Source organism: Azospirillum sp. HJ39 (genome assembly GCF_041507355.1).
Classification (GTDB): Bacteria; Pseudomonadota; Alphaproteobacteria; order Azospirillales; family Azospirillaceae; genus Azospirillum; species Azospirillum thiophilum.
Map to the genome: position 1 here is coordinate 1 of NZ_CP167907.1, position 54163 is coordinate 54163.

A 54163-nucleotide genomic window follows, 5' to 3' on the forward strand; every position below is an offset into this window, starting at 1 on the left:
ATGAAAGACGTTAGCATGCCCTGTGAGGGCGGGACAGGAGAACTGAATCCCACAGACCGACTGGCCGCCGCCGTGCAGCGGCACGTCGAGACGGACGGGGCCGAACCGGTGCCGGCCGATCGCGAGGTCGCCGTCCTGATGGCGGGCGTCACCGACCCGCGCGCGGTAGCGGCTATCCTGTACCTGGCCCACGACGCGATCGTGGCGGGCGAGGTTGAGCAGGCCGGCCGCCACATCCTGCGGGTGGCCAATGCGCTTGCGGGAGATGATCCCCAGCTGGCCATCATCGGGCGGTTCTACGCCGCGGCCAGCTGATCGGCAGGGCAGGGCGGCGCATCTCGGCGCTGGTTGGCACGAACGCCCTGGCGGAGTCGCCAGGGCGTTTCCGTTTTAGCGGCTAAAATCACCACGCTGTCCGTTCGGTCGCGCTGGTCTTGAGCAGATCACCGTGCGAGCATGTGAGTGATGGTCCGGGCTGCTCTGCGGTCCAACCCCGACAACACAGCCCCCACGGTCCAACCGCGACAGCAATCTTCTGGTACCTCGTCGCGTCGATGGCGACCCCAACGAGAGCCATTCCCTTTAGCGGCTAAAATTCTACCAAGAACCAGATGAGGGGGTTTCCACGGATAAGTTGCTTGTGGCGACCCCAGATCGCGAGCAGCAACAGGGCATCCCAACACAATTCATTTCGACCAATTGGGTTAATTCCACTCACTTTCTTAGGCTTCGTTATGAAGTGCCAACTTAATATCAGCCTTATTGGCAAGTTGATTTGGTGATCTGAGTAGTTGAGTAAATGTGCAGAACGGGTTTAGTGGCTGGCGTTTCCGTCGTCGCGGTAAGACAGCGGAAATCCAGTTAAGACGGAAAGCGCAAAGCGGGCACCGAGAACCGCAACGGTCGCTGTCATATCCGGATAAGGCGGACGATTGACCAATTATGATGGACGCAGCTACGCAAATCGTCTTGTGCGCGATTTGAAAAAGTGAGATCGTCCCGATCCCCACAAAATCTTGTGGGTGAGGCGTCCCGGCTGACGATTGGAACCCGGTGGCCGGGACGCCTCTGACCAGCTACCTGCGTAAGGAGCGATCATGCCTGACCGTACCATGCCCCCGATCACGGGGGAACCCCGTGCGAACGACGTTCGCGAACGAGTCATGAACAACTTCCATGTTTTTGCGAACGCCGTTCGCGTCGATGAGCCAGCGAACGCCGTTCGCGCCCTTGCGAACGCCGTTCGGCGACACCGCCTCACCGATGGCGCTGAGCCCGTCCAGCCGCATCATGAGGCCGCTGTGCTGGCGCTCCAGCCGGTCGGCGTGGCCGCGGCGGCGCACCTGCTGCTGGCCCGCGACCGGGCGGCGTGCGACCCGACCGGCGCCGACCGGCTGGTGCTGGGCGTGATCGACGCCGCGGCGGTCGGCGATCCAGACGTCAGCGAGATCAGGCGCTTCTACGCAGGTTGAACCGAAGGGGAGGGCGGCTACGGCCGCCTTCTTCCTGAGCGCTGATCGCCATTTTTGTTGACTTAAATAGTCCTATATGTCATATTGTCTCCAGCAAATCACTGAAATTGCTGGAGAAGACAGATGCCCACCTACAAGGTGTACATCACCACGGATCCGTACACGGAATCCGAAACCATCGCCCTCGCGCTGACGACGACCGACCACAAGGTCGCCGCCGATCTCCGCGACGCGATGAAGCCCACCTCGGCGCTGGTCGAAATCCGCACCAGCTATACCCCCGAGGACCTGAACGACCCCGACCTGCACAACAGGCTGGTGGTCAACCTGATGGGCGCGGCGGCTGGCGACTGGGTCATCCGCGATGTCCGCACCGCGGAGCGCCGCGAAACGCGGATGCACCTGAAGCCGGAACCTGGGGCAGATCTCGAACTGTTCGACCGCAGCGCCGAACCCCTCGCGATCCTGGCCCATGACGGCAATGGCCTCTACGGCTGGCGGCTGACCCAATTCGGGTTCCGCTGGTACGAGGGCACCGGATGCCTCGCCGACACCTTCGGCGACGACCTGCGCGACGCGCTTCACGAGCACTTCAACAGCAAGCGCTGAGCCTCCAGCTCCAGAGACCGTAAAGCCGGTACTGGGGCTTTGGCGGCAGAACCCCCAACAATTGGAGAGTTTCATGACTGCTATCAATCAGCAGACGCCGGGGCCTGCCAAGGTCGTCAACTTCGACAACGCCTACGGCTTGTCTGTGGTGGCCCACGGTCCCGGTAACGAGCGCAGCGGCTCGCTGGTCGCCCAACTGCCGCAGGCGCCGCAGGAGTACCGGGCCAACGCCCGCCTGCTCGCCGCCGCATACACCGCCTTCGACGGTGCTGGGCGCAAGCTCGGGATCGACGCCGCCGAGATGGCGGAGCGGCTCGGGCCGGAGGGGTTGGCGGAGATCGCTGCCGTCCTGAAGTCGATCCTCGGATGCCCGCAGGCGGCGCCGTGGTTGGCTCGGTTGAATATCGACCCGGAGGCGGTTGTTCTCGGCCCGAATGGACCGATCAACACCAGCCCGACGGTCTTCGACGCGGCTCGCGTCGCCATCACCCTGCTTATCGGCAAATAGCCCCCAGCCCCGCCACCAGACCGGTGTGCGGGGCTTTGGCGGTAGAGGCGCCCGCCTCCCGCCGCCCCACTGGTCAAATTGCCGGCGGCGCACTATCCTCAAACCCATGAGAAAGCGCATGTCCATTATGGTCGCCGAACTGTACGACGCCCTCCGCGATGGCGGGACGTCGGACGAGAAGGCGCGCAAGGCCGCCGAGGCTGTCGCCTCCTACGAGGGGCGCTTCGCCGATCTCAACACCAAGATGACCCTGCTGCAGTGGATGGTCGGGTTCAACCTGGCCGCCACTGTGGGCATCATGATGATGCTGCTCAAACATTGAACCTTGGTGACGCGCATCCAGGCCGCCTTCGGGCGGCCTTTTTGCTGTCTGATTGGCGCGTAATTTCCATAAGGAATGTTATGTGTCTAAACTATCCTGCGCTGCGCGGGGTGTCCGGATCACCCCATCGCGGCAGCGATACCCGCCCCTTCCGCTGGTGGCCCCTTTCCCACGTTACGCGGGCGGTATCAGAGGGCGAAAGTCACCCAGCCGGCGCGGTGCTGACTCCCCGCGGGTTCCGACTGGCCCGGGCGCAAGGGCATGGGGCGAGCGGTTGCATTGGTATGACAGAAATACACGCGAGTCAATGCGCGCGGTGTGCGTCTTGACTCGCTTCCGCTCCTGCGTTTCCAATGGGAACAGAAGGAGAACGCACGATGACCACCGACACCCTGGGCAACCTTGGCCGTGGCGCTCGCCTATATGCGCAATGCCCCGGCTGCGGGCGGACCAAGACGCTCGACCCCGCAATGCTGGTGGCGCATGCCGGCCCGGATTGCACGGTGGCAGGCGCCCTGAAGCGGGTCGTGTGCGGCGAGTGCCGCGTGCCGGCCAAGACTTGGCGTGGATATGACCCGATCGCTGAGAATCTTGGTAAGCTCGATAAGCAATCTCCGCTACGTTGACCGGCCGGCCATCGCGTGCCAGCCTGCATTTTCCGCTTTCCTGAAATAGTCCCCTAAGTCATATTAATCGGACTATCCGCACACGATGTTGCGCCCGCCGGCTGCGCGCCGGCCCCACCACCCAATGGAGAGCAGCATGGGAGCCCCGCAAGGCTGGATCGGCGTCGACCTGGACGGGACGCTGGCGCGCTACGATGGCTGGCGCGGCGAGCTGCACATCGGCGGCCCGGTCCCGGCCATGGTCGATCGCGTGAAGGCGTGGCTGGACGAAGGTGCCGATGTTCGGATCTTCACCGCCCGCCTGACCGAGGGGCCGCAGAACCGCGACGGCACGCTCCACGACATCTCCGCCGTCCGCGAGGCCATCGAGCAGTGGTGCGTGGCCCACATCGGCCGGGCGCTGCCCGTCACCAACGTCAAGGACTATGGCATGGTGGCCCTGTACGACGACCGGGCGGTGCAGATCATCCAGAACACCGGCCTGCGCGCGGATGGCCAGCCGTGACGGAGCGCGCCTACCTGCACTACGGTCATGCGCCCGGCACCGCGGCGCGCTACTGCCGAACCTGCGGCGCCGAGTTCCGCGGGCACCCGCAGGCCGACCGCTGCGAATCCTGCGCCGCGGTGCTGGCCGACCGCGTCCCGCCGGACAGGCTGATCGAGGTGCTGCGCTGCATCGGCCTGCGCTACGGCCCGACCCGCACCGTCGACGACTGCGCCGTCCTGGCCCAAGAGGCGCTCGCCGAGATGGGGCTGCTGGACAAGGTCGCCGGTCGCGCGCCGGTGGGTCTCGACGCGGCGATGCGCGGCGGCTGAACAACGACGCGCGTCATCGGTCAGCCTCGGTGTGGAACGGCGGCGATGTCTGGGTGGTGAGGACGCGGCTCTGGCAAGCCGTAGCAATCGCCTCCACCGAGATGGCCATCAGGGCGGTGAGGCCCAACTCCCCCCTCCGCTTTGAGCAGCCGAGTGGCCCCTCACGAACCGAACTGCACCGGGGCTGACCCATGACGCGCACAGATCAAACCACTCAGAGGGAAACAACACCCATGCTCAAGCACATTGCCCTGGCATCCGTCCTGCTGGTCGCCGCATGCTCCGACCCCGAGAATGCCCGCCGCACCGTCGAGAACTCCGGAATCGCGGAGGTGCGAGCCGGTGGATACTCATGGTTCGGCTGTGGCAAGGGCGATTTTTACGCCACGAGCTTCACCGGCATTGGGCCCAACGGGCGGCCGGTTTCTGGGGTTGTGTGTCGTGGAATCCTAAAGGGGGCGACTATCCGCTTCGATTAATTCCACCATCGCGCCTCCACCAGAACCTTGAGCGATCACGAAAACGCCCGCCGATCTTGGTGCGGATCAGAGAGATGATCGGCGTCACCCTCCCCTGACAAGATTTCTGGAGTCATCAAATGACCTACCGCTTGACCAGCCGCCAACTCGCTTGGCTGCAGGATGCCTCCACCACTGCCGAACAGCGGGGCGCCTTCTTCGCGAAGGGGCCGGCCGAGGCCGCTCCGCTCAGCAACATGAAGGACGACACCTTCTGCTACCGCCCCATGGTCCGCGGCACCATTGTCGGCGACGACCGCTTCGAAGATTCCGCGCAGGCGCTCGAAGCTGCAAACACCTTCATGGCTAAGTGGGCCAAGGAGGCGGCGGACGCCGGTGTGGCGCTGGACGAGATCGCACTCGGCATTGATGATCGCAATCGCTCCGTCATGGAGACGTGCGAGGACGGCAATCTGGCCGTCGAGCGCATTCTGCACCTGGGCGTCATCATGCCTTATCCCGAGGCGTATCGCGATGACCTGGACAACCTGCTGGACGATCTGCGCGACCTGCAGGACGACCCGTCCGCCCCGATCTGGCGCAGCATCCCGATCAGCGTCATGCCAAACGATGGCGATGAGGACGAATTCGAGGCCATGTCGGGCGAGGAGGCGAGGGAGATCCTGGTCGACCGACTGCGCGACAAGGGCCTGTTCGGCTTCCTGGTGCTGATCCGGACGCCGGTCCCCACCAATTTCCACGAGCACGGTTACAGCTTCTCGTGGGGGCGCACCGCTGGTCGGAACTTCTACGATGAGACCATCGAAGGCGCCGTGAAGCAGGGCGCTGCCTGGGCCGAAGAGTTCCGCGCCGCCGAGCGTGCGAAGCATGACGTCAAGAAGGGGGCCGGCAAGCAATGAACCCATTCGGTCTCCGCATCATGGTGTCGCCCAACTGGCCGCAGGTGTCCGACGGCGAGGACGTCCACCGCAGCCCGGCCCACCCCTTCGTCCACTGGCTGGCCCGCTGGCTCAATTTCGACCCGTACGTCGAGTTCCGCACGCCGCGGTTTCGCGACGCCGACCCGCTGGTCGATCAGGCCGCCGGCATCATCTACTGCTCGGCCGCCCAGGAGCGCACCATCCGTCGGCAGATGGGCGTTCTGGCCACCGGCCTGTCGGTGGCGCGGCAGTTCCCAGTCGTCACGCCGCGCGGAACGACGCTCGGCATCATCTCGACCGGCTGCACGGCATGATCCCTCGTTTCGAGGTGATCGACATCGGGCCGGCGCCGAACCCGCACCCCGCCACCGCGCGCAGCATCACGACGCGGGAGATCGCGACCGTGCATGATCGCGACCACTGGAATGGTCAGCAGGTGCAGGTCGGCGGCATAGGCCGAATGGAGGTGTTGGCGACCGACAGGCTGGATCATCGGCCGCCCTGGAATGCCGGAGAGACAATCATTATTACCTGTCGTAAAGCCTAGGACCGAAAGTATAGGCCACGGGTTCTAGGCCCGTATTACGGAGACTTGGCAACAATAACTCTTTGCCATAGGTCATCTGCATCGGTTGCAGTTCGGCGAAGGCATGAGTATTTCTTGGTAAGGCGGATGACGCGACGCGCGGCCATTAATGTTTCACGGTAATTGGCAGAATCTCCATCATAAGGCATTGAATCAGTTTGGTTTATCCGTGAAATGCAAATGTTCCCGAATACGGGTATTTCCAGTGTGGTCAATTAGCATAATCTTGCCCAATATCCAGTCACGACGACGGCGCGCGGCGCCGGGACAAGTCAAGAGGAGAGCGCAGTGTCAGAAACACCCTGCCCCGCAGCCGCGGCGGCCGAGCGCGCCCGCGCGCTGATCCAGACCATCCGCGACTTCGATCGCGGAACGATGGTTCATCCCGAAACCACCGCGGCCGAGGAGCAGTTGGCCATCGTCGAGGCCTCGGCGCCCGATCTGCAGGCCTCCAGCCCCGCCGGCGCGCTCTTCCTGCTGGCTCTGGCCGGCGCGGCGCTCGCGGGCGACCCCTTGCAGGCGGACATCGAACGCGCTCGCAAGCTGATCCAGTCGGCCGCCCGGTTCCTGGAGCCGCAAGTGCCGGGCGGCAAAGGCAATCTTGACTACTTCATCTGAGATATATTTTTTGCTTGCGTCTAGTCCTTGATGGACTATTTTGAACCCACGGACGCCGCACGATGAAGATCGGACGGCGATCCTAGCCAGATCGACGGCACCGGCACTTAAGTTGCCCGGTCTCAATTGAACTAGGCGCGGATGAGACGCCCCAGCCGCGAGTGGGGCGGGAAGCGGGTGAGAGCCCCGCTGACATCGGGGTGTAGCGCAGCTTGGTAGCGCGGCGGTTTTGGGTACCGCAGGTCGCAGGTTCGAACCCTGCCACCCCGACCAGATTTGCCCGAATGGGCATCCGGTAAAGGAGCCGCCTCCCGGGGCGGGCAGCCCAGCAAACCAAGCCAGATTCCTAGGCTCCGCCGAATCGGTCAAACAGGAATCCGGCACGCCTGACGGCGGGGAAAGACCCGAAGCGATTGGGGCTCTATGTCGCAGCTAACGCCAAGTGGCGGCCGGGACCAGCCGGTGACTGCGCCGACGGAACTCCCTGTTGCGAGCGTTCGATGCGGAACACCGGGACCGCCGCCTCGTCCGAATTGGCCCGTACGCCCGGCCGTCGTCAACGGCCCGAGACCAAGCACAGGCCCAGCCTGGTGGAAGGCCCGGCACCCCCTTCCCCACCCTCCCCCGACGGAGACAGCATGAGCACCACCGAGTTCAAGATCGGCGACATGGTCACCTTCCGCCCGAGCGGTCGCGCCATCACCAAGGTCACCGCCACCATCACCAAGCTGGGCGCCGGCGCCAACGGCGCGTTCCTGGAGACCAAGGACGTCACCGACAAGGTGCGGCTGGTCCGTCCGGGTGCCTGCACCAAGACGCGCTGATCGGCGCCTGCAATATAATCAAGCCGCCCGGCCTTCTGGTGCGGGCGGCTTCTTCTTGGAGAATCCGCGCATGCAGAACGACAGCCAGTTCATTTATCACGCCCCTCTCGACAGCGGCAGCAAGCCGCTGAAGACCTGGACCGCCGGGGTGCCGGTCGAAGAGGCTGCGATGCAGCAGCTCCGCAATGTTGCCGCCCTACCCTTCGTCTTCCATCACGTCGCCGCCATGCCCGACGTCCACTGGGGCAAGGGAGCGACAATCGGCAGCGTCATCCCGACGCGCGGCGCCATCGTGCCGGCCGCCGTCGGCGTGGACATCGGGTGTGGCATGTGTGCCGCCATGACCGGCCTGACGGCGAGCGACCTGCCGGACAACCTGCGCGCCATCCGCAGCGCCATCGAGGCCGCCGTGCCGCACGGTCGCACCGATAACGGCGGGGCGAACGATCGCGGCGCCTGGGGCGATCCGCCGGCGGCCATCGCCGATGCCTTCACGACGATCCTCGCCGAGGAGGACTCGCTCAAGGATCGCCTCGATGTCATCCTGGCCAAGCATCCGAAGCTGGAGCGCGCCGGTCTGCGGGCGCCGCGCCACCTCGGAACACTCGGCACCGGAAACCACTTCATCGAGATGTGCCTGGATGAGGCCGACCGCGTGTGGGTGATGCTGCACAGCGGATCGCGCGGCGTCGGCAACGCCATCGGAACGTACTTCATCGAGCGCGCCCAGGAAGAGTGCGCGAAGTGGTTTGTGCCGCTGCCCGACAAGGATTCCGCCTACCTGCCTGAGGGCACGCCGCTGTTCGACGACTACGTCGAGGCCGTGGCGTGGGCGCAGGACTTTGCGCAGGCGAATTGCCGCTTGATGATGGACGCAACGATGCAGGCGATCATGTCGTCGCTCGGCCGAAAGTTCGATTACGGGCTGATGGCCGTGAACTGCCATCACAACTACGTGGTCAAGGAGCACCATTTTGGCGCCAACGTCTGGGTGACTCGCAAAGGGGCCGTGCGCGCCCGCGCCGGCGAACTGGGCATCATCCCGGGCAGCATGGGCGCCAAGTCGTTCATCGTGCGCGGCAAAGGCAACCACGAGAGCTTCTGCTCCTGTTCGCATGGCGCCGGCCGGGCAATGTCCCGCGCCGAGGCCAAGAAGAGGTTCACCATTTCCGATCACGAGACCGCAACTGCGGGCGTCGAGTGCCGGAAGGACTTGGACGTGATCCACGAAACGCCGGCGGCGTATAAGTCGATCGACGCCGTGATGGACGCGCAGAGCGACCTCGTGGAGATCGTCCACACACTCCGCCAGGTCGTTTGCGTGAAGGGCTGACGCTCACCCCGCCAGCCATGCCTCGATCCCGCCGATGCCGTCGGCGCAGGCCGACAGACGGTGCAGCAGATCGTGATCCGTGATGCTGAGGCTGTTCAGCGCCTCCTCGTAGGCCCGTGACAGCTCGTTCCGCAGCGCGCCTACCACCGCAGCAGCATCCTGCTGACTGTGCGGCGCGCTGCGGAGCGTGACCTGATCCAGTGCCGAGCGGACGGCGTCCGACTGCCCGATGGCTGCGGCGGACAGGGTGGCGATAGCGGCTGCGCTTTCGGCGCGGGAGATGTCTGCGTCCATGCGGTTCCTCCTTGCGTTGCGTGTGCGTGCATTCTCTAACTAGGAACTTACTCCTGTCAAGGATACCCGAAAAATGTCTAATACCATTTCGGCACGAGCGAAGTAGTCCTAATAGGACTACAATAGACCACCACCTACCGCACGATGTTGAGGACCGCCATTGGCCACCAAAGCTGGAACACGCGGCGCCAACAGGCTGAAGAAGCTCGGGCAGCGCACTTACCCGGCGATGGTCAGCTGCCCGTCGTGCGGTCGGTCGCTGCATGGCGAGGATTGGGAGCGTGTGGTGGTGACCGGCGCCGGCTCGGCCGTGCATATCGGAGACTGCCATCAGGCGCTGATCCGGGCCGCTGAGAAGCAGATAGCTGAGCGAGCGGCCGATCTGCGCGCCCAAGTGCAGTCCGGCGTCTTCCACGTTCATCCTGGCGCACTCGCCGCCATGAAGGGCTCCGCATGACCAAGCTGGCCACCCATACCGAGAGCGGCTACGAGCGGTCTGACTTCGATTTCTATCCGACCGAGCCGTGGATCACGGCCGGTGCGCTCGGCAAGTTGACGCTCCGCGGCGAGGTGTTGGAGCCCGCCTGCGGCGACGGCGCCATGGCGCGCATTCTGCGCGAGGCCGGTTACCGCACCTGGGCGACCGACATCCATGACCACGGTTACGACGGCCTGGACGGGCTACACAACTTCCTCGACACGCCGCCACTCGACCCCGCATGTGGCATCCGGACCATCTTCACCAATCCGCCGTTCGGCGAGCGCGGCAAGCTGGCCGAGGCCTTCGTGCGGCATGCGCTGAAGATCATGATGCCGGTCGGTGGATTGGTGGTCATGTTCCTGCGCGTCGACTGGGACAGCGCCGGAACCCGCGCCGACCTGTTCGAGCGCCGCCCCCACTGGTCGCGCAAGCTGGTGCTGACCAGCCGCGCGCAGTTCTTCGAAGGCGAGCACGGCGGCAAAAAGAACCACGCCTTCTTCGTGTGGGACGCGCTGCATAGCGGTCCGCCGACCATCGATTACATCAACAAGCCCAAGGTGGCGCGATGACAGATTTCGACAATCCGCTGGCCGAGCGTGTCCACGCGGGTCGCGAGCCATCGATGACTGAGATCTTGGCATCGATCCGCCGGATCCAGGACGATGATGGCGGCGATGCCATTCTCGACGAGCAGCGCGTCGCCACACCTGATGACGATGCGCCATCTCTGCTCGGATTCGATCAGATTTCGGTGCCGACCGCCCACCCCGCCCCTGCGAACCGTGGCCGCTTCATCACGCTGGAAGGCGGCGAAGGGGCCGGCAAATCGACGCAGCTGCGCCGGCTGGCCGACTCCCTGCGCGCCAGCGGAATCGATGTCGTCACGACGCGCGAGCCCGGCGGGTCGCCCGGTGCCGAGGAGATCCGCGGCCTGCTGGTGACCGGCGAAACCGGCCGCTGGAGCCCGATGACGGAGGCGCTGCTGCACACCGCTGCCCGCCGCGACCATCTGGAGCGCACCGTCTGGCCGGCGCTGGAGGCCGGACGCTGGGTTCTGTGCGACCGCTTCTTCGACAGCACAATGGCCTATCAGGGTTATGGGCTCGGGCTGGGGCGCGAACTGGTGGAGACTTTGCAGCGGGCGGCGCTGGGCGGTTTCCGCCCCGACCTGACGCTGATCCTCGACATCGAGGTCGAGACGGGACTGCGCCGCGCCGCGTCGCGCCATGGCGGCGAGGACCGCTACGAGCGGATGGGCATCGGCTTCCACCAGCGCCTGCGCGACGGCTTCCTCGACATCGCGCGCCGCGAGCCGGAGCGCTGCTCGGTGATCAAAGCGGACGGTGGGGAAATTTGGTGGGCGCGCGGGTCTGGTCCGTCGTCCAGGCGAGACTCCTCCAGGCCAGGAGGGTGCCCACATGACCACCCAACGCGCCGCCGTCGCAGCGGCCCTGATCATCATCGCGGTGTGGCTCCTCCTGCCGGCCGCCGCGGCGCTCTCCGCCGAGGACAACGGCCCGCGCGACGCCATCCATGTGCCGCCGGCCACCGTCGTCACCCCCACCACCCGCACCAGCTGCCGGGAAATCCCGGAGCAGCGCTGCCCGCAGGAGACTGGCCATGGCCGCTGACGCGATCAACCCCAACGCACCCGATCCGATCCGGGCGGCCGAGTTCGCGATGTCGTCCGAGCTGATGCTGGCCGGCAGTGTGCAAATGTTCCAGGCGGCGCTGTGGGGTGGCAATGACCACACCATCGCACACGCTCGCGCCAATCTGGAGAAGGCGTACTCGCAGCACATCGATTGCATCGAGGCGCGCGTGATCGCGGCTCGCATGTCGTTGCGGAGCGGCAGAAAGTGATCGGCGCGCTCGACAACTGGGATCGACGCTTCCTGGCTCTTGCCGGGATGGTGGCCGGCTGGTCCAAGGATCCGTCCACCAAGGTCGGTGCCGCCATCGTCGGCGAACGCCGCCGGGTGCTGTCGCTCGGCTACAACGGATTCCCGCGCGGCATCGACGACCGCGAGGAGCGCCTGCTGGATCGCGACGTCAAACTGTCGTTGATCGCCCATGCCGAGCGCAACGCTCTGGACAACGCCGAGTGCTCGGTGCGCGGGGCCACCCTCTACGCCACGCTCTGCCCGTGCGCCGAGTGCTGCAAATCCATCATCCAGCGCGGCATCTCGCGCGTCGTGTGGCTGCCGCCGACGCCGGCCCAGGCCGAGCGCTGGGCGTCGAGTTTTCAGGCGTCGATGATGATGCTGATCGAGGCCAACATCGAATTGGCGGAGGCCGACCATGCATTCTGATCCGACCGGCACCCAGCGGAGCAAGGCCGCCGCCCACGCCTTCGCTCTGACCCTCATCCTGCTGGGCGGCGGTGGCCCGCTCGCGTTCGCCGCAGCGCACTTGGTGCTGGCGATGCTGGGTGTCCTCTGATGGCCAAGCGCAAGCCACCACGCCGTCCGCCGGCAAGCCGCGCTGCTCGCCTCCTGTCTGAGGGTCTGGTGCTGGACAAGAAGTCCGGCCTGCTGCTGTCGGCGCACAATGACGACACCGGCCCGGCCGAGCGCGCTCGGCACGGGATGGGCGTGACGGTGCAGCGCCACTTCATCACGGAGGAACGCCGTGTCAGCGAGCGCGTCGGCGCGCTGGTGGTGGCGGAATCGCTGTTCGAGACGATGGTCGAGCGCGGGCTGATCGGCGACGAGTTGCCGGCAGGCGCCACCGAACGTCACCGCGCTGATGCCGAGGTGGCCCTGGACCGGCGCGTCTCGGCCGCCAACTGGCTGCGGAAGCTGTGGGAGAGCACTGGGCTGGAGCATCGCGTCAGTGCGAGCTACAGCGTCGCCAGCACCTGCACCGACGGCGAGATGAGCGACGCCGACGCCGAGAACCAGGCGCGCTTCCGCGCGGTGTGGCGGGTGCTGGGCGCCCGGCGCGCTGACCTGCTGGCGGCCGTGGTGTGTCTGCAGGAGGTGCCGGCCGGCGCGACCGCGGCGGCGTTGCGCGAGGCCCTGGACGCGCTTGCGAAGTGGCGGGGATTGTGATGGCGCACCCGCCGATCACCAGTTTTCACGGTCAATACCGTTTCCTGTCGAATTTCGAGCCGGCTCGGATATCGGTTGGCGGAATCGCCTACCCGACGGTCGAGCACGCCTATCAGGCCATGAAAACGCTCGATGTTGCAGAGCGAAGGAAGATCGCCCTTCTCTCCTCCCCAGGGTCAGCCAAGAAGGCGGGGAAATGGCTGCCCATGCGGCCGGACTGGGATGGCGTGAAGATCCCCGTCATGACCTTCCTGGTGATGGAGAAGTTCTGGAGTCACCAGCACTTCGCCGAGGCCCTGCTCGCCACCGGTGACGCGGAGTTGGTCGAGGGGAACACCTGGGGTGACACCTTCTGGGGCAGGTGCCGTGGTGTGGGAGAAAATCACCTGGGGAAGATTCTCATGCATGTGCGCGATCAGTTGATCGGCATGCGATGCGCTCAATAACCAAAACCCCGCTCACCGGTCTGGTGGCGGGGTTTTGGTTATGCCGGTGGAAACGATGACATCACGCGACGTTCGCGAGCGTCTTCTCGGCCGGCGTTGTAGGCTTTCTTACATTCCTCGTCGCATCTCCATTCGCTTGGGAAATCGCCCTCTTTGAGACCAAGCTCATAGGCATGGTCGAGTTCTTTCTCGGTAGCTGGCATGCGGCGATTGAGTGCGCTTCTGGTCTTGAGATCCAGAGCCATTATGTCCTCCGATTTTTGGGGTTCTCCTACCCCAAAAGCCCCAGCCGATTTCTCGGTCTGGGGCTGGGTTGGGCTATCTGCCCGTCGCTTTCGCGATCGCCGCCTTCGCCTGTTCCATCATCGCCTTGTCCGGATCCCGTCCGGCCATCGCGGCGTTGTGGTAGGTGGTGAGAGCTTTGATGAGGTCGGGAGCGGAGGCGATCAGATTGGCGTGAGCCTCGATCTCCTCCTCGGTCAGCCCCGCAGTGCAAAGTTGGCAGATGTGAGTGTTTCGGCCGGCGAAGATGATGGCGTACTTGCTGGCGGGCGGGATGTTGCGGCTCCAGCCGGCAGCGATGTGCTTGTTCATGGTGCTCTCCAATGTTTGGGTTTCTACCCCAAAAGCCCCGCCACTTTTCAGTGCGCGGGGCTGGGTGTTCAGCGGTAGAACTTGGCGTCGGCGACTTTCGACCGGACGTGATCCTTGGCGGCATCCCGGTCCTTGGCGCGGAAGAACATGTCCACCTTGCCGTCGTCGCTTCCCGCCCAGTAGAGCGGCTGACCGATGCCCCAGTACGCTCCACCGCTGTCGTAGCCGCCTCCGTTAATGCGGATTTTGCGAAGGGTGATCTTGGCGCTGGGGGTTTCGACTGGCTTGCTCGGGCGCCCCATGGGAGCGCCATATTGCGAGCCGACATTCGTGAGTTGCGTTTGCATCTCAATTTCCTTGATTTGGGGTTTCTACCCCAAAAGCCCGACCGCCTGGCGGCGCGTCGGGCTGGGGCGCTCAGATCGGCAAATCGAGTTGCTCGGTCGTGTCGCTGGGTTGATTGCGGAGCTTGTCCAGGAAATCCTGAACGTCGTCTTCCTTGGCCTTCTCGATGGACCGGCGGATTATTGGCCCACCGTCTTCCTGGTAGTCGCCTCTGGGGTTTAGTTCCTCGAAGAACTTCTGAAGCGCCTCGTTATCCTCGTTGTCGTCGAGGAGTTCTTCCTCGTCGTCGGACAGATCGAACTTCCTCACCAGTTCGGCAATGAAGTCCCTGGCGCCCCATTCCTCCCAGGCTTCGTTGTAGGCGTTGCTTTCGCGCACCGAGATATCGTCTTCGTTGAGAAGCGGATAGTTCGCGAGACGCTTTTCGATCTCCTCGGCCTTCTTGGCTTCTTCGGTGTCCGGCTGGACGATGATGACCTCCAACCAACCGCAGGACCAGTGACCGAAGCGATGGACCTCGACGTGATCACCTTCGCCACCGAGCATCTTCAGCGCTTGCTGGAAATTTGACCGCGTCGTGTGATCGCTATCGCGGTTCTGCCCGGTGGGAAGGACCAGCCAATCATGCTGGTCATCGAGGTCAATTCCAGCCCGATCAACTGGTGTCGGGCGCCAATCGGAATAGGTCTGCAATGCAGCCTCCTCTTAGTTTGTATTGTGTCTTGATGTCACCATTATAGTCCATCTTGTCATATCTACAAGCAAAAAGAATACCGCGAACAGTATTCGCGGCATTCGTTTGATGATCCAGGTGCCTTTTACTACGTGGTCTTCTTGCCCAGGCCGATGCGCTTTGCCATCTCGGACCGCGTGGCGGCGTAGTTCGGCGCGACCATCGGGTAATCGGCCGGCAGCCCCCACTTCGCCCGGTAGTCGGCCGGCGACATGTCGTAGGCGCTGCGCAGGTGCCGCTTCAGCATCTTCACCTTCTTGCCGTCCTCCAGGCACACCAGATAGTCCGGCGTGATGGACTTGCGCACCGGCACGGCCGGTTCGCGGGGCGCGGCCTCGACCGGGACGCTGCCGGCCTGCGACAGGGCGCCGTACACGCTGTTGATCAGGCCCGGCAGCGCGTCGGCGGCGACGGTGTTGTTGCCGACGTAGGCGCTGACGATGCGGCTGGTCAGGGTGTGGAGATTCGCGTCCATCAGGCGAACACCCCCACCTGGGCCTTGAACTTTACGACGCGCTTGGCCGGCGCCGTGAACGTCTCGCCGGTGGCCGGATTGCGCGCCTCGTGTTCGGGCTTGATCTCGGTCTTGAGCGTGCCCAGGCCATGCAGGCGCACGTCGTTGCCGTCCAGCAGGTTGCTGACCAGCAGATCGGTCAGAACGTCGATGTGACGCGCGGCGTCCGCCTTGGTGATGCCGGTCTTGGCGCTCAACTGCGCGGCCAGATCCGGCTTGTTCACGGTGCTCATGGTGGCTCCTCTTGCCGTGGATTTGGGGGATTGCGGCGCTGGATCGTGCGCCTGATCAGGAGAAGCTATGGGTGATAGTCCGGACCGTCAATGCAAAAAAGACCGCCTTGGACTATTTCCAGGCGGTCTTCTTGGGCTACTTCCTGATCCAGTTCGGCAGCAGGGTGCGCAGCCAGTTCATCAGCGCGCTACCGGCGGCTTTCTGGGCCTTCTCCTCCAGGACGACCCGGTCCAGGTCGATCCTGATGGTGTAGCGCTCGTCCGTTTCTTCCAGGACAACGGCTCCGATTTGACGCTCTCCCATGGTCACGCTCCCGACCGCTCGCAGCGGAAGTAGGTGCGCACCGACGGAAAGAACCGCTCCATGCGGACCGCCATTTCCTGGGCTGCTGGCAGCAAAAACAGGCCGGGCAGCTGGGCGTGGTTGACGTAGAGTTTGTAACGCACTGTGTTCATGAAGTCCTCCTCTGGTTGGTCTTCTACGCCCTAAGCCCCAGTCCCGGTTCGACGGGCTCTGGGGCTGGGGATTTACCAACGCGCGTGTTCCGGCAGTCGCTGGTAAATGCGGTCGCAGATGCTCTCGTAGTCGACCGCCGCTTGGATCTTGCCTTCGAGGCGAAGCCCCATCGCGGTCGCCTTATTGCAGGCGTAGTTCGCGAGGTTGTCAGCGGCTTTGATGTACCCGACTGGCCTCTCCCCCTTGCTACACCCGAGCATGGCAGCGGCCTCCTTGCGACTTCCGTCACGCTGCCACTTTCTCCAGAACTCCATGAGTTCTTCTCTGGTCATTGCGTCGAGGTTCGGGATGTTATTCTCGCTCATCGTCTTCTCCGTTTTGCGAGTTGGTTCTCCTACCCCAAAAGCCCCAGTCGCTTTCGCGATCTGGGGCTGGGGGTTTATCCGAAGTGATCGAGAGTCGCTCCGGGTTCGACGCTGTCGTCCTCCTCTTCATCGTCGCTTTCTTCGTCTTCGTGTTCCTGTTCGCGTTCGGCCGCGCGTTCCGCTTCGTCGTGTGCCGCGCGGGCGGCATCCTCGGCGTCGGCCCAGATGTGCGGGTCAAGGCTGCTCGCCATGCCCTCGCCCATCGTCCATCCGGCCAGGAACCCGCGGCCACGAGGCAGGCGGGCGATGATCGGCTTGATGGTCTCGTGGCCATACCGATCGGAGTAGTAGCCGGTGGTATGGGAGAGGCGGCTGCCGCGGAGGTGCTTGTTGGCGTCTTCCACCCGCAGGCGGATCGCTGAACCGTGCTGGTCCATGTCGTTGTGGCGGCCCATGTAGAAGAACAGGCCGACACCGTTGCAGCCGCCATTGGGCTGCGGGACCGTGAAGTAGTAGGGGCCAACGACCTTGCGGGACTTGGCCCTTTCCGTCAGCGGCCGGCCGTAGTTGATCAGAGTGATCTTAGCGCCGGCCAGTGAACCGTGCTGCATATTCATCTCCAATGTTTGGGGATTGTTTGCTCTTGATGAAGTAAATATACGGCTATTCTTGCGGCATGTAAAGTCCTAATTGGACTATTTGCGCTGATTAGTGGCCCAGATTGTCATCAGCACCACAAACGCCAAAAGCCCCACTCCGGTTTGGAGGTGGGGCTTTTGGTTTACATGAAATCGATCTCGCAGGTTCGGTAGTCGAACTCCGGCCTGTGCCTGCAATTCGGGTTTAGGTTGTGCACCACCTTAACGCCGTCGTCATCGGTTGTGATGATGCCGAGCGTGTATCTACCATTGCTCAAGACTTTCGTCTCTTCGCCCTGGAGTCCGAAGAACTCATCGTAGGACCAGTGCATTGCGGTACGGTACGTCCCGGTGATCTTGAAATACCCCCAGGTTCCAGGCTCGGGGATGTCTCCATCCACCGTCAATCCGCGCTCGTCGAGCCAGCGAATGAGTGCGGCCTTCCGCCTGAAGGCGGTGTGTGGGGTGAAGCCGTGGGTCGTAACCGTATACCAGTAATCGCACGTCCTACCGTGCTGTTCTTCGTTCAGGGCGCACAAATGGAGGCCGTGGTGATTTTCGGTGTGTGGCATCTTTTCTCTCCATTGTCAGAGCGCCGCGTTTGCGGCCCTTCTAACGCCCTAAGCCCGACCATCTTTCGATGTGCCGGGCTGTGGTGGCTACGCAGTCAGCTTGAATTCGCCGACGGTGTTGCCGTTGATATCGATGGCTTTGCCTTCGAGCCAGCCGCCTTCGACCTTGTCGGCGATTGCGCGAAGAATGCGAGCAACCTCGTATTCCGGGGCATCTCCGAAAGCTGCGTTACCCGTATCAATCGTCATCTCGAACATTGGGCGTCCTTTCATTAGAGGGTTTCTCTAACGCCCTAAGCCCCGCAATCCTTCGATCAACGGGGCTGGGGTGCTCACGCTCGGTTCATCTTGTCCGTCAGCGTGGCGAAGTAGCGGTGCTCCAGGTCGTCTTCGCGGAAGGCCACGATGGCTTCGGCGCCCTCGGCGAACCCGAAGTCGCAGCGCCGGTTCTGGAACCAGAACGGCATCGCGACCGGCGGCAAAACCTCCATGAAGTACCAGTAGAGGTATTTGGAGACCTCCACCTCGTTGCCGACACCAGCCTCCGTGAGCTTTTCGCGAAGGTCGCTGGCAGTGACGATCGACCCGCTCTTGGTCATGTATTTCAGGACATGGGCGGTTTCGTCGGTGAAGTCGCCATAGTGGCCGCCCTTCACATCATCCTCGAACTCCTTCGCCATGCGGGCGGCGAGTTCCCGGATCGTGCTGTTGCCCGGCCGGTCGGCGTCCGGTTCGCTCTTGATGAAGCTGTCCGCTGCCTTCCGAACCCATGGGAGAAACGCCTTGATGGCATCGTCCCTGGTGTATTTCCCGGTGACGTGACTTTTTGCCAATTCGAGTTCGATTTGGCGGCGCTGCGGGTGAATTTCGCCAGTGTTGACGGCCCACAGATGCAGCGCTTCGATGAGGTGCGTCATCTTTCAGTTCCTCGTTTTGTCTTGATGGCATCATTCTAGTACAGATCGTCATTCACAGCAAGAGAAATAGTCCAAACAGGACTGTTAGTCCTCAGAGATGCGCCTTTCTGAGGGGTCGGCCATGGCGGAGAAACGGAAGAACACCCTGCGGTTCACGACGGACGACGACCTCAGCGTCCAGCACTCGCTGTTCGTGCAGGAATACCTGAAGGACTTCCGCGGCGGCGACGCCGCGATCCGCGCCGGCTACAGCGAGCGTTCCGCTGCGCCGACGGCGTCCCGGCTGCTGCAGGAGCCGCGCATCCAGGCGGCTATTGCCAAGGCCGTCGGGTCGATGCTGGACAAGTTCCAGATCACGAACGAGCGCGTGCTGGCGGAATACGCCCGCATGGCGTTCAGCGACCTGGGTGACGTGATCGAGATCGACGACGACGGGACGGCGACAGTCAATCTGGCGCTGATCAAGAACAACAAGGACGCCCGTGCGGCAATCGCCGAGATCAATCAGAGCGACATCAAGCTAGGCAAGGACGGCGAGGGCGGTGTGGAGCGCCGCACGCGCATCAAGATGCACGACAAGAAGGGGGCGCTGGACGCACTGGCGAAGTACCTGCGGCTGATGCCGTCGGAGCGCGTCGAGGTGACCGGCAAGGACGGCGCCCCGTTCGAGGCCAAACTGACCGTCGATCTGTCCGGCCTGTCCGTCGAGGAGTTGGAGGCGCTCAACGCCGCTGCGGCGAAGGTCAAGAAGGCCGAGGGCTGACCGTGCGGCCGGAGGAACTGCTCGCCCATAGGGATGCCATCGAGAAGGCGCTGTGCGAGAGGTCGTTCTACGCCTTCCTGAAGCACGCATGGTCGAGCATCGACCCGGCCGACTTTGTTGACGGGTGGCACCTGCGGGTCATCTGCGACAAGCTAGAGAAGGCGGCGCGCGGTGAGATCCGCAACCTCGTGGTCTGCATCCCGCCGCGGCACAGCAAGACGCTTATCATTTCCGTCGCCTTCCCCTGCTGGGTCTGGTCGTGGTGGCCTTCGGCGCAGTTCATCTGCACGTCCTATGCCGCATCGCTGTCCGTCGACAGCAGCGTGAAGGCGCGTGGCCTCATTGAATCCCCCTGGTACCAGAGGCATTGGGGTGGTGTCGTCGAGCTGGTCGCCGATCAAAACCAGAAGCAGTATTACAAGACTACCGCCGGCGGGCACCGCTTCTCTACCTCGGTTGGGGGTATCATCACGGGCAAAGGCGGCGATTTTGTATTATGTGATGATCCGCATAATGTCGCCGACGCGGAATCCGAAACGACCCGCACGGAGGCGGTGCGGTGGTGGCGTGAATCGGTCCCAACCCGCCTGAATGACCCAAAGACCGGGCGCAAGCTGGTCATTCAGCAGCGCGTCCATGAGAAGGATGTTGCTGGGTACTGCATCTCCACCGGCTACGACCACCTCGTGCTGCCGGCCGAGTTCGAGCACAATCACCCGCACCGCTCGCCGCTTGACCCCCGCACCGAGGACGGCGAGTTGCTGTGTCCTGCTCGCTTTGGCCGGGCCGAAGTCGACGGGTTGAAGAGAGATCTGGGGTCATATGCTGCCGCCGGTCAGTTGCAGCAGCGGCCGGCCCCGCGCGACGGCGGCATGTTCAAGCGGACGTGGTTTACCATCGTGCCGGCGGCACCGGCCGTGGCTCGCCGCGTGCGGTGCTGGGATCTCGCGGCAACCAGTTCGGCGCAGTCGGAGGATCCGGATTGGACCGCCGGTGTCAAAATGGCCCGAGATGCCGCCGGCATCTTCTATGTCGAGGACGTCCGCCGCATGCGCGAAACGTCATGGCAGGTCGAGCGGGCCATCCTGAACACCGCATCCACCGACGGGAAGAGTGTCCCCATCGGTATGCCGCAAGACCCTGGCGCAGCCGGCAAAGCCCAGGCGGCCTACATGGTGCGCCAGCTCGCCGGGTACATCGTGAAGATCGAATCCGAGACCGGCAGCAAGGAGACGCGCGCCGCGCCGTTCGCCGCACAGGCCGAGGCGGGCAATGTCATGCTGGTGAAGGGTGATTGGAACGACGCCTTCATCGACGAGCTGTGCAGCTTTCCCAACGCCGCCCACGACGACCAGGTGGACGCCGCCGCCGGGGCCTTCCGCCGACTGCTGGATGGCGGCACGACGGGACTGCTGGACTTCTATGCTGCCATGGCCACCCAGCAGTACCTGGAAGAACGCATCAAGCGCCTCACGCCGATCGAGCGCACCGCCCTGCACTACATCGACAACGCTGGCGGCCGGCCGACCATCGCCCAGTTCGATGACGACCACGACCCAATCGGCAGCCGCCTGCGGGCCGACCTGCTGCGCGATGGCTGGATCCACGAAACCGACGGACACCTCTCGCTCGCCGACGGCGTTGCCGCCGCCCTGACCCGGAAGGATTGACGACATGGCCCGCCCCGAAGGCACGCCCATCGAGCCTGATTCCTGTCGCGCGTGGCGCAGGGCTTCAAATACGCGCTGCGCGGTGGAGCCGCCATGGACTGGTTTGGCCCGAGCCAGCCGCTCCAGCCGGCAGCGCCGGCGGAGGTGAAGGGGCGGGCCTGGGACTTCCCGACCGGCACCAACCTCCAGACCCGGCCGCGCGGCACCGAGGGCGTATCCTTCGAGCAGCTGCGGGCGCTTGCCGACGGCTATGACCTGCTACGGCTTGCCATCGAGACGCGCAAGGATCAGCTGTGCCGCGTGCCGTGGTCCATCCAACCGCAGCAGCGGCCGGACCAGCAGATGCGCGACAAGCCGGACCAGCGATGCGCCGACCTTGAGGCGTTCCTCAAGTTCCCGGATCGCCGGAGGCCCTGGGCGCGGTGGCTGCGCACCCTCGCCGAAGACCTGTTCGTGCTGGATGCCCCGAGCCTTTATGTCCGCAGGTCGGTGGGGGGCGATGTCTATTCGCTCGATGTGATCGACGGCGCCACCATCCGCCCGCTGGTGGGCGCCGATGGCCGCTCGCCCCTGCCGCCGGATCCGTGCTTTCAGCAGGTTCTGAAGGGCGTACCGGCGGTCGATTACACCGCCGACGAGTTGATCTACCTGCCGTTCAATCCCCGTTCAAACCGGGTCTATGGCTACGGCCAAGTCGAGCAGGTGATCCGCACCGTCGAGATCGGCATTCGCCGGCAGATTCACCAGATGCAGCACTACACGGAAGGCAACGTGCCGGAGGCCCTGTGCGGTGTGCCGGAGGAATGGAGTCCGGACCAGATCGACCAGTTCCAGCGTTACTGGGACAGCCTGATGGAGGGCAACACGGCGGCCCGCCGACACATGAAGTTCGTGCCGGGAAAGCTGGCCATCCAGTTCACCAAGGACGTCGCGCTGAAGGACATGTTCGACGAGTGGCTGGCGCGGGTGATCTGCTACGCCTTCTCGCTGCCGCCTACCGCATTCGTTCAGCAGATGAACCGCGCCACCGCCCAGACCGCCCAGGAGGCGGCGCTGGAGGAAGGCCTCGCGCCGCTCATGCAGTGGGTGAAGGAGCTGCTGGATTTCATCATCCAGAAGCACTTCGGTTACACCGACCTGGAGTTCGTTTGGAAGAACGAGAAGGAGCTGGACCCGGCCGTCAAGAACCAGCTTGAGATCGAGAAGCTGAAGTCCGGACTCCTGTCGTTCGACGAAATTCGTCAGGCCGACGGCAAGGCGCCATACGGCATTGGCCCGATCATCTTCGGCGTCGGCCCGGCCGGGTTCGTGTTCATCGAGGATTTGAAAGACCCCGCCAAGCGCGCGGCGCTGATGAATCCGCCGCCGCCTGCCCTCCCCGGCCCCGGCGGCGAGCCACCACCTGGCCACCCGGGCGCCCCGCCCTCCCCTGCCCCGGCACCAGGACCAGCGATCAGCGAGGCGCACCACGCCGCGGCGGCAGCACTGCACGCCACGGTGTCATCGGTTCCCGCGCCGCGCCCCGTGGCTGTCGAGACGGCCCCGCTGAACGAGACGCACCAAGCGGCGGCCGGTCGCCTCCACGAGACGCTGGGCGTCACGCCCCAGCAGCAGGCACAAGACGATGGCGCCCATACGCCGCAGATCGCCGAGGCGATGGCCGCGCTGCGCGAGACGCTGGGTAATCGTGTGTCCCCTTTCGCCCTGGAGAAGGGATGGGATGAGCGCAAGCATCCTCGCGACGCGGCGGGGCGATTCGTAAAGGCATCTGAATTTGCCATCGTGGCGCGAGACAATCCTCAACACGCATCGTCCCACACCTACGGCACGGTTTCGGCAAAGAATGCAGACATGGTGCAGGCCAAAATTGGAATCGATATTTCCGGCTATTCGCGAATCCTGGATTCCAACGCTGTTCGCCATGTTTTCAACCGGCATGGCGACGAGGCTACTGAACGGAAACGTGGGCAAATTGCGATCGAGCCGAAGGACTTTGATGCCATCGAGCGCATCGTTAATGCCCCCGACAGAATCAAAGCCAGCCGGACCAATCGTGGCCTGACATCAATCGTTTATGAGAAGCTGCTGGGCGACTACTACACCTATGTCGAGGAGGTTCGTCGCGGGCAAAAAAAAGTCGCCGTGACCTCCATGTGGAAGCGACTGGCGACTCTGAAAAAACTTGACCTGGGGGAGCAGGTGTCCTTTGAGGGCTCCTCTCATACGTCCGAATCCGTTACCCAGGCGAAAACTAATATAGCATATCCCCGTCTTATCGACAATAGCCTGACCAAGGCCGACGGTCGCGCCGGCCGTGACGGTGATGGCGACGGCATCTACAACGAGAAGGGCAAGATCTCCGAGCGCGCCGCCGCCGGTCGCCAAGCGATGGAGCGTCTTGCCCAACGCGCTGCCGCCATGCCGGCGGATCGGCGGAAGGACGCCGTCGAGGTGGCGGCGATGCACAAGGAGGGCATCGGCCCGATCGACTTCCGCTTCGGGCACGCCGGCACGCCCGAGCGCCGGTTTGAGGATGGTGGAGGCATTGCCCACGCTTGGAATCGGCGCATGCACGTCGACAAGATCGACGCAAACGCTTTCATCAAAACCATTCCGGACATCATCGCCCGCGGCCAGGTCGCGACCGATTGGTATGAGCCCAAGGGCAAGAGCGGTCAGCGGCGGGAAATTAACTGGCGCGACAGCGTTGTTGTAATTGCGCGCAACAAAAATGGCGGTGGCAACCCGTGGGTGCTTACCGCCTTCAAGAAGCTGCTGAAAAAGGATGATGAAAACGCCCGTCTGACAGACGATCCGATAGCCGATCCCCATCTGTCATACGCACCGGATGGCATTGGGTTGTACCATCCTCACCCTCTCCTGAAGAGTTTCCTCCTCGGGAGTTTCCCGTCGCCTGGGGCGCAAACGCCTCCCCATCAGGGTGGAGTGGGCTCTATCCGCTGGTCCTTAGTGGGAGCGGGCGTAGAGGACAATATAGCCCACAACCGCCAGCTTCACAAGTCTTCGCCGCGCATCCTGAGCATCGCCGAAGCTGCGGAAGCGGGCATCGTTCAGGCGTTCGGCAACGCGCTGCTGTGGTGGAGCCGCCAGGGTGATCAGATCGGCGAAGACGCCACGACGGCATCATCGCCCGACGATGTTGCGCTGCCGCTCGACGAGTTGGAGCGTCACCTCGACACCGCCTTCGATCAACTGAGGTCGGTCTTCCGCGATGCCGGCGAGGCCACGGTGAACGACAACCTGGCGGCACCGCCCGGCGGCGAACGGATCGACTTCAACTTCGATCTGCGCAACAAGCGCGTCACCGACTTCCTCGACGGCTACAAGATGGACCTGATCCGGCACATCACCGCCGATCAGGCAGAGCAGGTCCGGGCCATTGTGACCGACGCCGCCACGCGCGGCGAGCCACCTGCAACCATCGCCCGTCGGGTGCGGGATGTGGTCGGCCTGACGCCTTATCAGGCTGGCGTGGTGGAGACCTACCGCGCCGAGCTGGAGCGGCTCGACCCGGCCGCGCTGTCGCGTGTGCTGCGTGACGCTCGGTTTGACCCGACGCTCAACCGTGCGCTGGAGAGCGGGCAGGCGCTGGGCGACGAGCAGATCGACAAGATGGTGGCGGCGTACAAGCGTCGGTTCCTCGACATGCGGGCGATGACGATCGGCCGCACGGAGAGCATCCGTGCTGCCAATAGCGGCGCCCGCATGTCGGTGGCCACCATGCTTGACGACCCCGAGATGGACGGGATCACGGTCGAGAAGACGTGGGTGGCGACCGACGACCACCGGACGCGCGACAGCCACCGGGGCATGAACGGCCAGACGGTGGTCGGGCTGGACACACCATTCATCACGCCCAGCGGCGTGCAGATGAGCGGTCCGCACGATCCGGAGGCACCGGCGGAAGAGGTGATCAACTGCAGGTGCGTGGCGCGATTTAGGTTGGTTAGATCATCAAGCAGCTAATAGAGCTTGGTGAAGCCTCATGAGTTCGCATTTCTGATCATTGCCACAATTTCATCAATCCTAGCCTTGAGATCGAGCTTGTTCAGATCAGCCGGAAAATTGCAAACTTCCCTAGCGATTGCTAATTTGTCAACTTCCCTATGGATATTGTCAGCAGGAGGGTTAGCGCTCTTCGCGCTTCCTCTCCTTTTTATCGGTGTCCTTTCAAAGTGCAGAACGTGGTCGTAATCGCCTACATTGCAAGCCTTTAGATAAATATTACTGTATTGCTGTTGGATGATCTGATGAATGATGGAAGGAACGACGTAATTCTCAATCTCCCGCCCTTTAGTAATCCAAGCAACTCCTCCCGATTGTGACATTTCATCAGCGATGCGCTTTTTCGTATCGTTGATTTTATCCGACTTATGCTTTTTATCACTATCTATTACAATAGCGATATTTTGGTTAAGCGAACGCAGCGCAATGAATTCTTTCACCTCTTCCGAATCAGCGCTTAGATGGCTCAGTAGCCTTCCACCATAAAACATTATCGAATAGTGTATTCCCTCAATTAAATCACTTGCCACAGCATTGATCCAGTGCCGTAAATAAATTCTATCTGATGGCCCCTCAACCCAGATTACTGCATTTGACTGCATTATATCGGAGGCTTTATAACCAAGATCTGTACAAAGAGAAACACGATCTCTTTTCAAAATTGCTTCTGTAATGGTGGTTGATGATCCATCATTCCTCACATGAAAAATTGCTGCTCCAGGAGTATCAATAAATGCAGCAGAGTGAGTAGCAATAAAATATTGATTGTTCGTAAATTCATCTAGATATTTTACTAGCTTTCGCTGGAGCAGAGGGTGCAGGTGCACTTCTGGCTCTTCGATGCAAAAAATGCTTTCATCCTGCAATGTACAGAATGATGCAATCATTATGACTTCATGAATACCAGTCCCAAGTGAATGAAGAGGTAAAACTTTATTATCCATATGCACTAATATATGTTCTCTATTGTGAGGTATTTCAATTACCGCATCTGGTCTTGAAGTGACTGTTTGTAAGAAAATGTTGATTTTATCAAATATCTTTCTCTCATGTCGCTTGTTGTGATCTGGGCTTTGGATTTCTGCTAACCGATCAATAAGACCAATTCCACTGAAATCTCCGAAGTCCCCACCTTTTGGGCCAATTTGTCGCAATGCGGGGATGTTGTATACAGGTGGAAATCTGTAGTCTTGGTGCTGCAAAAAAACCCTGATTACTGTATGAACCCATTCTTTTGTACTCCCACCTGAGTGAAGATTTGCAAAAGCTTTTGCAAGATCAAACCACATGGATGAATTCTCAGATACTAGTTTATCAAAAATTTCTTCGCTAAGACCAATATTCCCCCCTTGCTCGATGTTGCATGACACCCAAATTATCCCATTATCAGAGATAGCATCAAAAGCTCTATAAGACAACCGCGACGCATAACTATTCTGAGAATAAATATTAGGATGCTTTTTTTTGACTGAATTAATGAACGTTTCAATAGGAATGGCAATTTCCATTCCCACATTCCCAGATATGGCTCCTCTGTGCACATCAAGTTCCGAAAATAATTTGCCTTTTTTTTGTCCATAAGAAGCGCCTTCGTTTTTCACGACACCAATAAACTTAGATATGAAGCTCAGCGCTGTTGATTTACCAGAGTTGTTAGGCCCGATAAAGTAGTTGAATTTCCTGAATGGCGACATCTTCTGTTTGGTTTCGCCAATTCCACGAAAAAACTGAATTGATAATCCGTTAAGAAATACAGACATGACTTACATCCTTTCAGTACAGTAGAATTATTTATCGCAGAAATATCGAAGAAATATGATTAACACTATAGTTTGCAGGAATTTTATTTGGCATTTATCATCATCCAGTTCTCTTATGCGGACTGCAGGAAATCGCTCACGACAGATGTTAAACTTCAAGCCCATTCAGTACGCCCCACCACGCCCAGCCGGCGCAGGAGACACCCTATGGATTGCTTTGTTCAGCTCGTCAAGGTGGACGAAGAACGCCGGCTGATCCACGGCCGCGCCGTCCAGGAAGTCCCCGACCGATCGCGCGAGATTCTGGATTATGAGAGCGCCAAGCCCGCCTTCCTGGAATGGTCAAAGGCGTGCGAGGACGCCACCGCCGGCCTGTCCAAGGGTAATGTGCGGGTCATGCATGGCAAGTCGGTCGCCGGCAAGGTGGTCGACATTGCTTTCAATGACGACGAGAAGGCCATCGACATCGTCGTGAAGGTGGTGGACGACAACGAGTGGCGGAAGTGCCTGGAGGGCTGCTACACCGGATTCAGCGTCGGCGGCAGCTATGCCAAGAAATGGCAGGATGGCGAGTTCACCCGCTACACGCCGCGCGTGACCGAGGTCTCGCTGGTTGATCGCCCCTGCATTCCGACGGCGAAGTTCTTCAGCATCCACAAGGCCGACGGTTCGGTGGAAGAGCGCGAGTTCGTGCTGGACGACGCGAGCCGGATGACCGACGCCGAGCGGCTGGCGGCCATTGCGGCCCTGGCCGGCGGCATGATGCCCAATTCGCTGGATGCCGCCATGCCCGTGCCGGAGCAGATGACCGACACGCGCGAGACCGCCCAGCCGAAGTCTGTCGCGACCGGTGCGGTGGAGAAGGTCGCCCCGTCGCTGTTCGGTGATCTCTACAAGGCCGACGAGCGCAAGGGGCGCGACGGCGATGGCGACGGCAAGCTGAACGAGGGGCGGGCTGGCGCGGCCGGTGCCGGCATCGGCTATGCTATGAGCAAGACCGCGCCGGTCCTGTTCGCCGATCTCTACAAAGCCGACGGCCGAGCCGGTCGCGATGCGGACGGCGACGGGAAATACAACGAGAAGGAAGGCGGCAGCGGCACGCGGACGGTTGGGGCGGCGGTCGGTGGCGCTCTCGCCGGTGCGGCCCTGACCGCCGCCGCGCTCCGCACCGGCAAGGGGCAAGCTGCCGTCGCGGCGGCGCGGTCGGCGTCAGGGCCGCTCACTGCCGCCGCCCAGCGAGCGGTGAAGGACATCGGCGGGGCCGCGAAGGTCATCGGCAACAGCGCGGCCGGCAAATACGCGGGAGAGCAGTATGCCGCATTCCGCAATATGCCGAAGCTGGTGCAGTTGGCGGCCGGCGGCACCGCGCTCGCCGTGACGCCCGGTGGCGACAAGTTGCTGGGGCTGGTTGGCCTCGACCCGAATGCTGAGTGGGTGCCGGGCGGGTTCCGGTTCGATCTCAAATCCAAGAGCACCGGCACTACTGTGTTCTCGCAGAGCGTCCGCCCATTTGCTGATGGCGGCTCGTCGAGCGCTCCGTACACGCCGCCCCAGCAGCAATACCAACAGCCCCAACAGGCGCAACGCCCTGCCGCGCAATCCTACCAGAGCACCGGCAGCATCATGGGGCAGCCCGCCCGACCGCCGGCGCAGGCCACCACGATCACGTCCCAGCCGCCGGCGCGAGATGCAGCAACCGCCTATGCCTCGGCGGCGCAGATCAACAGCAACAACCCGAACTACACATCCATCAAGCAGAAGCTGGAGTTCTCCGCCAGCAAGGGGCTGTTCGAAGGGGATCGCCACGAATCTCTGCCGCACGATCTGATCGTCAGCGCCTCGCGCGCCGCCAAGGAAAACAAGATTAATCCAGCCGAGCGCAACGACATCGTTTTCCGCACCATGAAGAACGAGCGCACGGCCAGCGGAGCGAAGCGTTTCGATTTGAGCACATCGGAATCTGCGTACACAGCCCTGACCGAGCACCTCGCAGACCAGCACGATGCGGAAATTTATAAGGAGAATGAGGATTACCGCCGTGCGGATCGCGCCAGGATCAACGCCCTTCCTGGACTGTCTCCGGCGCACCGCAAGGAGCTTCACTCTTATCTCGACAACGCGGTCAAGACCCCGTTGCCGTTCAATCACAAAGAACTCAACAAGGCCGTCATGTTCGACGAACTCTACAAATCGTGGATGGGGCCGGGCCAATCAGCCCCTCTCCTGTTCGCCGACCTCTACAAGGCCGACGGTCGTGCTGGTCGGGACGGAGACGGCGATGGAAAGCTGCATGAGGACGGCGACACGAAAGGCGGTGGCGGCTCTTTCCACGATGGCCGCGGCTATTTGGTTGCGGCCAAGAACCGCGCGCATGAGAAGGCGTTGAAGGCCGGGACGCCGGACACCAAGGAGTATGCGGATTCCTACCACAAGGCGATGATCCAGGAGGATCCGAAGTACAAATCCGAGCACACCCAGGTCATCGACGAGCGGCGCGGTCGCGACGTGTGGCCGATCATGGCGGCGAAGGCGACGAGCTGGGCCGCGTTCGGCGCCGGCGCCGCGTTGGGTGCGGCCATGCCGAGCAAGGTCGTTGGCCGCGTTGGCGCGGGCGTTCTGGGTGGCTTGGCGGGGGCGACGAAAGGCGCAGTTGGTGGCTTTGCCAACTCGACGCGCAAGGTTCGGTTTGGCTCGAAGTCGTTCGAGATGGGCGGCAAGGACTGGGCGTCACGTCTCGGCATGAGCGCCGCTGGTGCGGTCAAGGAGGAAGTCGGCGGAGCCTACCTTGGCGCAAAGGCGGCTGGGTCCAAGCCGTGGGTAAACCGCGCCGCCAACGCCGCCGTGGCGTCGAATCTGATTGGCTGGGGCACGTATTTCGCGGTCCAGCCACCTGTGCGGTTCCTTGGTGAGGTCAACGACGCGGTGCGCAGCGGCGCCCGCCGGGTGGAGAAGGCCGATGTTTGATCTCGCCGATGCCATCTCCGCCCTCCAACAGACTCTCGCCAAGGCCGACGGCCGGGCGGGACGCGATGCGGACGGGGACGGGAAGCTGCATGAAGCCGCTGCCGCTGCCTCCGCCATCGGGGCCGGGGCCGCTGTTGGCGCCTCGGCGTCCGGTCTCGCCGCCCGCGCTGGATCATCCGCCGCTCTCGCGGCCACCGCGACCCGTCGAGAGGGGGTCGGGAAGCGGAAGTGGTGGGACGGCGCCCTCCGCAACGACCGCGCCGAGATGGATGCCACTCGGGCCGGCGGCGCGGGGCGCGTCGAGTTCGCTGACCTGGACCAGAAGCGGCCCGGCTGGCGGGGGCGGTCATTTGCTGCCGGCAACGCGCGGAAGGCCCGCTATCTCCGCTTGGCCGAGCGCGTTGCGGTGCGCGGCGGTGCGCGGATCGGCGGGCTGGCGGCCCCGGCTATCGGCACTCTTGCCGGCGGACTGGCGTCCTACGCCCTATCGAAGACCGACGGGTTGGACGCGGCGATTGCTGAGTTGGAGCACACGCTGGCGAAGGCTTGGGATGATGCCGCCCTCCGCGCCGCCACCGCGCGCGTTGCCGATCCCATTCCGCCCAGGCCACCGCCGGCAACTACCGAAAAGGCCATATCAAGATCCACGGCCTGGACATCAGCATCGAGAACCCCGAGGGCAGCGAGCGGCGCGGGATCGGGCCGGATGGCAAGCCGTGGACCAGCCGGCTGCCCGCGCATTATGGATACGTGCGCCGAACTCTCGGTGCCGATGGCGATGCGGTTGACGTCTATCTCGGCCCCGCCAAGTCCGCCAGCCACGTCTATGTCGTGGACCAGATCGACCCAGCGACCGGCAGGTTCGATGAGCACAAATGCGTCCTGGGCTGCCACACCGAGATGGAAGCGCAGCATCTCTACCATGCCGGATTCAGCGACGGCAGCGGGCCACGACGGATGGGAGCCGTCACCGCGATGCCCGTCCAGCAGTTCAAGTCCTGGCTACGGTTCGGCGACACGACCGCGCCGGTGGCTTTCCGTGAGGACGCAGGGAAGATGCATGGATTGCGGAAGGCCGTGGCAGATTCTGAGGCAACGCTGGCGAAGGCCGACGGCCGCGCGGGCCGGGACGGCGATGGTGATGGCGTGAAGGACGAGGGCAAGAAGGACGAGGGCAACGCCCGCTTTGCTGCCCAGGTGGTCGGCGCCGCCGTGGTTGGTTCATTGGCAGCCAACGCCGGCGCCCACGTTGGCGAGAAGGCACTCACCAGATTTGGCGACAGGGTTGGTAGGAAGGCGGAAGCCATCACCCGCCTTGCTGGGCGGAAGGCGGGGAGCGGCGAGGCATCAATGTTTTCCAGCGCAGCGTCAGGGGCTACCCGCTTTCAGGGTAAGCTGATGCGCGGCGTGACGCGGTCGGCGGTTGCCGGCTTGGGCGCGGTCGGCGGACTGGCTCTCGCAGGCGTTGTCGGCGACGCCTACGGTGATCGCGCTGGGGCTAAAGCCCACGATGCCGTTACGGGAAAGGATGGCGGGAATGATTACCGGGCGGGCACGGTCATGGGCGCCGTCGGCGGCGCTGTTCTGGGCGGCGGCGCCGAATTGACGGCGGCGCTTGGGCGCCGATACCGGTTCAATCCGGTCAAGCGCTTCGGTCGCGGGCTGGCGCTGGGGGTTGCTGGGACGATCGCTGGCGAGATGTCGGGTAATTACCTCGATCGCAAGTTCGGCATCTCGCGCATGTTGATGGGGACCGGTGATTATCGCCGCACCATGTTCGGTGTTGATGACGTGTCAAAACTCGACGCCGCAATCTCATCCCTCGAAGAAACCCTCGCCAAAGCCGCCACCAAATCGCCCAGCCGAAATGTTATGGTCGAGAGGGCGCTTGCCAAATCAGCCAAGGGAACGGACGGCGACGGCGACGGGAAGCCGCATGAGCGGGAGAACCGCTCCGGCGCCCTGGAGCGCGAAGGTGCCGAAGCCGGTCACTTCGTGGGCTTTGCGGCCGGCAGTACAGCGGTGGCAGTCGCTCTCGGCCAGCATGGCAAGCCGGCACCCAAAGTTGCCGGGCCGAAAGGGTTCAGAGCGCGCGTCAAGGCATTCGCCCGATCAGCACCGGCCGCCATCAAGTCCGGCGGGCTGAAGATGGCGGCTGGTGGCGTCGGCGGGTTGGTCGTCGGGGCAGGGGTATCGGCTGCCGGATCCGCCATTGACCGCGCTGTCGGTAACCGGCGCGTCATGGAGAAGCCGCAGGGCGAATACGAGACAATCGGCGGCATTGCCGGCGCATTGCTGGGCGGCATCGGTGGCGGGATGGCGGCGGGCGCTGCAGCCCTACCTTCTGGGCCTGGGTCGATTGCGGCAGCGATTGCAGGCGATGCCGCTGGCTCATACGCCGGAGCGAAGGCGGGGTCCGCGCTGGGGCGTCTGCTGGATCGAACGAAATAAAAAACCCCGCGTCAATCGGCGCGGGGTTTCTCTTCTTGGCTTGCATAGTAGATCGCGGCAGCTAACACTATGGTTATTGGTATAGCCGCTCCAGGCCACATGAACACGCCCACGTACATGGCTTTACTCAGATACGACATCTGATTTCTCCAAGTATTTGGCTACATCTGAATAATACAGCGCAACGCGATTATTCACAAGGACTTTTGCTTTGTCCATCACCACCGGCGACGGCTTCCTCGCCGACGACCGCGCTACGCCTCGGCGGAAACGCCGGGGATGGCGGCGCACCATCATGGGCGCAGCCCGTTGCGGCAGCCCGAACCTCCGCAACCTGCACAAGGGTGACAGCATGTCAGAGTTTGACGTGATGCTGGGCATGCTCAAAAAGAGCGTCCTTGACATCAAGAGCGCCGATCGCGCCGACACCGAAGCGCTACTGGCCAAGTCCTTCGACCAGTTCGCTGAAGCCGCCAACGGCTTCGTCGGCGCTGTCGCTGAGGACGCCTTCCAGCAGGGGCGCGTCGTCGACCTGCTGAAGTTCGACGGCATGGGCGAGGGTAGCGTGTTGGCCAAGGGCATGGACCACGTCGCCGGGTTCGCACTGGTCATGAAGCAGCTGGAGTTCTTCCTGGAATCCTGGGCCGGCGAGGTCGAAGAGGAATCCGCCGAGGGCGCCGCGCACGCACAGCAGCAGGCCGGCGGCACCTCGCAGGAGCCACCGCCCGGTCTCGTTGCCGCGGCGCAGTGGTACGAGATGGGCCAGCAGGTGCTGAAGTTCCTGGTCGCCCACGCCACCGGCGACGACAGCGCACGGGGCGATGCCGGTGGCGGTGCCGAGGCGCCCACGGAGCCCGGTGCCGACAAGGGCCAGGAGCCGCCGCCCGCCGCGTCTGAGCAGAAGCCGGCCGAGCCCCCACCGGCCGCCGACGACGAGAAGAAGGAGGCTGGCGCCGCCCCGGCCGAAAGCGGCAACCAGACCGACGAGGACGACGAGAAGAAGCGCGCCATGAGCAAGGCCGACGCCACCGGGGGCAGCGACCTGCTGGCCAAGTTCGAGGCGATGCTGAATGAGCGTCTGGGGAAGGTGTCCGCCGAGAAGGATGCCGCGCTCGCCAAGGCTGCCGACGACAACACCAAGCTGCTGGCCGAGATCGAAGCGCTGAAGAAGTCCACCCCCGCCCCCGCAAAGGGCGCCGTGATGGCGGTCGGCAAGTCGGCCGACAGCAACACGCTGGGCAAGAGCGACGGCGAGGCCGACCTCCAGGCCGAGGCCGAGCGGTTGTCCAAGATGGACCCGGAAGCCCGCGCGCTCGCCCTGATGAAGATCGCCCAACGCCATCCGCAGCCCGCCACGCTGCGCTGATCGACACACGACACGGAGCCGGCCGTCAGGCCGCCGTAACGCCCCGCCGGGACCTCCCGAGCGGGGCTTTTTCATGACCAACGGCCAGACGGCCAAGGAGATCACCAGATGACGACGACCGTTCAGGAAACCCTGGCGCTCCTGAAGTCCATCCAGGCGCAGGGTGGCGACGAGGCCCTGGCCAAGTCCATCACCACCGCGCAGGGCTTGGTCGCCTACGACCTGCAGGCGCCGGCCAAGAACCTGTATCCGCAGTACACGCCGCTGCGCAACGAGATCCCGCGCGTCGGCAACGGCGTCGGTCTGGCCACCAATTGGCGCGTCGTTCAGGCGATCAACGGCTCGGGCTACGATGCGATGGGGTGGGTGCCGGAAGGTCAGCGCTCCGGTCGCATGAGCTACCAGACCGCCAACAAGTCAGCGTCCTTCGTGACGATCGGCGAGGAAGACCAGATCAGCTACGAAGCCATCCATGCGGGTCAGGGCTTCGAGGATCTGCAAGCCAGCATGCGGATGCGCCTCCTGCAGAAGATGATGCAGAAGGAAGAGCACGCGATCATCGGCGGCAACGCCAGCCTGGTTCTGGGCCAGCCGACCGCCCCGACCCTGTCCGCCGGCGGCAGCGGCGCCACCCTGCCTGGTGCCCCGACGACCTATTCGGTCATCGTCGTCGCGCTGACCTACGAGGGCTTCCGTGGCTCCTCGCTGGCCAGCGGCGTGGTCACCTCCAAGACGATCACCGGTGCGGACGGCGCGAACTACGTGCTGAACGGAGGTTCCTCGGCCCCGTCGAACGCGGCCACCCAGGCGATCACCCTCGGTCAGGTGCTGTCCTGCTCCACCCCGGCGGTCACCGGCGCGGTTGGCTACGCTTGGTACGTCGGCGCGTCCGGTGGCGAGACCCTGCAGGCGATCACGACCATCAACTCGGTCAAGTTCTCGGCGCCGCTCGCCGGCAGCCGGCAGCCGGCCTCGACCGTCAGCGGCGACCACTCGCGGAACAGCGATTACGCCTTCGACGGCCTGCTGACCACCGCACTGGGCGCCGGCTCCAACGCCTACGTCAATTACCTGCCGACCGGCACCGCCGGCACCGGGTCGACGCTGACCAGCTCGGGGCGCGGCTCGATCGTCGAGATCGACGTCATGCTGAAGGCGATGTACGACAACTTCCAGGTCTCGCCGTCGACGCTGTATGTGAACAGCCAGGAGCTGAACAACATCACCAACAAGGTGCTGTCGAACAGCTCGGCCCCGCTGCTGCGCTTCGACCAGCCGGTCAACTCGTCCGACCCGATCGCCCTGATGGCCGGCGGTACCGTGTCGATGTACTTCAACCCGTTCAGCAACAACGGCGGGTACAAGATCCCGATTAAGATCCACCCCTACTGCCCGCCGGGCATGATCTGGGGCTGGAGCAAGGATCTGCCGATCCAGTACCAGTCGAACAACGTTCCGAATGTGGCGGAAATCAAGACCCGCAAGGACTACTACGCGATCGACTGGCCCATCAAGACCCGCCAGCAGGAAAGCGGCGTGTACGCCGAAGAGGTGCTGGCCGTCTACGCTCCGTTCGCCATGGGCGTCATCGGCAACATTGCGAATGGCTAAGGCCGGCAGCGCGGCGGGGGCTTCGGCCCCCGCCTTTTTTTGTCCGCAATCTGGAGGCCCCCGACATGCCGCCCTTCTACGACAACCCCGACGACCCCCGCTCCAGCATCAGCCTGCATGGCGTGCCGCTCGAAGTGCAGCGCGATGGCCGCGTGTTCGCGCCGGCCGAGGATGCCGAGACCCTGGCTGCGCATGGCTGGCGCGTGTCTCTGAATCAGGACGATGGCACCGGCGACCAGCCAGCACCCACTCTCATGCCGGGCGAACACGTCGTGCCGCCCTCGGCCACCGGCACCGATCAGCCACCGACCGAAGGCGCTGCCGGCCAGACCAGCGAAAGCGGCACCGACAAGCCGGAAGGTGGAGAGCCCCCCGGAGATCAGCAGCCCGGCGGCACCGCCGATCAGCCGGCGGCCGGCGGCGCCAAGGTCGATCCTGCCGCCATGGACAAGGCCACCCTGCGCGCCTTCCTGGCCGAGCGCGGGCAGAATCCTGGCCCCGCCACCGGCGAGGAGAAGCTGCGCGCCCTGGTGCAGGCGATTCTGGCGGCCGGGGAGTAACGGCCATGGCGACGGGCGACCTGACGACGCTGGCTGCGGCCAAGGAATGGCTGGAGATCACCGACACCAGCCAGGATGGCCTGCTGGCCCGCCTCATCACGACGGCCAGCACGGCGATCCAGAACAGCCTCAATCGCCCGTCGCTGGCCCCGACCGTTTATGACGGCGTCTTCGATGGCACCGGTGGTGCGACCATCGTGCCGAAGAACTATCCGGTCACCGATGTTGCGTCGGTAACGGTCGATGGGGCGTCGGTGCTGCTCGACCGCGTGGTCTGGGATGCGATCTCCATCTCGCTGAAGGCGGGCACCTTCCCACGCGGGCGCGGCAATGTGCGGATCACCTACACCGCCGGCCAGCCCATCCCGGCCGATGTCGAGCAGGCCTGCCTGCTGACAGTACAGGCGCTGTTCACCAGCCTGGACCTGGACCCCAACCTGAGCAGCGAGAGCGGGACCGGCTACAGCTCCAGCTTTCGCGAGACGGCCGGTGCGATCCCGCCCGCCGCCAGGGTGTTGCTGTCCCAATACAAGCGGGTGTTCTGATGGGCTTCGATCGCCGCGTCCGCCGCGGCACAGCTTCCATCGCGCGTCGCCGCGGCACGACGGTCACTCTGCGGCGCGTGACCACGCTCGATGGCCCTGGCCCAGCCGCCACCAATCCGCCGAACGCCAGCGTGCTGACCGTTGTCGCGAACGCCGTAGCCGGCGCGTCCACCCTCGACCTGCGCGCGAGATCGCTCAGCGGTCGGCTGATTCCCGGCGACCGCTTCACTGTGCCGAGCGACGCGACCATTTACACCGTCGTCGCCCGGGCTATCGCGGCAAACGCGCGGATCAGCGGCGTGCAGTTCACGCCACCCCTGACCGCTGATGTTGCCGCCGGCGACGCTGCACACATGCTCTATGTTGCCGACGAGGTGGTTGTCGCGCGCGTGGAGGGGTTTCCTGAGCGGCTGATCGACGGCACGTTGATCAGCGTCGGCGATCTCCAGGTGCTGATCCCCGGCAGCGAGTTGACCGAGCCGCCGAACCTCACAGACCGGCTGATCCTGGATGGCGTTGAGAAGTCCATCGTCGACCGAACGCCGGTCTACGCTGCCTCCCAAATCGCTTTCTGGCGTGTCCAGGCCCGTTAGTCCGAAATATCGTCCAGCGTGATGTAACGTAGATCAAGCGGAGGCGGACTGCCACCCTCCCCGATCACCTCGTCCTGGCACAGCAGCAGCCTTATGCCGTCGACACGCAGGACGCTCCATGTTCGCCGCAGCAGCACGCCGCCGACCAAGGCCCCCACATCTGTATGGCTGATAGATAAGATCGGACTGCCCGGCCGGATCATCTCGGCGATATGAGTTCCGAGCAGCCCATCCACCCTCGGTGTGGCAATGGCGCGCAGATTTCCACCCTTTAGCAAGGATGCCGCGGCGCCGACCGCCTGCTTCAATCCCCCTGAGATCGCGATGAAGGTGTACTCCACATCAAGAAGCGCCGCGGCCCCCGACTGAGCCAAGATGAAGGCTCGCGCGAAGGCATCGCTCGGGATGGCGTCCTGCTGCGACAGCATGTCGCGCAGTCTTCGTTGCATTCCAATGTCGGGAATTTGCCTTCCAGATTCCCATCTTGAAACAGTTGCCTGGTCTACGCCAAGGTATTCCGCAAACGTGGCTTGCGTGAGATTGAGTGATTCTCGGTGCCGCCTGATAATCCAAGCCCAGCGCAAATGCCAAGTATCCTACCGTTACGGCGTCGCAAATCGAATGAACGCATATAGGAGTATGCAGTTTCCAGTATTTAATCTCTGTAAAGAAATCCGCCTGCATTATTGGGGCTCTCCCTAATATGCGTATATATGCGCCATGGTTTGTTACCCGGTGCAGTTTGCAAAATTCCCTGACACGCGAAATGCGGTAATCACGTTGGGGGCCTAAGAGCACCTAACAAAACGGCGTTTGGTCTGTTGAGAGGTGTATGGCTTCCCCTCTCGTCTCCGACGCGCTTTGGGCGCTGATTGAACCGTTGCTCCCGCCGGAGCCGCCCAAGCCGAAGGGTGGGCGGCCTCGGCTGGACAACCGCGCCGCGCTGACCGGCATCCTGTTTGTGCTCCGCACCGGCATTCCTTGGGAACTGCTGCCGGTGGAGATGGGGTGCGGTTCGGGCATGACCTGTTGGCGCCGACTGCACGAATGGCAGCAAGCCGGCGTCTGGGAGCGGCTGCATCGCGTGCTGCTCGACCGGCTTGGCTACGCCAACGCCATCAACTGGGATCGCGCAGCGGTGGACAGCGCCAGCGTTCCAGCAAAAAGGGGGGCGAAGAGACCGGGCCGAACCCGACGGACCGCGGCAAGCCGGGTTCCAAGCGCCATATCCTCGTCGATGCCAACGGCATCCCCCTCGCCCTGAGGATTTCGCCGGCCAACCGGCATGACAGCAAGTTCCTGGAGGCGCTGGTCGATGCCGTGCCGGCAATCCGCCAATGCGCGGGCCGGCCACGGCGCCGCCCGGCCAAGCTGCACGCCGACAAGGGCTACGATTTCGCCCACTGCCGGCGGGCGCTGCGTCGGCGGGCCATCATTCCACGCATCGCCCGGCGCGGCATCGAGAGCAGTGAGCGCCTGGGCCGACACCGATGGGTGGTCGAGCGGACCCTCGCTTGGTTTGCCCGCTTCCGCCGCATCGCCGTCCGCTACGAACGGCGCGCCGACATCTTCACCGCCTTCCACCACATCGCCGCCAGCCTCATCTGCTGGCGGTTCGTCCAGAGATGGTTCTGTTAGGCGCTCTAAATGCGTATTCTTGACACCTGCAATCGCACAACCATCCTCATTGAGGCAGCGCAGACACTCATTGAGCGATACGCTGGTGATCAGCAGATGGATTTCGCCATAGCGCTGCTACTGCGGGAAGCGGCGAGCGGTCTCGGATCCGCCGCAAGGGCGCTGGAGCAACCCAAGCCGGCGAACGACCCGTCACCGCCCCGGCAATCGGCGGGCGCCGCCTGTTAAGGTTTGAGAGAGAGGCCGCCTTCGGGCGGCCTTTTCCGTTTCCGACCCGGGGGAGACCAATGCCTGATCCGAGTCTCCCCTCTGACCAGAATGGGTTGCTGTACGCCGTCGGTAGTGGCGTCGGAATGCTGATCATCGGCCTGGGTGCGGCGCTCAAGTCGCTCCTCCAGCAGCGTCACACCGACAGCATCCATAAGGATTCCAGCGAGCTATTCGACCAGCTCCAGAAGACCATCAGCCGATCCGAAACGCGGATCGACGAATTGACCAAACGCCTGGACACCATGGCGTCCGAGCGCAATGCGGTGATGGTCGAGAACGAGCGGCTGCGCGGCGAGAACGCTCGGCTGACGGATCAGATCAATGTTTTGCGGGAAGGCCAGCAGCGCCTTGATGGCGATCTGAAGGAGGCTCTGGCCAAAATCGCCGAGATGGAAGTTCGTGAACGGGGTCGTGGCGTCTGATGAGCGACTTCAGCTTCTCCATCTCCCGCTGGTGCGACAGGGCGAAGGAGCGCGCAACCGCCGTGCTGCGCGGCACCGCCCTGGAGGCCGTCGGTCGCGTTCAGGAACTGACGCCCGTCGACACGGGCTTTCTACGCGCCAATTGGAGCGCCGTGTTGACCGTCGACGCCATCCCGAAGCCGGGTGCGCCCACGCTGGAAGCGCTCGCGACCGCCCGTGCCGGCGACGTGATCTACATCGTCAACCCCACGGTTTATGCGAGGGCTATCGAATATGGTCGCACCGGCGAGCGGAAAGACGGCACGCAGTGGGTCATGCAGGGCCGCGGCATGGCGGCCCAGACGGTCGCTGAATTGCCGCAGATCGCCGACCGCGTGCTCAAAGTTATGACCAAATAAAGTCCATTTAGGACTAAAATGAGTACAATCAGCATCCAATTGGCATTCGATCTGCTGCTCAACAGCAGTCAGTCGGCCCTGATCGATATCGCATGGTTCGGTCGCGCCTACACGCCTGTCATCGGCACCCCCTACCTCCGCCCCTCCATGTTGGCCTGCACCAGTGCGCCGCAGGGGGGCGGCGCGAACGGCACGATCCTGTGGAGCGGCCGGTATCAACTGCTGCTGAACTACCCAGCCGCCAATGGGCCTGACGATGCAGGGCAGAAGGCGGAGGAGCTTCGCGGCGTGTTCCGCCGCGGCCTGAACCTGCCGACCAACGACGGCTGGACCGTCGTGGTGGAGAACACCGAGGTGCCGCCGCCCCAGCAGGGCGATGCGTGGCTGACGCAGCCCGTGCTGGTGCGCTGGTGGTCTCTCGAATTTCCAACCTGAGAGGGCGCTATGGCGACCAAGACGTCCACCACCTCCCCCACCAACGTCGACGCCCAGGATGCCGCGCCGCCGGTCGACAAGAAGACCGAGGCGCTGACACGGATCCGTGACGCGCAATGGGGCGCTGATCGCGAGGACGGGCTCACCGCCTTGATCCGCGAATTCCAGGCCATCGCCTCCGAGGCGCTCGCCTAAGCCCCACCCCAACACCACCGGCCGGTCACGCGCCGGCCCCCACAGCCCGCCGGCGCCCGCCGAGCGGGCTTTTCTTTTGAGGAGAGCCCGCCATGGCAGTCGCTTCCGGCGTCGCAAAGAAGCTGCGATTCAAGGAGGAGGCGTCCTGGGGCGTCATCGCTCCAGACAACGACACCACCTACACCCGCAAGAGCCTGCGGCGCGTCCAGTCCACCCTGGACATGACCAAGGACGTCTATCAGTCGAACGAAATCCGGTCCGACTATCAGGTCTACGATGCGCGCCACGGCGTGCGGAAGGTCGCCGGCAACGTCAACGGCGAGTTCTCGCTCGGCACCTACGCCGACCTGCTTGCGGCGGCGCTGCGCTACGATTGGCAGGCCGGGTCGACCTTCACGTCGGCAAGCGGCAGCGAGATCACGACCACCGCCAATACCGTCGTTCGCGCCGGCGGGAGCTGGATCACGGACGGCTTCAAGGTGGGCGACGTTGTGCGGATGTCAGGATCCAGCGTCACTGCGAACAATGCCAAGAACCTCAAGATCCTGTCGCTGACCGCTACCGTCATCACGGTACAGACCGACGCTCTGACACTCAACGCCACGCCCGAAACCGCCGTGACGGTAGCGGTGAAGGGCAAGAAGCTGTGGGTGCCGTCCACCGGCCACCTCGACCGCTCGTTCACCTTCGAGCACTTCTACAGCGACATCGACGAATCCGAGCAGTTCATCGGCTGTAAGGTAAACACGACCCAGATCGGCCTGCCAGCCACCGGCATGATGACCTATCAGGCCGGCATCATGGGCAAGGACATGCTGACCACCAGCGGCGTGGCGGCCCCCTACTTCACCAGTGTCGCGGCCGATACGACCACGGGCATCCTGGCCGCGGTGAACGGCTCCATGCGGGTCGCCGGCACCGACGTGGCCGTGATCACCGGGCTCCAGTTGAATATCGACGGCGGATACACCAGCGAGCCGGTTGTCGGCAGCAACACGGTGCCGTCGCTGGTACCCGGGCGGGTCAAGGTGTCCGGCCAGTTCACGGCCCAGTTCGACAGCCCAACGTTCCGAAACGCCTTCATCAACGAGACGGAGATCAGCCTCTACAGTTTCATCGAGGCGGCCGGCACCGATCCGAAGGATTTCCTGGGCATCGGCCTGGAGCGCATCAAGCTGGGCGGAGCGCAGCGTGACGACGGTGAGAAGGCCATCGTCGGCACCTACCCGTTCACGGCCCTGCTGTCCACCGGCGGGGCCGGAACCGCGTTCAATGGCTCGACCATCGTCCTGCAGGATTCCACCCTGTAACGAGCTTCCGCCGCCTCGGCGCAGTAAGGCGGCGGACCGGGTGGAGAGCGGTCGGGCGCTCTCCACCCACCCCATACAAGCCGGCCCAGCCACCTTCGCGGTGTGCTGGGCCGGCTTTTTTGCGTCTGCAGGCGCGGCGTCGCGCTCGGAAATAGTCCAAACCGGACTGTTACCCCAAAGCAACCTCAACCGCTCCCCCCGACAGGAGTTCACCATGAGCTTCGATTTCGCCTCCCTCGACGTCGCCTCCCTCGCCGACGAGGGCGTGCTGGCGCCGGTGCCGAATCCCAAGACCAACTCGCCGATGCTGGACGCCGAGGGCAAGCCGGTCGTCTCGTTCCGCATCCACGGCCAGCACAGCCTGCGCGTCCGTGAGGCCCGTCGGAAGGTCAACCAGCGCCGTGTCGCGGCGATGAAGGCCGGCCAGACCGAGATCACGCCCGAGCAGCGCGACGCCGACGATCTGGACGTGCTGGTCGCCGCCGTGTCCGACTGGACCCCGTTCCCGCTCGACGGCCAGCCGTTCGAATACAGCGAGGCGAACGCCCGCAAGCTGCTGGGCGACCGCCGCTTCGGCCACACCAAGGGCTGGGTCGGTGAATACCTGAACACCGACGGCAATTTTATGAAGGGCTGATCCACCAGCTGGCGGCGTTCGCGGAGCACGAGTTCGGGCTGTCCGAGCGGCAGCCCGACGGCGCATCGCTCCGCGAGCACCTGCTGAGCGGGTGGCGGCAACGGCTGGAGCGGAATCCAAAGTTCCCGCCACCTGACGGTCTGATCGGCCCACCCTGCCCTGACGAGCTGCGCTACCTGTGGGATTGGTACCGCGATCTGTCCCGTGGCCGCCCGGTCGGCGAGCATCCTTCACGACTGCCGCACACCGAGATCCAAGCCTGGTGCTGGTTGAGCGAGGTGCGGCTGACGCCGTGGGAGCTGAAAGCCATCAAGCGGCTGGACGACATCGAGTTCCGGACCACCGTGCAGCAGCTGAACAAGGCCCGCGCCGCCGCACAGCGGTGATTCCCTGGAGGGGAACATGAGCAACAAGCCCAATACGCCGGTGCTGATGAGCGCCGAGAATCAATCCGGCTGGAAGCTGGAGGAACTCCTATGGCAGATCCGAGAAGAGGTCGGCGACAAGAGCAACAAGCTGCTGTGCGACGAACGCCCCGTCGCCCGCGCCGTGTTGCGCAACAACCAGCAGATCATGGGTCTGCTCCAGCAGGCCGAGGCGCTGCAGCGCGACAGCTTCGACCGCATGCGCGAGGTGGCTCCGGATCAGGGGCCGGCCGGACGCCCGCGTATCGGCGCCGAATCGGAGGGTTGATCGCATGAGCACGAAATACACGGTCATCCATCAGGACGGGCGGTTTCAAGTCGGCACCTCCCGCGCTGACGAGGCCGGCGGCTTCGCGGTGCTGGGCGATATCACCGATCAGGTGCCGTTCATCGTGAAGTGCGCCACGCCGGAACCGCTGACGTCCGGCATGGATTTCGGTCAAGCCATTCGTGCGCTGAAGGCCGGGAAGCGCGTCGCCCGTGCCGGTTGGAACGGCAAGGGAATGTGGCTGGCGCTGCCCTGCAGCGGCTCCCGCGAAGTTCCGGCGCACGGCTTCTGGTCGGAGCACAATCGACGGCACGCCGAGCAGAGCGGTGGTTACGCCACCGTCCTGCCGTCCATCACCATGAAGACCGCGACCGACGAGATCCTGATGGGCTGGCTCGCCAGCCAGACGGACATGCTCGCCGAAGACTGGTGCGTGGTGGAGGGCTGACGCAATGATCCGCATCGCTTCCAGGCCGGACGCCGGCTGTGCCTCTGGCGTCAACACCGAGATCACCAACGGGGCCGGCGAGAGCCTGGGCACCAAGCTGTGCATCAGCAGCGTCGACATCTCCATCCGACCGCGCACCATGGCCACCGCGACGTTGGGCATCGATCTGATCAAGGGCGTCGATGTGGAGACGGACGACGTCATCTACAGCACCACCAACCCTGCCACCGGCAAGCTGGAGCGGCTGTCGGTGCTGATCTTCCAGGACGGCACCACGGTCGCCTTCGGCAAGGGCGGCGCATTCGACGTGGGTCACATCAATCGTGAACAACCTTCTTGGCAGAGATCGTGAATTTATGATGATCTTTGCGGTGGCCGCTTTTCGGCCACTTTCCAAAACTGTGATTCGTGACTTTGATAATATTTTGCTTATATGGCTCGCTTACATTTATCTTGTCATCCAACTTAAAGCCGACTTCACGCAAACCTGAAATTACTACCTGGGAACGTGCAAAATTTACCCTGATCCGTGCAACCCTGTTTTTGGAGCGGGGCGTGCGTGCGTTTGACGTAATGCGGCTAATGTTAAGATTCGCTGTGTAAGTAAAAGCACCAAGCATAAATCCGGATACACCGGTTGTGGCAGGTAAAATTGACAGGCCAACAGGAAGCAGCGCAAGTGGCAGAGCGTTCGATTTCGTGGGATTATCTGAATTGGCTTTAGCTACACGGAGGTTTTGTAATGTCGGCGAATCAGGGCGCGCGCCCTGCGGTCCCTTATCAGGTTCACTCGCAACTAAATCTTCTTCATTTTCCTTCTTAACTTTGGAATCTCGCTTGCTTGACAAAACAAAGGTGACCACAGCCGCACCGAAGGTAGCAAGCGATACTAGAACAAGCCATGGTATTTGCGCTGAGACCCCGTAAAGGCCCGTTGACAACGGGATTAGGGCCGCTGCCGCTATCCAGAGCGTTCTGTAGGAGACATCTCCAGGGTCTACATGAGCCATCACTCGCCTCCTTCCCCATTCCCCCCTACGCTTTTATACAACATCCCCAACCATATATGCAGCAGCACAAAACTAGCAACCCCAACGGCGTTGCTTACTACAAGGACAAAATCGCGCTTATTTGCGTCTTTCGCCTTGACATTATTGAAGTGGTTTTCAAGGAAGATTGCAATTGTGAACAATCCAATCCAGAAAAGAGCGAGAGATAACGCCGAAAATGCCCAGGTCCCAAAAATCGTCGACAAATTAACTTTGCTTCCTCGGAGCACGCCATCGATCTGCTTAACTACTAAATGCCACGCCTTGACGTGACCAGCTAATATCAAAGTGGCGCATGTCCTAACCAAGCTTCCACCGAAGTTGAAGTTATCGGGCAAAAACGGATTTCCGCCCGGCGGGCTCCCCTTTGTTTGCCAATTCCATATGTATAAAACCAATACCGCCAACATTAAAGTTGGCAAGAAGGCAAGAAAATCCACGATTTCACCGATATCCCTTAAGAGCCATGCACTGGCTGATGAGCGACGAGCCCTCCGCCACCCGGTCGACGAAGTTGCGAGTGCCAGCGAGTGCCGCGTCGCTCTGGTATTGGCACTCGGCATACGCGCGGTCGTAGGCAGCCTGTGCGGTGGCTCGGCTGTTGTCGCTGTCGCTGGCGGCAATAATCTCCATCCACTGTTTCGAGCGGTTCACGGCCTCAACCACCTTCGCTTGGCCATCTGCTGAGCAGGCGGTCGCCCTGCCGGAATCCTCGCCCCTCAACGACGCTGCCTCGACCTCCGAGCGCGGCACGCCGCGGCCGAGGGCTGTCTGCGACAAATCCCTCACCGCCACGCGCGCCGGTTCGGCCTTGGCGGCGTTGCCGGAACACTTCTCCGCATACGCCGCCGCCATGCTGTTCGACGATACTGCATCCAGCATCCCGGCGCGCTTGTAGGAGCTGACGGACGGCGCCTGCTGCCCAGCGCATGCAGCCAGGGATGCAGCCATCGTCACCAGCAAGACCCAGCGCATTCTTTCCTCGCGTGACGCTTCACTCCATAACGGATATCATGCGTTGCCGGGCGGCGTCAAAGTTGAGTAGGGTGCCGGATGATGCAATCCAGCGCCTATGCCGTAGAGGTCAGACCACAACATGCCACCCAAGCCCCGCGACGAGATCGTTCTTGCCGAAATCGCCAAGTTCCACCCGGATGAACCTCGCGAATGGTACGACGAGTATATGAGGGCTTACCGTAAACGCGAAGGCGGGGCACCGAGCAAGGGTATTCGCTGGGATTTGCGATTGGAGCAATATTGGGGCATTGTGTTCCGCGCTCGCGGCAGGTGTGAGGTCACGGGTCAGCAGTTCGATCGCTATCAAAAGGCATCGAACAACAGACGTCCGTTCCTTCCCTCGCTGGATCGCGTTTATTCGACTGGCGCATATAGATATGGCAATGTCGAATTGACGACCGTCATCTGCAACATCGCAATCAACGACTTCGGGCGTGAACCATTCTACGAGATGGTCAAGAACGCAATGTCGTCGCCCGGACTGAACCAGCACATCCAGCAGACCGAGCCGGCCGTCGAGACGGGATTCCTCGGCAACCTCCTGCCATACATCACGGACAATGCGGCGGTTCGCTCCCTGATACAACGCCTATCCGGCGAAACAGAGTAACGGTTGCGCACAAACAAACACCCCGCCACCGGATCGGTGAGCGGGGTGTTGCTGTTTAGGCCCGTCCGTGGGCCACATTGTGCAGCGTGTCATGATCGAAGACGATCTTGACCTTTTCATCCGCACATCGCGACGCAAGCATCTCCTGCGCCTTGGCGACGAGGGCCTGCTTAATGTCCTTGCCGCGAGCCTTGATCTCGCCGATGCGCGACTGCTTGTAAGTGGCGCCACCGCCGAGCGGCTTGAGATCAATGATCTCGTACAGGTCGCCGACCGCACTTGTGCGTTTCGGGCTGTAGCGGACGCTGGTCAGGAAAACGCGCATTTGCTTCTCCGTTGCTGAGTTGGTTCTCCTGCCGCCAAAGCCCCAGTACCGGCTTTACGGTCTCTGGGGCTGGGGTAGCTTTGATCAGGTCATCTCGAATTTGTATCGCTTCCCCTTCTTAACCACGCGAACGCCTTCTGGCTCTTCCTGTCTGGGTGCGTGATGTCGAGCGTTTCGGGGTTGACGCGATACTTGTCGCTGCACCAAAACTTGTTGATGCTATCCTGGATTTGCTCGACTGTTGGCGCTGACGCCAAAAGCTGGTAGCTCAATTTGTCCTCCAATGTTTGAGGTTCTGCCGCCAAAGCCCGATCTTCCGAAGAGGTCTGGGGCTGGGGGTTCACGCGAGCGCGTAGACGCCACGCGAGATCTTCTTGGTGGGTTGTCCGATGTCCTTCAGAGAAGGAAAGGACTGGAAGCCGTTGTGCCACCCGAAAATCCAGCGGCTGGGATCGGTCATACCGCCCGTCAAAAACGCGCGGTAATTGCCGAATGCCGGCTGAAAAACGAACACAAGGCCAGGGAAAAGTTGCTGTCCCATAGTTGGACGCTCCTGTGTGGTTGTTTTGTCTTGATGTACTATTTATAGTTCATTTCGTCATTACAATCAAGAGAAATAGTCCAGTCAGGACTGTTATAGCCGGAGCACCGCCGCTTTCCCGCCGGGGTCCTGGGCATGTACGACGATCTGGCCACATTCGGGTTTGCCATCAATTCCAGCCAGGTGCGCAGCGCCACGGGCGATCTCGACCGCTACTCGGCCGCCGGCAGCCGTGCCGAGAAGGAGATGCGGGACCTGATTGCAGCCAATCAGGCGCTCGCCCGCGAGCAGAAAGCGACCAACGAGCAGTTGGCGCTGCTGAACACCGGCTTGACCGCCGCCACGTCCGGACTGGGCGCCTATGCAGACAAGGCCAACGTCGCCGTGGCCGCCACCAAGCAGGTGTCGCAGGGCGCCGCGGAGGCAACCAGCCTGTTCGGCAAGCTGACTGCCGCCATCGGCGACGCGACCGGTGCAGCAGCCGAATACGCCATGGGCATGACCACTATCACCTCCGGGCTGGCGCGCTATCGCTCCATGGTCCACGACCTGACGACCGAGGAGCAGAAGCTGGCCGAGGCCCGCAAGCTGTCGCTGGGTATTGGGATCGAGAGCCACCGCGAGATCACCCGTGCCGCCGCCGATTGGAAGGTGAACGCTGACAAGGTGTCGGTGGCCTACCTGAACATCGAGAGCGCCATCGGCCGCACGACGGACAGTGGCCGGCAGCTTGCAGCCGTCCTGGCCGGCATGGGGGTGGACCTTGCCCGTGGCGACGTCTTCCGCGCGCTGGAGGATGCTGCCACCAAGCTGCACGGGCTGAAGGACGGGCTGGCGAAGGCGGACCTGACCAAGGCGATTTTCGGGTCGGCGGATGTCGACGTGCTGAAGGCGGTGAACGACGGCCTGAAAGGCACCACCGATCACCAGCGCGAGATGATTCGGCTGGAAACCGTGCTGCAACAGGAGATCGAGAAGACCGCGCAGAAGCGGAAGGAGATCGCCGATCAAAATCGTGACACCGGTCGCGTGAGCGCGCTCAGCTGGCAGGGGCTGACCAACCTCGGCGCGTTCCGCAATGGCGAGTTTTTCCAGCGCGGCAACGACCTGACCCCGAGCCTGTTCTCCGTCAGCCAGAAGCAGATGGACGATTATCAGAAGCAGGTGAAGGATGCCAACGAGAAGGCCGCCGCCGGATCGGCAGTGGTCTGGGCCCGCTTCTGGGATCGGATGACCGTCTGGCAGGACAACAGCAAGGGCACGCTGGCCAGCCTGCTGGAGAGCGCCCGCGCGACGCTGGATCTGATCGGCGACACCCGGTTCGTATCCAACGGCGGCGATCTGAACGCGCGGCCGGCTCAGGATGCCCGCCCCGCCGCCCTATCGGCCGGCGATATGGCGACCCTCAACTCCTACCGCGATGCGCTCGACCCGATTGCCGGCAAGCTCGAAAAGCACCGTGATCTGGTCGCGCTGATTGGGCGGGGCTATCAGGCCCACAACATCACCCTGCGCGAGGCGGCCATGCTGCTGGCCCAGCAGGAAGACAAGATGGAGGGCATCGTCAGCGCCCGTTCCGATCTGCTGGGCGTGGCGGAAGGTCCGGACCGGAAGCTGCTGAACGACAGCATCGCCCAGCGCGACACCATCCGGCGTCGCATGGACGATCTTCGGACCAAGCAGCAGAAGCGCGAGGAGGAGTTGTCGCCGGCCGAGATCGCCAGCGGCACGTTCGCGTCCATCAACCCGCAGGACGAGCGCCAGATCAACCGGGATGCGGAAGCGGTCGAGGCGCTCAACAAGCAGATTGCCGATCTGACGGACAACCTCATCGCCGCGAAGGAGGCCGCGACGGAGTTCGGCAAGAACGGACTCTCGGAGGCGCGTTATCAGCAGTTCCTGGGCGACCTGCCGGAGACGCTGCGCAAGCTGCGGATCGAAGACGATCCGATTGCCGAGCAGATCAAGCAGTTCGACATCCAGCAGGGCAACCTGCGCCGACTGGCGAAGGATGGCGGTTTCACGGACGAGAAGAGCGGTAAGTGGGTTGCCGTCAACAGCCAGCAGGTCAACGACCTCGCCGACAGCAACGCGGAGTCTGCCGCCGTCGACCTACTGGGTCAGGTTGACCCGAGTTATCGGGTCGACGCGGACCACGAGCACCGGCTCGACATGCTCAAGCAGCTGCGGACGGCCACCGGCGAACTGAAGATCGACGAGGAGGAATACCAGCGGCTGCTGGGCATGGAGGCGGAAAAGTACCGCCGCCTGTCCGACCCGATGGGAGTCTACATCGACCAACTGAAGGAGCAGGCGGAGGCGGCATCTGCCACCGGCTTTGACCGGCAGGATGCCCTGACGCTGTCGCGCCTCAAGAAGCAGGCGAAGCGCCTCGGCAAGGACCTGGACGAGGACGAGGTGTCTGCCGCGCTGGGTGACATGCGCAGTGCCCAGATGGGCGTCACCATCCAGCAGATGGACTTGGCCACCGAGCACACACTGGCGCTCGCCAAGGCGTATCGCGAGGGTGGCGCGGCCATCGAGGACGTGGATGCTCAATACCGCATCGAGCAGCAGGTGCTACAGACCAGCGAGCGGTTCCGCGCGCAGATCACCGAGGCGGTCTATGCCGAGGTGGAGGCCAAGCGTGCCCTGGTCCGCGCCCAGCACGATCTGAACATCAACCATGAGATCGCTGATGCCGGCCGACTGGCCGAGGCTTGGGCCGGCGGGGCGACGGCGGTGCGCGAGGCGACCATCGCCAATCGCGCGCTCGCCCAGGCCCGGCAGGAACACCTAAATCCGGATAACGCTGACGACCGCGCTCGCGCTCGGCAGATCGCTGGGGACGAGGTGGCGCTGAACCTCGCGAAGCGTCGCGAATCCTTTGCTCAGATGGCAGAGGAGCAGCGCAAGTCGGCCGATCTGACCAACTTCGAGTTCTCGCTGCTGGGTCGCAGCAACGAGGAGCGTGCGAAGGCCGTCGAGATCCACCGGGTCACGCTGGACCTGCAGGAGAAGGGCGCCGACCTCACCGATGCACAGACGAAGGCTTACATCGCCCAGGCCGGCGAGTTGGCCAAACAGAAGCAGGTCATTTCCGAGCAGGCCGCCATGGCGGGCGACCTGTCGAAGACCTTCGCCACCGGGCTGGAAGACGGTCTGCTGGGCAAGCTGCGCACCGGTAAAGACCTCATCAAGCAGATGGGGGACGACATCCAGCGCATTTTCTTTCGGCAGACCATCACGAAGCCGTTCGAAACCGCAGTGAGCGGCCTGTTCACGCGGGCCATGGGCACCACGTCCCTGACCGAGGTGTCGGCGCATGCCCCCAAGGCGACCGGCGACAATGATCTCGTCAACCGCATCACGACAGGGTTGCTCGGGGGGTTGAAGCCTGCCGGCGACCGCCGCAGCGGCCAGAGCGCCGACGACGCCCTGTTCGTGCAGATGAGCGGCATTTCCGCCGGCTCGTCTCCGGTCAATCCGATCGACACGAAGGGCTTCGGGTTCCTCTCGACCGAGAGCCTGCGGGATCTGGGACGCCGCACGACTGCCACTGCCGGCGACCCGCCGGTAAAGGTCGACAATGACGACATCGTCGAGGCGATCCGGGATATCTCGAAGGAGGAGGGCGTTCCGGAGGAGTGGGGGCTTGCTCTCGCTAAGCAGGAGAGCGACTTCCAACAGATAGTCAACGGCAAGCTGAACGTCTCGAAAGCCGGCGCTATCGGCATCATGCAGTTGATGCCAAGCACGGCAAATTTGATGGGTGTCGACCCGACCGATCCGATCCAGAACATCCGCGGCGGGCTGAGGTACTACAAGCAACAATACGACGAGTTTGGTGACTGGGGGCTCGCGGCTGGCGCCTACAACGCCGGACCCGGCCGGATGCGTAGCTATCTCAACGAGGAGCGCTCACTTCCGGATGAGACCACGAATCAGATGGTTCGGGTCTCCGACTTCGCCGAGGGGTTTGCCTCTAACGAGGCAGGCGGCGGTGGGCTGGAGAAGCTGCAGGAGGATGCCGGCGACGCGGCTGATGGCTTCCAGCAGATGTCCGAAGCGCAGGACAAGTTCGTTAGGAACGTGCTGTCGTCTATCAGCGACATGCCAGCCGTAACATCCAAGATCGCCGTCGCCACCGAGCAGCAAGCCAAAGCCACCGTCGCCGCGACGCAGTCGATGACATCTGGCGTGCAGCAGGCGCTGGGCGGTCTGCTGTCCCTCACCGGTGGCGCGACCGGCAGTGCCGGCATGTCGATCGGCGGCGCAACGCTCATTGCTGGCGGGCCGGCCGGTGTCCAGCAGGCGCTGGGCCGGCTCTACAATGGCGTCGCCGGGGGCTCGGGCGGACTGGGCGACCTGAAGGGGTGGCTGAACTCGCCAATCGGCGGCTACGATACCGCGACGCCTTCGCAAGCAAGGCTATTCGGCGGCGACTTTGATACCGCCCAGGCTGCGCAGATGGCCGATCCGCAGGCCACGGCTGCCGGCGCCCCGGTCGGTACCACCTGGGGTCAGGGCATCAGCGGCGTGGCTGGAATTGCCGGCGGTGTGCTCCAGGCCAGCAAGGGCGGTGCAGGCAATGTGATTTCGGGCGTGGCCAACGCCGCGGCCGGCGTGATGATGTTCACCCCGCTTGCCTGGGCCGCCCCGATCGTCAGCATCGTCGGGTCGTTGATCGGCGGGTTGGTGGGCGACGCCGGCGGCCGGGGCGACCCGTATTCGGTTGGCGAGGTCGTCTACAAGAACGGCCGCTACACGCGCGGTTATGTGGGATCTGACAACGACGGCGATCCGAACAAATACAGCGGCGCCACCAACTCGTTGGCGAGCAACCTCAACAGCTTCATGGACAAGTACCGGCTCTCTGCGACCGAGAAGTCGGTGGTCATCAGCGACCGAGGCATGTCGCCCGAGGAGGCGATGGCCCAGGCGGTGCGAGGCCTGAAGAGCGGCGACAACAACATCGCCTATGTGCTGGCGCACGCGACCGCCGACAACATCAATGACATCATCGAGCAGGTCGACTTCGCCAGCAAACTGCGGGCAACGCTGGTCAGCCTGAAGGATTCGGCGGACGGGACGGCGCTCGCGCTTCAGGGCGGCATCGACAGCGCCAACGCCTTCGGCAAGTCGATCCTCGACATCATTGCGCAGAGCCGTCGCACCTTCAGCGCAGCCGACGGCACCAATCTATCTGTGCCGGCGTTCGCGACCGGCACCCTGTCGGCGTCGAGCGGCTGGGCGCTGGTCGGCGAGGAGGGGCCGGAGCTGGTGCGGTTGGCCGGCGGCGAGCGGATCTGGAATGCGCGAGAGTCCGCCCAGATGCTGGCCGGTCTGGGGCAAGGTCGCGACGACACCCTCATCCACCTGCGCAGCACGGACGAGCTGGCGGCAGTCCGCCGCGCTCTGGGCATGCCCGGCAAGGTGAATCCGATCACAGGGCTGCTCGGCTTCGACGACAGCGGCGACGGCGTTGGATCCGACAACAGCCCTGGCGGCGAACGCGACACGCCTGGTAGCGGCAAGTCTCAGGGCGATACTGGCAGCGGCTACGGCGTGGACAGCAACGGGAACAGCAACTCCTCCGACGGCTTCGGCGGCTTCCTGGACGCGATTGGTGAGGCGCTTGACGGCATAAACGAGACACTCAGCGAGGCTGTCGGGATTCCGGCCCACGAGACGCAAGCCCTCGCCGGGATGGTGGGCATCTTCGGAACTGCCGCCATTGGAGGTATGCGCGCGGCGGCCGAGACGCTTGGCGGCTTTTTGGGGTCGACCTTTGGCGGAGATGCGCCGGCCGAGGCCGGGCCGGGTGATCCGGGCGGAACAGCGAGCGGAAATGACGACTTTATCGTGCTGGGTGCGCTATCCCGCCTGCGCGACGTAATCGCGGGCGATCCAAACGGCGAAAAATCCAATGCACTCATCGGCGCAGCCGCGGTGGGGAGTGCGCGCAACGCAACCGTTCAGCAAATCGCGGACGCACCGTGGAAACTCTTTGCCGGGTCGCAGGACGATCCGCGGGGGGCTCTGGCGGAGCTGGACACCGCCGCGCAGCAGTTGCTGGCCAGCGCCGGGGCAATCCCAGATATGCTCCAGCAGGCGCTCGATCGCGCTAACGCTTACGCCGTCTCGCTGGGCATTGCGCCAGCGACTGGGGTCAGCGAGATGCGCACGACCAACGCGCGGTTTGCCGGGACGTTGGTCGGACACGGCCTGACAAGCGACAGCTACAACGATCTGCTGGGGGTCGCATCATCGATCCAGGCCACAAGTTCGATCCCGTCGGCAAGGACTTCCAGAAGCTGGCTGACGACATGACCGCGGCCATGCACCCGCTCGTGGAAGCCGGCAAGCCCGTGCCGGAGACACTGTATGCTTGGCGAGAGGCAGATGGACGTCCTGGCCGCGGCCCGCACGCGGCTGGAAGATGGTTGCCGGAAAGCGCGACCTGTCCTCCGACATCCAGAAGCAGGTTGCCCAAAATGAAGGATACTGGAGCGATGCCAGCACCACGCTGGTGGAGGCTTTCAAGCAAGTTGGAACCGTGACGATCTGAACTCTCACCTCGCTGCCGGCGCATCAATGCGCTCACCAACGCCCGCGCCGACTACCAGAATGGAGCGCCGAACGCCCGGGGCAGAACGGCGCCGGCACGCTGAATGACCTGCGCGGCCAGGCTACCTCGACGCCCTCACCGACATCAACAAGCAGCGCGACATCGACCTCGCCGACCGCTCGGCGCTGGGGCTCGACGCCGCGCCGGCTGACGAGGCGTACCGCCTGCGGAATCCGCCAGATGCTGCTGGGCATGACCCAGTTCCAGCGCGATCAGTCGCCGCAGACCGGCGGCGGCGACGGGCCCGACGCCGCGGCTGCGGCTTGGCCCTCGGCTCCAACGAGTAGGAACAGCGCAAGGCTAACGGCTCCCACCTCGATCGCCACTACCTCGGCGCAGGGGACCATCGTCAAGCGCCAGGCGGAGGACAGGGCGGGCGTCACGCGGCAGGCGGAGCAGGTGAAGGGGGCCTACGACGAGGCGACAGCGGCCATTATCACCCACACACAGGCGCTCGAGAACCAGGCGGTCGCTGCCGCC

At 63.3% G+C, this 54163-nt stretch carries 66 protein-coding genes, 1 tRNA gene and 4 pseudogenes; 48 read left to right on the forward strand and 23 right to left on the reverse strand.

Annotated features, from left to right (window positions below; all coding sequences use genetic code 11):
• From ABMY26_RS06480 to ABMY26_RS06555, 16 genes are all read left to right on the forward strand, one after another.
• Positions 1 to 315: a hypothetical protein gene (locus ABMY26_RS06480; protein ID WP_372395250.1), complete on the forward strand. Its 315-nt coding sequence runs from the start codon at positions 1 to 3 to the stop codon at positions 313 to 315.
• A gap of 986 nt (positions 316 to 1301) precedes the next feature.
• Complete coding sequence (locus ABMY26_RS06485) at positions 1302 to 1472, forward strand: hypothetical protein (RefSeq protein WP_372395251.1); 171 nt, start codon at positions 1302 to 1304, stop codon at positions 1470 to 1472.
• A gap of 123 nt (positions 1473 to 1595) precedes the next feature.
• Positions 1596 to 2081, forward strand: coding sequence for a hypothetical protein (locus ABMY26_RS06490; RefSeq protein WP_372395252.1), 486 nt, complete (start codon positions 1596 to 1598; stop codon positions 2079 to 2081).
• 73 nt (positions 2082 to 2154) lie between these two features.
• Entirely contained in the window at positions 2155 to 2589 is a 435-nt protein-coding gene (locus ABMY26_RS06495; RefSeq protein WP_372395253.1) for a hypothetical protein, read from the forward strand.
• A 118-nt stretch (positions 2590 to 2707) separates the two neighbouring features.
• On the forward strand, positions 2708 to 2911 hold the full coding sequence (locus tag ABMY26_RS06500) for a hypothetical protein (RefSeq protein ID WP_372395254.1): 204 nt from the start codon (positions 2708 to 2710) through the stop codon (positions 2909 to 2911).
• A gap of 377 nt (positions 2912 to 3288) precedes the next feature.
• Positions 3289 to 3537, forward strand: coding sequence for a hypothetical protein (locus ABMY26_RS06505; RefSeq protein WP_372395255.1), 249 nt, complete (start codon positions 3289 to 3291; stop codon positions 3535 to 3537).
• Positions 3538 to 3673: 136 nt separating this feature from the next.
• The gene (locus tag ABMY26_RS06510) at positions 3674 to 4042 is read left to right on the forward strand and encodes a hypothetical protein (protein WP_372395256.1); all 369 of its coding nucleotides are present in this window, start codon (positions 3674 to 3676) and stop codon (positions 4040 to 4042) included.
• Positions 4039 to 4353, forward strand: coding sequence for a hypothetical protein (locus tag ABMY26_RS06515; RefSeq protein ID WP_372395257.1), 315 nt, complete (start codon positions 4039 to 4041; stop codon positions 4351 to 4353). Before ABMY26_RS06510 ends, ABMY26_RS06515 begins: the two co-directional genes overlap by 4 nt.
• A gap of 233 nt (positions 4354 to 4586) precedes the next feature.
• A complete protein-coding gene (locus ABMY26_RS06520) occupies positions 4587 to 4832 on the forward strand; it encodes a hypothetical protein (RefSeq protein WP_372395258.1) in 246 nt (81 codons plus the stop codon).
• Between the two features lie 119 nt (positions 4833 to 4951).
• Positions 4952 to 5731: a hypothetical protein gene (locus ABMY26_RS06525; protein WP_372395259.1), complete on the forward strand. Its 780-nt coding sequence runs from the start codon at positions 4952 to 4954 to the stop codon at positions 5729 to 5731.
• The gene (locus ABMY26_RS06530) at positions 5728 to 6066 is read left to right on the forward strand and encodes a hypothetical protein (RefSeq protein ID WP_372395260.1); all 339 of its coding nucleotides are present in this window, start codon (positions 5728 to 5730) and stop codon (positions 6064 to 6066) included. The genes ABMY26_RS06525 and ABMY26_RS06530 overlap by 4 nt, the downstream gene beginning before the upstream one ends.
• The gene (locus ABMY26_RS06535) at positions 6063 to 6299 is read left to right on the forward strand and encodes a hypothetical protein (RefSeq protein WP_372395261.1); all 237 of its coding nucleotides are present in this window, start codon (positions 6063 to 6065) and stop codon (positions 6297 to 6299) included. The genes ABMY26_RS06530 and ABMY26_RS06535 overlap by 4 nt, the downstream gene beginning before the upstream one ends.
• Positions 6300 to 6626: 327 nt before the next feature.
• The gene (locus ABMY26_RS06540) at positions 6627 to 6956 is read left to right on the forward strand and encodes a hypothetical protein (protein WP_372395262.1); all 330 of its coding nucleotides are present in this window, start codon (positions 6627 to 6629) and stop codon (positions 6954 to 6956) included.
• Positions 6957 to 7152: 196 nt separating this feature from the next.
• A tRNA-Pro gene (locus ABMY26_RS06545) sits at positions 7153 to 7229 on the forward strand.
• Positions 7230 to 7594: 365 nt separating this feature from the next.
• Positions 7595 to 7780, forward strand: a complete 186-nt coding sequence (locus ABMY26_RS06550) for a hypothetical protein (RefSeq protein WP_372395263.1) — start codon at positions 7595 to 7597, stop codon at positions 7778 to 7780.
• Between the two features lie 70 nt (positions 7781 to 7850).
• Positions 7851 to 9113: an RtcB family protein gene (locus ABMY26_RS06555; RefSeq protein WP_372395264.1), complete on the forward strand. Its 1263-nt coding sequence runs from the start codon at positions 7851 to 7853 to the stop codon at positions 9111 to 9113.
• Positions 9114 to 9116: 3 nt separating this feature from the next.
• Here ABMY26_RS06555 and ABMY26_RS06560 read toward each other — a convergent pair whose 3' ends face one another.
• Complete coding sequence (locus tag ABMY26_RS06560; RefSeq protein ID WP_372395265.1) at positions 9117 to 9407, reverse strand: hypothetical protein; 291 nt, start codon at positions 9405 to 9407, stop codon at positions 9117 to 9119.
• Between the two features lie 160 nt (positions 9408 to 9567).
• Here ABMY26_RS06560 and ABMY26_RS06565 point away from each other — a divergent pair, with 160 nt between their 5' ends.
• The 9 genes and pseudogenes from ABMY26_RS06565 (at position 9568) to ABMY26_RS06605 (ending at position 13387) form a co-directional block, all read left to right on the forward strand.
• Positions 9568 to 9864, forward strand: a complete 297-nt coding sequence (locus tag ABMY26_RS06565) for a hypothetical protein (protein WP_372395266.1) — start codon at positions 9568 to 9570, stop codon at positions 9862 to 9864.
• The gene (locus ABMY26_RS06570) at positions 9861 to 10457 is read left to right on the forward strand and encodes a hypothetical protein (protein ID WP_372395267.1); all 597 of its coding nucleotides are present in this window, start codon (positions 9861 to 9863) and stop codon (positions 10455 to 10457) included. Before ABMY26_RS06565 ends, ABMY26_RS06570 begins: the two co-directional genes overlap by 4 nt.
• 182 nt (positions 10458 to 10639) lie before the next feature.
• Positions 10640 to 11310, forward strand: a pseudogene (gene tmk / locus ABMY26_RS06575) (dTMP kinase).
• Complete coding sequence (locus tag ABMY26_RS06580) at positions 11307 to 11519, forward strand: hypothetical protein (RefSeq protein ID WP_372395268.1); 213 nt, start codon at positions 11307 to 11309, stop codon at positions 11517 to 11519. Before tmk ends, ABMY26_RS06580 begins: the two are co-directional and overlap by 4 nt.
• Positions 11509 to 11751 carry a hypothetical protein gene (locus ABMY26_RS06585; RefSeq protein WP_372395269.1) on the forward strand — a complete coding sequence of 81 codons (243 nt, stop codon included), beginning with the start codon at positions 11509 to 11511 and terminating at the stop codon, positions 11749 to 11751. Before ABMY26_RS06580 ends, ABMY26_RS06585 begins: the two co-directional genes overlap by 11 nt.
• Positions 11748 to 12200, forward strand: coding sequence for a cytidine/deoxycytidylate deaminase family protein (locus tag ABMY26_RS06590; protein ID WP_372395270.1), 453 nt, complete (start codon positions 11748 to 11750; stop codon positions 12198 to 12200). The genes ABMY26_RS06585 and ABMY26_RS06590 overlap by 4 nt, the downstream gene beginning before the upstream one ends.
• Positions 12190 to 12330 (forward strand): hypothetical protein, encoded by a 141-nt coding sequence (locus tag ABMY26_RS06595; protein ID WP_372395271.1) that lies wholly within the window; start codon positions 12190 to 12192, stop codon positions 12328 to 12330. Before ABMY26_RS06590 ends, ABMY26_RS06595 begins: the two co-directional genes overlap by 11 nt.
• Positions 12331 to 12398: 68 nt before the next feature.
• Positions 12399 to 12941: a hypothetical protein gene (locus ABMY26_RS06600; protein WP_372395272.1), complete on the forward strand. Its 543-nt coding sequence runs from the start codon at positions 12399 to 12401 to the stop codon at positions 12939 to 12941.
• The gene (locus tag ABMY26_RS06605; RefSeq protein WP_372395273.1) at positions 12941 to 13387 is read left to right on the forward strand and encodes an NADAR family protein; all 447 of its coding nucleotides are present in this window, start codon (positions 12941 to 12943) and stop codon (positions 13385 to 13387) included. The genes ABMY26_RS06600 and ABMY26_RS06605 overlap by 1 nt, the downstream gene beginning before the upstream one ends.
• Before the next feature lie 38 nt (positions 13388 to 13425).
• Here ABMY26_RS06605 and ABMY26_RS06610 read toward each other — a convergent pair whose 3' ends face one another.
• The 13 genes from ABMY26_RS06610 to ABMY26_RS06670 all read right to left on the reverse strand — a co-directional run bounded on the left by ABMY26_RS06610 (position 13426) and on the right by ABMY26_RS06670 (position 18755).
• Positions 13426 to 13632, reverse strand: a complete 207-nt coding sequence (locus ABMY26_RS06610; RefSeq protein WP_372395274.1) for a hypothetical protein — start codon at positions 13630 to 13632, stop codon at positions 13426 to 13428.
• A 73-nt stretch (positions 13633 to 13705) separates the two neighbouring features.
• Positions 13706 to 13981, reverse strand: a complete 276-nt coding sequence (locus ABMY26_RS06615; RefSeq protein WP_372395275.1) for a hypothetical protein — start codon at positions 13979 to 13981, stop codon at positions 13706 to 13708.
• A 68-nt stretch (positions 13982 to 14049) separates the two neighbouring features.
• Complete coding sequence (locus tag ABMY26_RS06620) at positions 14050 to 14328, reverse strand: hypothetical protein (RefSeq protein WP_372395276.1); 279 nt, start codon at positions 14326 to 14328, stop codon at positions 14050 to 14052.
• Between the two features lie 70 nt (positions 14329 to 14398).
• Positions 14399 to 15019 (reverse strand): hypothetical protein, encoded by a 621-nt coding sequence (locus ABMY26_RS06625; RefSeq protein WP_372395277.1) that lies wholly within the window; start codon positions 15017 to 15019, stop codon positions 14399 to 14401.
• Between the two features lie 128 nt (positions 15020 to 15147).
• Positions 15148 to 15534, reverse strand: a complete 387-nt coding sequence (locus ABMY26_RS06630; RefSeq protein WP_372395278.1) for a MucR family transcriptional regulator — start codon at positions 15532 to 15534, stop codon at positions 15148 to 15150.
• The gene (locus tag ABMY26_RS06635) at positions 15534 to 15875 is read right to left on the reverse strand and encodes an HU family DNA-binding protein (RefSeq protein WP_372395315.1); all 342 of its coding nucleotides are present in this window, start codon (positions 15873 to 15875) and stop codon (positions 15534 to 15536) included. Before ABMY26_RS06635 ends, ABMY26_RS06630 begins: the two co-directional genes overlap by 1 nt.
• 67 nt (positions 15876 to 15942) lie before the next feature.
• A complete protein-coding gene (locus tag ABMY26_RS06640) occupies positions 15943 to 16110 on the reverse strand; it encodes a hypothetical protein (protein ID WP_372395279.1) in 168 nt (55 codons plus the stop codon).
• Positions 16111 to 16112: 2 nt separating this feature from the next.
• The gene (locus ABMY26_RS06645; protein WP_372395280.1) at positions 16113 to 16262 is read right to left on the reverse strand and encodes a hypothetical protein; all 150 of its coding nucleotides are present in this window, start codon (positions 16260 to 16262) and stop codon (positions 16113 to 16115) included.
• Between the two features lie 72 nt (positions 16263 to 16334).
• Positions 16335 to 16628, reverse strand: a complete 294-nt coding sequence (locus ABMY26_RS06650; RefSeq protein WP_372395281.1) for a hypothetical protein — start codon at positions 16626 to 16628, stop codon at positions 16335 to 16337.
• A 74-nt stretch (positions 16629 to 16702) separates the two neighbouring features.
• Complete coding sequence (locus tag ABMY26_RS06655; protein ID WP_372395282.1) at positions 16703 to 17239, reverse strand: hypothetical protein; 537 nt, start codon at positions 17237 to 17239, stop codon at positions 16703 to 16705.
• A 170-nt stretch (positions 17240 to 17409) separates the two neighbouring features.
• Positions 17410 to 17838: a hypothetical protein gene (locus ABMY26_RS06660; protein WP_372395283.1), complete on the reverse strand. Its 429-nt coding sequence runs from the start codon at positions 17836 to 17838 to the stop codon at positions 17410 to 17412.
• Between the two features lie 87 nt (positions 17839 to 17925).
• A complete protein-coding gene (locus ABMY26_RS06665) occupies positions 17926 to 18096 on the reverse strand; it encodes a hypothetical protein (protein ID WP_372395284.1) in 171 nt (56 codons plus the stop codon).
• A 74-nt stretch (positions 18097 to 18170) separates the two neighbouring features.
• Positions 18171 to 18755, reverse strand: coding sequence for a hypothetical protein (locus ABMY26_RS06670; RefSeq protein ID WP_372395285.1), 585 nt, complete (start codon positions 18753 to 18755; stop codon positions 18171 to 18173).
• 121 nt (positions 18756 to 18876) lie between these two features.
• Here ABMY26_RS06670 and ABMY26_RS06675 point away from each other — a divergent pair, with 121 nt between their 5' ends.
• From ABMY26_RS06675 to ABMY26_RS06685, 3 genes are read left to right on the forward strand one after another with little or no spacing between them, the layout of a single operon-like run.
• Positions 18877 to 19518 (forward strand): terminase small subunit, encoded by a 642-nt coding sequence (locus tag ABMY26_RS06675; RefSeq protein WP_372395286.1) that lies wholly within the window; start codon positions 18877 to 18879, stop codon positions 19516 to 19518.
• A 2-nt stretch (positions 19519 to 19520) separates the two neighbouring features.
• Positions 19521 to 21188 (forward strand): phage terminase large subunit, encoded by a 1668-nt coding sequence (gene terL / locus ABMY26_RS06680; RefSeq protein ID WP_372395287.1) that lies wholly within the window; start codon positions 19521 to 19523, stop codon positions 21186 to 21188.
• Positions 21189 to 21239: 51 nt separating this feature from the next.
• On the forward strand, positions 21240 to 25175 hold the full coding sequence (locus ABMY26_RS06685; RefSeq protein WP_372395288.1) for a phage portal protein: 3936 nt from the start codon (positions 21240 to 21242) through the stop codon (positions 25173 to 25175).
• A 17-nt stretch (positions 25176 to 25192) separates the two neighbouring features.
• Here the strand turns inward: ABMY26_RS06685 and ABMY26_RS06690 are convergent, their stop codons facing one another.
• On the reverse strand, positions 25193 to 26974 hold the full coding sequence (locus ABMY26_RS06690; RefSeq protein WP_372395289.1) for an ATP-dependent endonuclease: 1782 nt from the start codon (positions 26972 to 26974) through the stop codon (positions 25193 to 25195).
• A gap of 207 nt (positions 26975 to 27181) precedes the next feature.
• Between ABMY26_RS06690 and ABMY26_RS06695 the strand changes: the two genes are divergently transcribed.
• From ABMY26_RS06695 to ABMY26_RS06725, 7 genes and pseudogenes are all read left to right on the forward strand, one after another.
• Positions 27182 to 29938, forward strand: coding sequence for a hypothetical protein (locus ABMY26_RS06695; protein ID WP_372395290.1), 2757 nt, complete (start codon positions 27182 to 27184; stop codon positions 29936 to 29938).
• Positions 29939 to 30550: 612 nt separating this feature from the next.
• Positions 30551 to 32389: pseudogene (locus ABMY26_RS06700) on the forward strand (hypothetical protein); the annotation flags it as partial.
• A 211-nt stretch (positions 32390 to 32600) separates the two neighbouring features.
• The gene (locus tag ABMY26_RS06705) at positions 32601 to 33755 is read left to right on the forward strand and encodes a hypothetical protein (RefSeq protein WP_372395291.1); all 1155 of its coding nucleotides are present in this window, start codon (positions 32601 to 32603) and stop codon (positions 33753 to 33755) included.
• A gap of 108 nt (positions 33756 to 33863) precedes the next feature.
• Positions 33864 to 35366, forward strand: a complete 1503-nt coding sequence (locus ABMY26_RS06710) for a hypothetical protein (RefSeq protein ID WP_372395292.1) — start codon at positions 33864 to 33866, stop codon at positions 35364 to 35366.
• 65 nt (positions 35367 to 35431) lie between these two features.
• Positions 35432 to 35926: a hypothetical protein gene (locus tag ABMY26_RS06715; protein WP_372395293.1), complete on the forward strand. Its 495-nt coding sequence runs from the start codon at positions 35432 to 35434 to the stop codon at positions 35924 to 35926.
• Positions 35927 to 35931: 5 nt separating this feature from the next.
• On the forward strand, positions 35932 to 36471 hold the full coding sequence (locus ABMY26_RS06720; RefSeq protein WP_372395294.1) for a head-tail connector protein: 540 nt from the start codon (positions 35932 to 35934) through the stop codon (positions 36469 to 36471).
• Positions 36471 to 37064 carry a hypothetical protein gene (locus ABMY26_RS06725; protein WP_372395295.1) on the forward strand — a complete coding sequence of 198 codons (594 nt, stop codon included), beginning with the start codon at positions 36471 to 36473 and terminating at the stop codon, positions 37062 to 37064. Before ABMY26_RS06720 ends, ABMY26_RS06725 begins: the two co-directional genes overlap by 1 nt.
• Here the strand turns inward: ABMY26_RS06725 and ABMY26_RS06730 are convergent.
• Positions 37061 to 37492, reverse strand: coding sequence for a hypothetical protein (locus ABMY26_RS06730; protein ID WP_372395317.1), 432 nt, complete (start codon positions 37490 to 37492; stop codon positions 37061 to 37063). The two genes, ABMY26_RS06725 and ABMY26_RS06730, sit on opposite strands and share 4 nt — an antisense overlap.
• Positions 37493 to 37498: 6 nt before the next feature.
• Positions 37499 to 37648: pseudogene (locus ABMY26_RS06735) on the reverse strand (helix-turn-helix domain-containing protein); the annotation flags it as partial.
• A gap of 248 nt (positions 37649 to 37896) precedes the next feature.
• Between ABMY26_RS06735 and ABMY26_RS06740 the strand changes: the two are divergent.
• The 10 genes and pseudogenes from ABMY26_RS06740 to ABMY26_RS06785 form a co-directional block, all read left to right on the forward strand.
• Positions 37897 to 38615: pseudogene (locus tag ABMY26_RS06740) on the forward strand (IS5 family transposase); the annotation flags it as partial.
• Positions 38616 to 39055: 440 nt separating this feature from the next.
• Positions 39056 to 39394 carry a hypothetical protein gene (locus ABMY26_RS06745; protein ID WP_372395296.1) on the forward strand — a complete coding sequence of 113 codons (339 nt, stop codon included), beginning with the start codon at positions 39056 to 39058 and terminating at the stop codon, positions 39392 to 39394.
• Positions 39394 to 39792, forward strand: a complete 399-nt coding sequence (locus tag ABMY26_RS06750; protein WP_372395297.1) for an HK97 gp10 family phage protein — start codon at positions 39394 to 39396, stop codon at positions 39790 to 39792. The genes ABMY26_RS06745 and ABMY26_RS06750 overlap by 1 nt, the downstream gene beginning before the upstream one ends.
• Before the next feature lie 18 nt (positions 39793 to 39810).
• A complete protein-coding gene (locus ABMY26_RS06755; RefSeq protein ID WP_372395298.1) occupies positions 39811 to 40227 on the forward strand; it encodes a phage tail terminator-like protein in 417 nt (138 codons plus the stop codon).
• Between the two features lie 9 nt (positions 40228 to 40236).
• A complete protein-coding gene (locus ABMY26_RS06760; RefSeq protein ID WP_372395299.1) occupies positions 40237 to 40422 on the forward strand; it encodes a hypothetical protein in 186 nt (61 codons plus the stop codon).
• 92 nt (positions 40423 to 40514) lie between these two features.
• A complete protein-coding gene (locus tag ABMY26_RS06765) occupies positions 40515 to 41732 on the forward strand; it encodes a phage tail tube protein (protein WP_372395300.1) in 1218 nt (405 codons plus the stop codon).
• A gap of 214 nt (positions 41733 to 41946) precedes the next feature.
• Entirely contained in the window at positions 41947 to 42369 is a 423-nt protein-coding gene (locus ABMY26_RS06770; RefSeq protein ID WP_372395301.1) for a hypothetical protein, read from the forward strand.
• 402 nt (positions 42370 to 42771) lie between these two features.
• Positions 42772 to 43062 carry a hypothetical protein gene (locus ABMY26_RS06775; RefSeq protein ID WP_372395302.1) on the forward strand — a complete coding sequence of 97 codons (291 nt, stop codon included), beginning with the start codon at positions 42772 to 42774 and terminating at the stop codon, positions 43060 to 43062.
• A gap of 4 nt (positions 43063 to 43066) precedes the next feature.
• Positions 43067 to 43510 carry a DUF2829 domain-containing protein gene (locus ABMY26_RS06780; RefSeq protein WP_372395303.1) on the forward strand — a complete coding sequence of 148 codons (444 nt, stop codon included), beginning with the start codon at positions 43067 to 43069 and terminating at the stop codon, positions 43508 to 43510.
• Positions 43511 to 43514: 4 nt separating this feature from the next.
• On the forward strand, positions 43515 to 43862 hold the full coding sequence (locus tag ABMY26_RS06785) for a hypothetical protein (RefSeq protein WP_372395304.1): 348 nt from the start codon (positions 43515 to 43517) through the stop codon (positions 43860 to 43862).
• On the opposite strand, the gene ABMY26_RS06790 is transcribed toward ABMY26_RS06785, so the two are convergent.
• Genes ABMY26_RS06790 through ABMY26_RS06800 form a run of 3 tightly spaced genes read right to left on the reverse strand, consistent with a single transcriptional unit; the run spans position 43828 to position 45522 of the window.
• Positions 43828 to 44520 (reverse strand): hypothetical protein, encoded by a 693-nt coding sequence (locus ABMY26_RS06790; protein ID WP_372395305.1) that lies wholly within the window; start codon positions 44518 to 44520, stop codon positions 43828 to 43830. The genes ABMY26_RS06785 and ABMY26_RS06790 overlap by 35 nt on opposite strands.
• A complete protein-coding gene (locus ABMY26_RS06795) occupies positions 44520 to 44999 on the reverse strand; it encodes a hypothetical protein (RefSeq protein ID WP_372395306.1) in 480 nt (159 codons plus the stop codon). Before ABMY26_RS06795 ends, ABMY26_RS06790 begins: the two co-directional genes overlap by 1 nt.
• A 4-nt stretch (positions 45000 to 45003) precedes the next feature.
• Complete coding sequence (locus ABMY26_RS06800) at positions 45004 to 45522, reverse strand: hypothetical protein (RefSeq protein ID WP_372395307.1); 519 nt, start codon at positions 45520 to 45522, stop codon at positions 45004 to 45006.
• A 133-nt stretch (positions 45523 to 45655) separates the two neighbouring features.
• On the opposite strand from ABMY26_RS06800, the gene ABMY26_RS06805 reads away from it, so the two are divergent.
• On the forward strand, positions 45656 to 46186 hold the full coding sequence (locus ABMY26_RS06805) for a hypothetical protein (protein ID WP_372395308.1): 531 nt from the start codon (positions 45656 to 45658) through the stop codon (positions 46184 to 46186).
• Between the two features lie 55 nt (positions 46187 to 46241).
• Here ABMY26_RS06805 and ABMY26_RS06810 read toward each other — a convergent pair whose 3' ends face one another.
• Both ABMY26_RS06810 and ABMY26_RS06815 read right to left on the reverse strand, forming a co-directional pair.
• The gene (locus ABMY26_RS06810) at positions 46242 to 46511 is read right to left on the reverse strand and encodes a hypothetical protein (protein WP_372395309.1); all 270 of its coding nucleotides are present in this window, start codon (positions 46509 to 46511) and stop codon (positions 46242 to 46244) included.
• Positions 46512 to 46851: 340 nt separating this feature from the next.
• On the reverse strand, positions 46852 to 47052 hold the full coding sequence (locus ABMY26_RS06815) for a hypothetical protein (RefSeq protein ID WP_372395310.1): 201 nt from the start codon (positions 47050 to 47052) through the stop codon (positions 46852 to 46854).
• A 135-nt stretch (positions 47053 to 47187) separates the two neighbouring features.
• Between ABMY26_RS06815 and ABMY26_RS06820 the strand changes: the two genes are divergently transcribed.
• Positions 47188 to 53385 carry a transglycosylase SLT domain-containing protein gene (locus ABMY26_RS06820; protein ID WP_372395311.1) on the forward strand — a complete coding sequence of 2066 codons (6198 nt, stop codon included), beginning with the start codon at positions 47188 to 47190 and terminating at the stop codon, positions 53383 to 53385.
• A 109-nt stretch (positions 53386 to 53494) separates the two neighbouring features.
• Positions 53495 to 53623 carry a hypothetical protein gene (locus ABMY26_RS06825; protein WP_372395312.1) on the forward strand — a complete coding sequence of 43 codons (129 nt, stop codon included), beginning with the start codon at positions 53495 to 53497 and terminating at the stop codon, positions 53621 to 53623.
• A gap of 32 nt (positions 53624 to 53655) precedes the next feature.
• On the opposite strand, the gene ABMY26_RS06830 is transcribed toward ABMY26_RS06825, so the two are convergent.
• The gene (locus ABMY26_RS06830; protein ID WP_372395313.1) at positions 53656 to 53877 is read right to left on the reverse strand and encodes a hypothetical protein; all 222 of its coding nucleotides are present in this window, start codon (positions 53875 to 53877) and stop codon (positions 53656 to 53658) included.
• Positions 53878 to 54163: the final 286 nt, after the last annotated feature.

Coding starts and splice junctions, on each gene's coding strand:
- ABMY26_RS06480 (WP_372395250.1), top strand. CDS start 1: ATGAAAGACGTTAGCATGCCCTGTGAGGGCGGGACAGGAGAACTGAAT.
- ABMY26_RS06490 (WP_372395252.1), top strand. CDS start 1,596: ATGCCCACCTACAAGGTGTACATCACCACGGATCCGTACACGGAATCC.
- ABMY26_RS06495 (WP_372395253.1), top strand. CDS start 2,155: ATGACTGCTATCAATCAGCAGACGCCGGGGCCTGCCAAGGTCGTCAAC.
- ABMY26_RS06500 (WP_372395254.1), top strand. CDS start 2,708: ATGTCCATTATGGTCGCCGAACTGTACGACGCCCTCCGCGATGGCGGG.
- ABMY26_RS06505 (WP_372395255.1), top strand. CDS start 3,289: ATGACCACCGACACCCTGGGCAACCTTGGCCGTGGCGCTCGCCTATAT.
- ABMY26_RS06510 (WP_372395256.1), top strand. CDS start 3,674: ATGGGAGCCCCGCAAGGCTGGATCGGCGTCGACCTGGACGGGACGCTG.
- ABMY26_RS06520 (WP_372395258.1), top strand. CDS start 4,587: ATGCTCAAGCACATTGCCCTGGCATCCGTCCTGCTGGTCGCCGCATGC.
- ABMY26_RS06525 (WP_372395259.1), top strand. CDS start 4,952: ATGACCTACCGCTTGACCAGCCGCCAACTCGCTTGGCTGCAGGATGCC.
- ABMY26_RS06530 (WP_372395260.1), top strand. CDS start 5,728: ATGAACCCATTCGGTCTCCGCATCATGGTGTCGCCCAACTGGCCGCAG.
- ABMY26_RS06535 (WP_372395261.1), top strand. CDS start 6,063: ATGATCCCTCGTTTCGAGGTGATCGACATCGGGCCGGCGCCGAACCCG.
- ABMY26_RS06550 (WP_372395263.1), top strand. CDS start 7,595: ATGAGCACCACCGAGTTCAAGATCGGCGACATGGTCACCTTCCGCCCG.
- ABMY26_RS06555 (WP_372395264.1), top strand. CDS start 7,851: ATGCAGAACGACAGCCAGTTCATTTATCACGCCCCTCTCGACAGCGGC.
- ABMY26_RS06560 (WP_372395265.1), bottom strand. CDS start 9,407: ATGGACGCAGACATCTCCCGCGCCGAAAGCGCAGCCGCTATCGCCACC.
- ABMY26_RS06570 (WP_372395267.1), top strand. CDS start 9,861: ATGACCAAGCTGGCCACCCATACCGAGAGCGGCTACGAGCGGTCTGAC.
- ABMY26_RS06580 (WP_372395268.1), top strand. CDS start 11,307: ATGACCACCCAACGCGCCGCCGTCGCAGCGGCCCTGATCATCATCGCG.
- ABMY26_RS06585 (WP_372395269.1), top strand. CDS start 11,509: ATGGCCGCTGACGCGATCAACCCCAACGCACCCGATCCGATCCGGGCG.
- ABMY26_RS06595 (WP_372395271.1), top strand. CDS start 12,190: ATGCATTCTGATCCGACCGGCACCCAGCGGAGCAAGGCCGCCGCCCAC.
- ABMY26_RS06605 (WP_372395273.1), top strand. CDS start 12,941: ATGGCGCACCCGCCGATCACCAGTTTTCACGGTCAATACCGTTTCCTG.
- ABMY26_RS06610 (WP_372395274.1), bottom strand. CDS start 13,632: ATGGCTCTGGATCTCAAGACCAGAAGCGCACTCAATCGCCGCATGCCA.
- ABMY26_RS06615 (WP_372395275.1), bottom strand. CDS start 13,981: ATGAACAAGCACATCGCTGCCGGCTGGAGCCGCAACATCCCGCCCGCC.
- ABMY26_RS06620 (WP_372395276.1), bottom strand. CDS start 14,328: ATGCAAACGCAACTCACGAATGTCGGCTCGCAATATGGCGCTCCCATG.
- ABMY26_RS06630 (WP_372395278.1), bottom strand. CDS start 15,534: ATGGACGCGAATCTCCACACCCTGACCAGCCGCATCGTCAGCGCCTAC.
- ABMY26_RS06640 (WP_372395279.1), bottom strand. CDS start 16,110: ATGGGAGAGCGTCAAATCGGAGCCGTTGTCCTGGAAGAAACGGACGAG.
- ABMY26_RS06645 (WP_372395280.1), bottom strand. CDS start 16,262: ATGAACACAGTGCGTTACAAACTCTACGTCAACCACGCCCAGCTGCCC.
- ABMY26_RS06650 (WP_372395281.1), bottom strand. CDS start 16,628: ATGAGCGAGAATAACATCCCGAACCTCGACGCAATGACCAGAGAAGAA.
- ABMY26_RS06655 (WP_372395282.1), bottom strand. CDS start 17,239: ATGCAGCACGGTTCACTGGCCGGCGCTAAGATCACTCTGATCAACTAC.
- ABMY26_RS06660 (WP_372395283.1), bottom strand. CDS start 17,838: ATGCCACACACCGAAAATCACCACGGCCTCCATTTGTGCGCCCTGAAC.
- ABMY26_RS06665 (WP_372395284.1), bottom strand. CDS start 18,096: ATGTTCGAGATGACGATTGATACGGGTAACGCAGCTTTCGGAGATGCC.
- ABMY26_RS06670 (WP_372395285.1), bottom strand. CDS start 18,755: ATGACGCACCTCATCGAAGCGCTGCATCTGTGGGCCGTCAACACTGGC.
- ABMY26_RS06675 (WP_372395286.1), top strand. CDS start 18,877: ATGGCGGAGAAACGGAAGAACACCCTGCGGTTCACGACGGACGACGAC.
- ABMY26_RS06690 (WP_372395289.1), bottom strand. CDS start 26,974: ATGTCTGTATTTCTTAACGGATTATCAATTCAGTTTTTTCGTGGAATT.
- ABMY26_RS06695 (WP_372395290.1), top strand. CDS start 27,182: ATGGATTGCTTTGTTCAGCTCGTCAAGGTGGACGAAGAACGCCGGCTG.
- ABMY26_RS06710 (WP_372395292.1), top strand. CDS start 33,864: ATGACGACGACCGTTCAGGAAACCCTGGCGCTCCTGAAGTCCATCCAG.
- ABMY26_RS06715 (WP_372395293.1), top strand. CDS start 35,432: ATGCCGCCCTTCTACGACAACCCCGACGACCCCCGCTCCAGCATCAGC.
- ABMY26_RS06720 (WP_372395294.1), top strand. CDS start 35,932: ATGGCGACGGGCGACCTGACGACGCTGGCTGCGGCCAAGGAATGGCTG.
- ABMY26_RS06725 (WP_372395295.1), top strand. CDS start 36,471: ATGGGCTTCGATCGCCGCGTCCGCCGCGGCACAGCTTCCATCGCGCGT.
- ABMY26_RS06730 (WP_372395317.1), bottom strand. CDS start 37,492: ATGCTGTCGCAGCAGGACGCCATCCCGAGCGATGCCTTCGCGCGAGCC.
- ABMY26_RS06745 (WP_372395296.1), top strand. CDS start 39,056: ATGCTGATCATCGGCCTGGGTGCGGCGCTCAAGTCGCTCCTCCAGCAG.
- ABMY26_RS06750 (WP_372395297.1), top strand. CDS start 39,394: ATGAGCGACTTCAGCTTCTCCATCTCCCGCTGGTGCGACAGGGCGAAG.
- ABMY26_RS06755 (WP_372395298.1), top strand. CDS start 39,811: ATGAGTACAATCAGCATCCAATTGGCATTCGATCTGCTGCTCAACAGC.
- ABMY26_RS06760 (WP_372395299.1), top strand. CDS start 40,237: ATGGCGACCAAGACGTCCACCACCTCCCCCACCAACGTCGACGCCCAG.
- ABMY26_RS06765 (WP_372395300.1), top strand. CDS start 40,515: ATGGCAGTCGCTTCCGGCGTCGCAAAGAAGCTGCGATTCAAGGAGGAG.
- ABMY26_RS06770 (WP_372395301.1), top strand. CDS start 41,947: ATGAGCTTCGATTTCGCCTCCCTCGACGTCGCCTCCCTCGCCGACGAG.
- ABMY26_RS06775 (WP_372395302.1), top strand. CDS start 42,772: ATGAGCAACAAGCCCAATACGCCGGTGCTGATGAGCGCCGAGAATCAA.
- ABMY26_RS06780 (WP_372395303.1), top strand. CDS start 43,067: ATGAGCACGAAATACACGGTCATCCATCAGGACGGGCGGTTTCAAGTC.
- ABMY26_RS06785 (WP_372395304.1), top strand. CDS start 43,515: ATGATCCGCATCGCTTCCAGGCCGGACGCCGGCTGTGCCTCTGGCGTC.
- ABMY26_RS06790 (WP_372395305.1), bottom strand. CDS start 44,520: ATGGCTCATGTAGACCCTGGAGATGTCTCCTACAGAACGCTCTGGATA.
- ABMY26_RS06805 (WP_372395308.1), top strand. CDS start 45,656: ATGCCACCCAAGCCCCGCGACGAGATCGTTCTTGCCGAAATCGCCAAG.
- ABMY26_RS06810 (WP_372395309.1), bottom strand. CDS start 46,511: ATGCGCGTTTTCCTGACCAGCGTCCGCTACAGCCCGAAACGCACAAGT.
- ABMY26_RS06815 (WP_372395310.1), bottom strand. CDS start 47,052: ATGGGACAGCAACTTTTCCCTGGCCTTGTGTTCGTTTTTCAGCCGGCA.
- ABMY26_RS06820 (WP_372395311.1), top strand. CDS start 47,188: ATGTACGACGATCTGGCCACATTCGGGTTTGCCATCAATTCCAGCCAG.
- ABMY26_RS06825 (WP_372395312.1), top strand. CDS start 53,495: ATGGTTGCCGGAAAGCGCGACCTGTCCTCCGACATCCAGAAGCAGGTT.
- ABMY26_RS06830 (WP_372395313.1), bottom strand. CDS start 53,877: ATGCCCAGCAGCATCTGGCGGATTCCGCAGGCGGTACGCCTCGTCAGC.